We start from the raw sequence: 43,782 nt of genomic DNA, 5'->3' as shown, positions 1-43,782 counted from the left end.
AAAATAGAAGGAAAACCGGGGTGATTCGTTTGATTCCGAATCAAACGAATCCCTGGCCCCAGCATGCGAAGCCATCAGGCTTCGGATGATGTGGCCAGGTTGCCCCGGTTTTCCTTCTATTTTACTCTACTCCAGCTTACCGTCCTATCCCCGCCTCCAGACAACCCTATTTCCGGTTACAGAAGCGTCCCTTTTAGAGACCAACCTCTTCCTGGAGTTTCTCTGTGAAGTCTCTCATCGCCCCTGCAATTTCGATCTGCTGTGGACAGACTGCCTCACAGCTTTTACATCCGATGCAGTTCTGCGGGCGTTTTTCCTCTGCCAGTGCGTCTACTGCCATATGTGTGATCAGCCCGTTAGTGTATCTGGTTTCGTTGTACAGAGAAAGCAGCGTGGGAATATCCAGTCCTTTTGGACAATGTGCCGTGCAATAGCGGCATGCGGTGCATGGCAGGATATTCATCATACGGTCTGCTGTCTCCAGCAGTACCTTCATTTCCGCTTCATTCAACGGTTTATCCTCTTCGTATGTAAGGATATTTGCTTTTATTTGTTCCATATTGGACATGCCGGATAAAACCATGGTGACTCCAGGCAGAGACTGCAGAAAACGGAATGCCCAGGCCGGAACTGGCTCTTCTGGCCTTACAGCTTTCAGGCTGACTGTATCTTCTTCTGAAAGTTCTGCAAGTTTTCCACCGCGAAGAGGCTCCATCACCCAAATCGGAATCTTATATTCCTCCAGCAGTTCAACTTTTGCTTTTGCATCCTGAAGCTTCCAGTCCACATAATTCAGCTGAATCTGGCAAAATTCCATATACCCACCATACTCCTCCAGGAAACGTCTGATTGTATCATACCGGCCATGGGCTGAGAATCCCAAATGTTTAATTCGCCCCGCCGCCTTTTGTTTCAGCAGGTAGTCCATGATACCATACTGAGGATCCAGATACAGATCTATATTTTTTTCATATACATTATGAAAAAGGTAAAAATCAAAGTATTCTGTCTGACATTTCTTCAGCTGTTCCTCAAAAATCGCTTCTACTTTATCCATATTGGATAAGTCATATCCGGGAAATTTTGTTGCAAGATAATAGCTGTCTCTTGGATATCTTCCAAGTATCCTGCCCATCACTATTTCCGACTGTCCTTCATGATAGCCGTATGCGGTGTCATAATAATTAACTCCATGTTCCATCGCATATGCCACCATCTCTTCCGCACGCGCCTCATCTATGGGGGCATCCATCTCTTCTCCCGTCACTGGAAGGCGCATAGCACCGAATCCCAGTGCTGAAAGTTTTATATCCTGAAAATCTTTATATACCATTTTGGGCTCCTTTTTATTAATTTTTTGTCTTCTCTTTAGCTCAGAAAGAACGGCATTAACCGCTCCCTGTTCCATTTTGGCAGCTTACAGATTTTTACCTGCTGCATAAGCCTCTTCCATAACCGGCAGATTCTGAATCTCCCCTTTCTTCCATGCCCCGGTGCCGTAAATTACCCCCAGTTCCTCGGCCCCCGGAAGACAGGCAGTATACCCTCTCATCCCCTCAAGCGTTGCTTCCATCGCCTGATGGCTGGTATCCGCCGCTGTTACGATAAAATAAAACTTTTTATCTTTGATCTGCTGGTATCTCGGAAGGCTGCGGTCTATGAACATTTTCAATTGTGCATCCATGCAGTAAAAATAAACCGGAGTAGCCAGTACAATCACGTCTGCCCCGACTAATTTATCCAGCATCTCTTCCATATCATCTTTCTGAATACATTTCCCTGTTTTTGCGCATGCCTCACAGCCCAGGCAGGGCATAAGATTCTTCTTTCCCAGCTGGATCTTCTCGGTTTCATGTCCTGCCGCCTTTGCTCCCAGCAGAAACTGATCACAAAGCACGTCTGAATTGCCGCCAATCCTGGGACTCCCACTTATAACCAATACCTTCATATACAATATCTCCTTTTTGAATTCTGTAGTGATATCAAAGCGAAATACCGAACCTATCAGGTCCGGTATTTCCTTTCCCATATTTACTATAGTCCCTGGAGCGCACTCTAAGTCAATACTTTTTTGTGATTTTGTGCCTTTACCTGCGTTAAATTCGTTAAATGCCTTTACCTGTGCCTTTATCTTTTTTGGGTTTTATCTTCCAAAATACAACATTCATCGCGATAACAATCAATATCACGGCAAGCATTGCAATCCAGAAGCCCATATTCAGACCAAGGAACTGCGTGGTTCCAAAAAGTGTCATCCAAATGTTCGTCCAATTCATATTTCAAACCTCCTTCAAAGTAATTCGCCATAGTGCCGCACATACGCTTTTTTCAGGCTGGTTGCCAGCACCATGTAGAGCAGGATACACGGAATTAAGTAAGCAAAGTAGCTGACCGGCAGAGCTGCAAATCCCAGCATTCCACCAAAACCGGTAAACGGAATGATTGTCAGCAATACAATTCCGGAACAGGTCAAAAGCGTCAAAGGAGCGGATGCATGGCTCTGTATAAACGGCAGCTTTTGCGTGCGGATCATATGAATGACCAGTGTCTGGCTCCACATGGACTCCACAAACCAGCCCGCTTGAAACATTGCGGTATAGGCCGCCTGTATCTGTGCAAGCTCTGCACCATGAAAGTGATTCACAAGATCGTTATACAACACACCACCGGAAACAAAGAGCGGACAGAACACAAAGTACATAAAGATATAGGTTGTGAAATCAAAGATCGAACTGGTTGGCCCAATCCAGATCATAAAACTGCCAACAGAGGTTGCATCCCATTTTCTGGGAACCGCAATAAATTCCTCATCCACGTTGTCCCAGGGAATTGCCGTACAGCTAAGATCATAAATCAGATTCAGGAAAATCAGATGGACGCTCTCCATCGGCAAAAAAGGCAGCAGCGCCGATGCTGCCAGTACCGAAAACATATTGCCAAAGTTAGAGGAAGCTGTCATCTTGATGTATTTAATCATATTGGCATAAGTTTTTCGGCCTTCAATAATCCCTTCCTCAAGCACCCTCAAATCCTTTTCGAGCAGAATAATATCGGCGGATTCTTTCGCTACATCTACCGCCGTATCCACAGAGATGCCGATGTCAGCAGCTTTCATAGCGGCCGCATCGTTGATACCGTCCCCCATATAGCCGACTGTATGGCCAGAGCCGCGCAGGATGGTTACTATACGAGATTTCTGCTCCGGCGTCAGCTTGGCGAACACATCGGTTTCCCTGGAGGCCTTCGCCAGTTCTTCATCCGTCATCTGGTCGATGTCCGCGCCCAAAAGCATATTCCGCACCTTCAATCCCACCTGCTTACAGATGGTTCGGGTGACTTTCTCGTTGTCGCCCGTGAGAATCTTAGTGGTAACCCCGTGGGCTTTTAATGCCTTGACAGCGTCAGCTGTAGATTCCTTTGGCGGGTCAAGAAATGCCAAATAGCCGATCAACACCATATCGCACTCATCCTTGATCCCAAAAGCCCCCACCGGGGATGGATTGCTCTTTTGTGCAATGGCAATAACACGCATTCCATCTTCATTCAAATCATCCACCGTTTCCAGGATACTGCAGCGCAGCTCATCTGTTAGCGGCTCCGCTTTTCCTGCTATTTCCGCATAGGTGCAGATGGAAAGCATTTCTTCCACAGCGCCTTTGGTTACAATCTGCGTTTTGCCGTTTTTGTCCTGTACCACAGTAGACAAGCGGCGGCGGGTGAAATCAAAAGGGATTTCATCCACTTTGATATAGTGCTCTGACAAATCGAGAAGCTGCGGATTCTCTGTCTCTTCTTCCTCTGTCCTGCGAATAATCGCCATATCCATCAGATTTTTGTAGCCGGTCTGGAAGTAACTGTTTAAGTATGCATGGCGGAGCACACGAACATCTTCGCTCCCGTTCACATCCAGATGATATTCCAGAACAACCTGATCCTGTGTCAGGGTTCCTGTCTTATCCGTACAAAGTATATCAATTGCGCCGAAATTCTGAATAGAATTCAGATTTTTTACAATAGTCTTCTTCCTGCTCATAGCTACTGCGCCTTTGGCAAGACAAGTCGTCACAATCATCGGCAGCATTTCCGGGGTCAGACCTACAGCAATAGAAATAGCAAATAAGAACGCCTGCAGCCAGTCACCTTTCGTAATTCCATTGATAAAAAATACCACCGGCACCATAATCAGCATAAAGCGGATCAGCACCCAAGATACCGCGTTTACACCTTTGGTAAAACTGGTTTCCACTGCTTCCCCGGCCACAGCAGATGCCATAGAACCGAACAGAGTATGATTGCCGGTACAAACCGCCACGGCTATTGCGCTTCCTGAAACGACATTGCTTCCCATAAAAGCAATATTTCGATAATCAGTAACAGCATCCTGCAATTCACTGGCATTTGGAAGTTTCTCGACCGGTTCACTTTCGCCTGTCAGTGAGGACTGACTGATAAATAAGTCCTTCGCCTCTATAATCCGCACATCTGCCGGTATCATATCGCCTGCGGAGAGATGAATAATATCCCCCACAACCACATCGTTCAATGGAATTTCCTGCTTTTGCTGTTCCTTCCGGTCAACGGTGCAGGTAGTCGTAATCATAGCCAGCAGCTTCTCCGCCGCATTACCGCTTCTGGATTCCTGTACAAAGCGAAGGGTACCAGAGATTATCACCATCGCGAGAATGATCACCACGGTCAGACAGTCAAAATCCCCGGGGCTGTTTCCAAACAGGTTCATCAGCGGAAAAATCATATCTGTGATGACAGATACCAGTGCTAAACATATAAGTATACCTGTAAAAGGATTGATAAAAGCTTCCAGCAGACGTTTGGAAAGTGATTTTCTTTTTTCGTGTGTAATTTTGTTAGTGCCGTATTTGGCACGGCTGGCAATTACTGCTGCTTCATCCAGCCCCCTTAGACCTGAATTCACATTTTTCAGAGTTTCTTTGATCGGATGAGTCGCTGCAAAGTGTATACGGCGTTCCTGCTCATCACGCAGAACTGCCTTTTCCACCATTTTGCGGACCTGTATCCTGTTTTTTGTTTTTTTAGACATGGGTCTTACCTCCTGTTTTTTATTTGGCAGGACACATACCCTCACGAAACAGATGATATGCATCTGTTTTGTGCGGTGTGCCTTGTCTCGATAATCTGGGACTACCATCAGCGTCCATCTGTTTCACCTCACTTTTCCTCAAATAGTATCTATATAAACCGCGATGCGGATATTTTTTTCTCACTTTCTCTTCTAAGTTCAAATAAAGTATAAAAAAACTGCAAGGAAAATCACATGGTTAAAACCTTGCGATTTCCTTGCAATTTTGCAAGAAAATAATGGATATCATCCGGCCTGTATTTATAATTTGTCGTTGAATTTATAACCGATTCCCCAGATAGTTAAAATGTATTCTGGCGCATCCGGGTTTGGTTCAATTTTCTTTCGCAGCTTTCGGATGAAAGCCATAATGTTGCTGTCAGCCAGCAAAAAGTCCTCCGCCCAAACCGCACGATATATTTGCTCCTTGGTAAATACCTCGCCACGATTTTGAATCAGGAAATACAAAAGATCAAATTCCTTTGGGGTTAGACTTACTTCATTTCCACCCATGACCACTCTTCGGCTTTTGGGCTGTACAGAAAGTTCACCGACACAAATTTCGTCTCCTGCCAGGAAAGATTCCCCTGCCCCCTGTGTCCCCAGCAGCAGCGTTGAAGTCTCCCCGGTCATCAGTTCCTGAATTCCCGTCAGCAACTCACCTGCATAGGCAGTATCCGGCGGCTCCTGTTTTAATTTATCATAAAGCCATTGAGACAGAATTGAATCTATAGGGATAAAGCTTATCTTGTTATTCACTGCAGATCCCTCCTTCTCAAAGCAATTCATGATACCGCTTTTGATAAACGCGCTTGGCAATGGTGGTGAGCAGCATATAAAACAGTACCATCAGGATCAAAAACCCAAAATATCCAGGCGGCAGCAACGTCAGCCCGAACATGGACGCAAACGGTGTCACAGTCAATAAAGTAAAGACAACGATACCCGCCAATGTAATAAACAGCACCGGATTGGATGCTCTGCTTTGCAGGAAGGTTACTTTTCTTGTGCGCAGCAAGTGTAAAATCAGAACCTGGGTCCACATAGATTCCAAAAACCAGCCTGTTTGAAAAATAGCTGCGTAGTATTGCTGTAAGGCAGGATCGGTTATCTGCGTATAGGTCAGGCCTCCGCATAATGCGGGGCAGAGAACAAAATACAAAAACAGGAAGGTCAAAATATCCAGTACCGAACTGATTGGTCCAAAGGCACACATGAAGCGTCCTAATGTCTTTCCAGACCATACGCGCGGCACCGCGGTATCTGCTTCATCCACGTTATCCCAGGGAAGGATGATGCACAGGGCATCATAAAGCAAGTTCAAAAGTAAAAGCTGGATAGCCGTCATAGGCAAAAATGGCAGCACAGCACTGGCGCAGACGATAGACAGGATGTTACCAAAATTTGAGCTTGCTGTAATTTTAATATATTTAAGCATATTGGTAAATGTTTTACGGCCTTCCAGAATTCCCTGCTCCAGAACATTCAAATCTTTTTGCAGCAGCACCACATCCGCTATATCCTTTGCCGCGTCCACCGCAGTGTCTACCGATATTCCAACATCTGCCTCACTGAGTGCGGGTATGTCATTCATACCATCCCCTAAAAAACCAACGGTATGCCCGTTTTCCCGCAGAGCGCCCAGTATCCGGACTTTCTGTCCCGGTGTTAACTCGGCAAACACATCTGCCTGTTCTACCACCGAAGAAAGATGCTCGTCTGAAAGCCGGTCAAGTTCCGCTCCTGTCAGAATAAAATCCACGGGAATACCAACGCGGCGGCAGATGGAAGCAGCGATTTCTGATCGGTCTCCAGTTAGAATTTTAGACCGCACCTGCAAGCCTTTCAGTGCCAGAACAGACCCTGCAGCAGATTCTTTCGGTGCGTCAAAGAAAGCCAGATAACCAGTTAAAATCAAATCGCTTTCATCGCCCAAAGTTAGGCTGCACTGTGCTCCAAGACTTTTGTGTGCAACGGCTATCACCTTCATGCCATCTTCCAGCATCTCATCTACAATGGAAGTTACGTTTTCAAAGCCATCGCTGCCCGCAGAAAAAACAGTTCCCTGATATTCCACAAAACTGCAGCGTGAAAACACCTGTCCGATATCACCCTTGACAATCAGTTCATGGTCGCCGTCCGCATCGGCAACCAGGGTGCTTACGAACTTACGGTTGTAGTCAAAAGGTATTTCATCGGCTTTTTGATAATCCGCAGCCAATGTACTGTAGACATTCTCCTGCCCCGGCATGGTGCGGCAGTCCAGAATTGCATTGTCGATAGGATTACGGACGCCAGAATGATAGAGACTGTTCAGATAGGCAAACTGCAGCGTTTTTGTATCTTCATTTCCTAGTACATCCATGTAATATTCCAATAGAATGCTTTCGTTTGTGAGCGTCCCCGTCTTATCCATACAAAGAACATCCATGCTGCCAAAGCCCTGCATTGCATTGATGTTCTTTACAATCGTCTGCTTTTTTGAAAGGGAAATGCTGCCCTTTGCAAGGCAAGCTGTAATAACCATCGGCAGCATTTCCGGTGTCAGCCCCACTGCCACAGAAAGGGCAAATACAAAAGAATCTACCCAGTTTCCCTTGGTAATGCCTGAGACCAGAAATACCACCGGCACGAGAACTGCCATAAACCGCAGCATGACCCATGCAATCGATCCTGCGCCTTTTTGGAACGTTGTAGATTCTTCAGCATCAGGGCGAATAAAATTGCCGTACAGGGTGTCCTTTCCAACGGCCAGAACCACTCCCCGGCCCTTTCCGCTGATAACCGTAGTCGCCATAAAGGCAAGGTTATCAAGCTGTGTCAGTGGAAGACGCTCCGTGTAATAGCTGGTACGGCTGCTTTTTTCCAGAATTGCACTCTCTCCGGTGATCGCGGCCTGAGAGACAAATAAATCCTGAGTTTCAACTAAGCGCAAATCAGCCGGAATACGGTCCCCCGCCGAAAGAAATACCAGGTCGCCTACCACAAGCTTTTCTGCCGGTATATCGACCAGTACACCTCCGCGTTTTACTGTTACGTTGGCATGAATCAGTCGGTCTAACCGGTCAGATGCATTCTTAGCCCGTAGCTCCTGTGCCAGGCGAATGGTACCGCTAATCAAAATCATGACACAGATGATCACGACAGTCGTAATATTTCTGCTGAAATCGGAAACCAGCAGGACATCGGTAATCAAAGAAACGACCGCCAGTACAAACAGAATGATCGTAAATGGATTGATGAAGGCACGGCGAAAACGATACCACAGGGTATCATTTTTTCTGCCGGTCAATTGGTTTTCTCCGTATTGCTCCCGCATTGCTTCGACCTGATCTATTGGTAAACCATTCAATGTAGTAGGAATGTCCTGACAAATTTCCTGTGCATCACGATAGGCATATTTTTTCATACGGCTATTCAGCAGTGTTGATTTAGGCAAAGCAATTCCTCCCTTCTGATTTTCCTATGCTGCTATTTTACCATATGAAGCGCTGGAATTCTTTGATGAAATCCTTGTTTTTTTCTTGCGGTCATTAAGAGAATGCTCCGTGCCTATTTAATTTTCTCGTATCTGCCATAATCTTTCGCAATCTCTACCATCCTGTGTGCCCTTGCAAAGTCTGCATTTGCAGGATATTCACATCCTGTTGCCAGTATAAATCCGCCGCCGGCTGCCATGGCATCAATAGAATCTCTGCATTCCTGATCCCAGCTTTCGTCCGTGCCTATCACTGCGCTGGCCGGTGTGACGCATCCGATCAATGTTGTTACTTCTCCATATTTTTCTTTACATTCTTTAAAGTCTTTACAATCATCCGGCGGATATAAGAAGGAGATCGCCGCGGGCTGCATCCTATCAATCTGAACATCAAAGTAAATTTTCTGTCCGCAGTTGTGAATCATCACCAGTCCGTTTTTTTCTCTTACGGCTTCTGCAAGCTCCTCTACCAGGTCCCCCTCCAGTTCATCCCACATTTCCTTACTCATAATGGATCCTGAAGCAAACAATGTATCAAACATGATTCCATTTACGCCTGTGTCCATCAGCGCCCTGCAGTAATCTTTCAGTGTCTCGTTAATCTCGCCTGCCGCCTCATGAACGGCTTCCGGATCATCGTAAAAATCCATATACATTTCCTGCTGGCTCCGAAGCATGGACAGCGTTCCCAGAGGGCCAAATACAAAAGCGACAACAGGGAACTCACCATTAGAAGCTTCCACCAGTTTCCGGCATGTATCAATGTGCATCATCATACGCTTTGAACTGCGGTAATCTACTTTCTTAATCTTTGCATAATCTTCAATGTCTTTTATCACACAATCATCATAATTGGGATGTGCGGCCTCATTTTCCGGGTAAATCAGTTCCTGTCCCCAAGCATCACATTCAACGGAAAGATCTATTAACGTAACGATACAATCCAGTTCAAACTCTTCTCTGGCTTTTAACAGAGCCTCCGCGCACAGCTGCGCATCATTGGCCCATTCTTTGTAGTTTACTCCGGTCAGTCTTCTGGATGCTCCACTGATGATAGGATAAACCGGTACCCGGTCCGCTTCTTCGTGATTTAACGCTTTTACTACCCGTTCCATTGCATTCATTCTAATACCCTCCTGAAAATTTCACTGTTTTTAAGATTCATAGGCGCCTTGTTAATTCATACCGAAATTATAATATATTCGAAGAATTGTTTTTGTATTTTTTTCATGTTTTTTATACTATTTTTGTAGGAATTAAAATTCAGCCTGTCCTTCAACACAAAAATATTTGATAAAAGAGATTAGCCTATTAAATTTGTACCTGAGCAAATTTCATCCCGGGGCCTGTCTCTTTCACCACAGTATGTATTCCGCCCGGAAGGCTTATGTATTTCATAGGATATTGTGAAATGCAAAAGGATGCTGCGGTATTTGCTCGCAGCATCCTGTCTGGTCTTAATTTATTGAATGTTTTATAGTTATAAAAAGGAGTAATCCCCCTTTGTTAACGTCAATACAAACACATTCCCGTCTTTTATCGGTGTCTTGTCTTCTATTCTCACAGCTTCTCTAATTCTTCTTTCCCTCTTCCGCAGATCGGACATTTAAAATCTTCTGGTATGGTGTCGGATTCTAAAATATATCCGCAGACCTTACAGCGGTATCCTTTTACTTTTTCAGGTTCCGGAATATAACTGGATGCTTTTGGAGGCGTTACACCATTTTTTACGGTGTGATAGTATGCATATGTCATAGGCTCCTCAGCGCTCAGTACTTCTGCATCTACTACTTCAGCCAGAAATATGATATGTGTTCCGGCATCCATAGTCTGCTTTACTTTACAGCTGAATCTTGCCACCGCCTGGCTGCACACATAAGGTATACCGTTTATATCCGTTTTTGTCTCAAATCCTTCAAATTTATCTGTATCTTTACTGCACTGGAAGCCAAACGCCCCGATCAGTTCCATGGAGGCTGACTGTGCAAGTGCAATTCCTGTAAAATATCCGGACTCCTGTATCAGACTGGCTGTATAATTCTCTTTGTTAATTGTTACCGTAACCTGCAGCGGCTCCGAGGTTACCTGTATCATAGTATTTGCCACGCAGCCTCCGGCTTTTTCCCCGCTTTTTGATGAGATAATATAAAGTCCGTAACTCATTTTCCACATTGCTTTGATATCCATGTTAATCCTCCTTTAATAATAGTAATTATTACTGATATCTTGAATATAGCACATCTGGTATTATTTTACAATCCCTAAATGAGATAAATACCAAAAATACCAAAAATTCAGGCATGGTCGCTCATATACCTTTATGAAGCTTAATGCACGTATAACATCAGAATAGATTATAAAACAAAAGCTGATTGGAAGCCTTCCCCAGACAAAAGGAGAGGCCGGAATCACTTCCGGCCAAGGAAAATTATGAAAAAGAAAATTTATACTAAAAAGGTTATTGTCCCTTTACACTTAATAATATACCGCCTAAATGTGATAGTTATGTGAGGGATAATTTAACAAATTATGTATTTTTTTCGAAATAATTATTAACAAACTCAAGGGGGTTACCTCAAAGGGGACTGTCCCCCTTGGCATAGGGGTCAGACCCCTTCTTCAATAAACTTTCTTATGGCACTATTTCGTTTCCTGTACAGTGCATATATTTTCTGCCATTTATTCTCCCAGAATCTCCTTCAGATCCTCCTCAGGGGTACTGATCGGCGCAATATTATAATGTTCCACAAGGTAATTCAGTATATTAGGAGACACGAACGCCGGCAGCGTCGGGCCCAGCTTGATATTCTGAATTCCCAGATGCAGCAGAGTCAGCAGAATACAGACTGCTTTCTGCTCATACCAGGAAAGTACCATGGATAGCGGCAGCTCATTGACCTGACAGCTAAAAGCCTCTGACAGAGCCACCGCAACCTTAATGGCGCTGTACGCATCGTTGCATTGCCCCATATCCATCAATCTTGGAAGTCCCCCTATGGTTCCCAGATCCAGATCATTAAACCGGTATTTGCCGCAGGCAAGCGTCAGTATTATGGTATCCTCCGGAGTCTTCTTTACAAATTCTGTGTAATAATTACGTCCCGGACGCGCACCGTCACAGCCTCCCACTAGGAAAAAGTGGCGGATAGCACCGGATTTTACAGCCTCAACTACCTGGCCTGCGACGCCAAGCACTGCCCCATGCCCAAATCCTGTCGTAACGCTCTTTCCGCCGTTTATCCCGGTGAACTCCCGGTCTTCTTGATATCCGCCCAGAGCCAGCGCTTTATCAATCACAGGTGTAAAATCTTTGTCCTCGCCAATGTGGATCATCTCCGGATAAGATACAACTTCTGTAGTAAAAACTCTATCCGCATAACTCTCTTTTACCGGCATCAGACAATTGGTTGTATACAATACAGGAGCGGGGATATCCGCAAACTCTTTCTGTTGATTCTGCCATGCTGTCCCAAAGTTTCCTTTCAGATGAGGATATTTCTTTAATTCCGGATACGCATGAGCCGGGAGCATTTCTCCGTGGGTGTAAATGTTGATCCCTTTCCCCGCCGTCTGTTCCAGCAGAAGTTTCAGATCCCAGAGGTCATGACCGGTAATCACAATAAACGGACCCTTTTCTACTTTCAGAGTCACATTTGTGGGTTCCGGAATTCCAAAGGCCCCGGTATTCGCGCGGTCCAGCAATTCCATACAGGTCAGATTCACTTTGCCCGTCTCCATCACAACCGGGAGCAGTTCCTCCATCCCCCAGTCCTCGCCCAGGACAAAGAGCGCTTTGATCATAAAATCGTTCACTTCCGCGTTCTCATATCCCAGAACCATGGCATGGTAGGCATAGGCCGCCATTCCCCGGATACCAAACAGAATCAGGGATTTAAGGGAACGGATGTCCTCGTCCGCATTCCAGATTCGGGACATGTCGTAGCGCTCTGTATTACCGCACGGGGATCCGCAGGATGCACATCCGGGCACAATCCGGCCCTTTTCTTCTTCTATGCGGTCAATCAGATTCTGAAGAGTCTGATCATTAAAACTAACATTGGTTACCGTCGTAAACAGTCCCTCCAAAATCAGACGGTCTGTCTGCTGCGTTTTAGGATTACTTGCGCAGGCTCTTGCCAGGGAGATCAACTCCCCGGTCAGTTCATCCTGCAGTTTTGCGGATGAAGCAGATTTTCCGCACACTCCTGCCTTACCGGTACATCCAGTACACCCCGCCGTCTGTTCACATTGAAAACAAAACATTTGATGATCCATTTTTCATCCTCCTTTACATTGTTTTTTCGGGAAATACAACAGTCAAAAGCATCTTAAATGCTTCCGCTGCATAAACAGCATGTGGCTTATTTGCCGGCATAATCAGCGTTTCACCGGCTTTGCAGAAGTGTTCGCGCCCGTCTACTATAAAGCGCCCTTCCCCTTCCAATACCTGCACCATGGCATCTCCTTTTGACTCATGAGTGCTGATTTCCTCTTCTTTATCAAATGCAAACAAAGTAACGCTGACATAATCATTCTGGGCCAGCGTTTTACTGACAATCTGCCCCGGCTGGGCATTCACCAGATCCGTCAGTGATAATACGGTTTCATGGTCAATGTTTTTAATATAGGACATTTTTTTCTCCTTCCCGCTGCATGACAGCAGCAAACCATTACCCTTGTTTCACCCGGCAGCACATATGCCAAGAGACATGATCAGTCTCTTTTTGCTCTCGAGTGTATTTGATCATATATAACATCCACCTGGTCATTCTGGCCGTCGGGATATTAAATTTATCACTCACTCGCTCGCTGCTAAATTCAGTATAATGCGGGTACAGACTTAAGTATGTTGTTAAAACAACAAAAGGAGAAAAAGCTAAATTTCTGCAAACATCCTATAGGTTATTTATATACATTATTCTGCGGCTTAGCCGCAGTCCCGCCCACAGGGCATGTATTACGGTGTGCCTTTGGGTATACTTTATTCTGACAGACATATTTCTCTTCCACCGCGCTGCTCGTACAGCCTGTGGGATATGGAAATAACCGTTCTGTTTTCTGAAGCCATCCTGAGAGCTGCCAGCACATTCTCTTCCGTGGCGGAATCCAGATTTGCAGTAATTTCATCCAGCAGCAGAATCCTGGGATCGGATACTACCGCTCTGGCAATCGAGAGCAGCTGCATCTGCCCCCTTGAAAACAGACTGGAGGTGCATGGGGTATCATACCCCTTTTCCAGATCCATGACCGCCTCATGCATTCCCACCATTTTTACTGCCTGCTCAATGGCTTCACGTGCTATCGTCCTGTCTTTCAGGCTTATCTGCTCTGCCACAGTACCGGGAACCAGCCGGAAGGTCTGCTCTACATAACCAAAAATCTTTCTCTTTTGCACGTCCGGAATCTGTTCCGCCGATATCCCGTATATGTTTATGCTTCCATTCCACGGAGCGTACAGCCCCAGCAGCAGCTTGAATATGGTGCTCTTTCCCACTCCGGTTCTTCCGGTCAGGGTAATATTTTCACCTGGGTGAACCGTAAAGCTGTACTGATGCAGAATTTCCCGTTCCCGTTCGTACCCGAAGCTTACCGAATCAAATGCTGCCGCCGGACTGTTTTCATCGAGAATGACATTTTCATGATTCTGTATACTTCTTCCCGGCTCATTCAGAAATTCGTTAATGCGGAATACCCCCGCTACGGCAGACTGTATGTTCTGAATCTCCATGCCAATGCTCTCCAATGGTTCGAACACCTTACTGACATATGCGATCACCGCCACCGCCGTTCCAACAGACATTCCGAAAAATTGCTGCATATTTCCGCCCTTTGCCGCCAGAACCATCATTACTGCAATCAAAGCTGTCCTGATCGTAATAATAATGGGAGAATAGATGGAATCATAAAAATTAGATTTTTCTACGGCATGGTATCCTTCCAGTATATATCTGCCGTAACACTTTTCCATGTATTTTTCCTTGTGAAATGTATGGATCATCCGTATATTCCTGATCGTTTCCGGCACATGGCTGTTTACCCGTCCTACCGCGGCCCTGTTAGCCAGCTGTGCGCTCAGCATTCTTTTCTGAAATACACGTGTTACCCAAAATAGAAGCGGAGCGGCCAGAGCCATAAGCACTCCCAGCCCGCGGCTCTTCACAAATATGACGGCCAGAATGCTGACCACCTTGCAAATATCCACAACCATACTGATGATCCCGGATGTAAACAATGATTCCACCGTATCTACATCATTTACAAACCGCGATGCTGTCACTCCCGGTTCCGTATCCATAAGATAAGAGGCGGGCAGTTTGGACAGCCTCCGGCACATCACGCTCCGCAGCCCGTGGGTGACTTTTTGCCCAAAAACCGTAATCAGACTTTCTTTCGCCGAATCAAAAATCCCTGCTGCCGCCAGCAGGAGAAAATATGCCGCCGCCAGCCCCGGTACAACAGCTGTACCTCCTGCCAGCCGGTTTACAATCCGCTCCAGAAACAGCGGCGGGAGGATTCCCGCTGTAACAGTTCCCGCCACTGTAAATACCAGTCCTAAAGATAGAAGTCCGTGTTCTTTTATAATCCATTTAACAACCGAAAAAATATGATTTTGCTTCCCGCCCTGCCCCTTTTCAATGTGAAACTTATTATCCTGTGCATCATCAGGCATTTCCACGCGTTCAGCCTGTCCATTCGCCTTCTCGGCCAGGGACATGCCCTGCTCACACTGCATTTGAAACAGATGCGCATACTCCGCATTGGTATGCAGTAAATGCTCATGGTCCGAAACCGTGCCTCTTCCCTCTTCAAGCCAGATCACCTGGTCCATCTCAGGAAACTGATTCAGTCTGTGGGACAGAATCAGCACGATACTGTCCGGAGTGATCCGCCTTAAATTGTGCATAATCTCACGTTCTGTTTTCCTGTCCACTGCTGAAAACGGGTCATCCAGTATGATTACCGGCTTTTTATGAAATAGCGTCCGCGCCAGGGCAATCCTTGCCTGCTGCCCACCGGAAAGCCTGACTCCGCCGTTGCCCACCATCGTTTGAATGCCCTCCGGCATCTCGGATACTTCACGATCCATACACACCGCTTTCAGGCAGTCACTGACATCCCCTGTTTCTCCAAGCAGAATATTTTCCTCTACAGAAGCACTTAAAAGTTCCGGCTCATGTCCCATATAGGCGGTCAATTTTCTGCCTTCCCCTGTAAGATCCGTCAGCTCCTTCCCATTCAGCCTTATGCTGCCTTCATAAGGATATTCACAAAGAAACACTTTTCCCAGTGTTGACTTTCCGCATGCCACAGCCCCTGTCACACCTATAATCTCACCTGGATGTGCAGAAAACTTAATTCCTTCCAGAATATTTTTCCCATCCGGGTAAGCAAACTTCAGATCCGATACATCAAGCCAAACAGAGGGTTCTGTTCCAGGCTCTTTCTCTTCCGGAATTTCATGCATGTACGTTTTAATCCGCATCCATGATACCTGTGCCTTCTGTACTGCGTTAAACAGTCTTGCCGCCCTGGAAGATTTAGATGCAAGCCTGGTGAAACAGGATAAAAATGTAGAAAATGCAGCAATATCCCAGGATGTCCACCCGCTGCCCAGCACATTTTTTGCACCGAACCAGATAATAAATATAATCCCCATCATGGATATGATTTTATAGAGAGGCTGCATCGCATTTTCCCAGATATTTGCATGCACCGCTTTCTTCTCATAATCCAGGAGCCGTTCCTCATATTCTGCATCCCTGTTTTTTTCCTGCCCATAGACCCGGTAGAGTACCGCATTGGATATGCGGTCAAGTGTTGCTCCATTCAGTGCGCCTGCACTCTCCTTATATGCAGCAGCGCTTTTGGAGACTGTCTTTTTTAATATTCCTGCCATCCAGTACGCAATCGGAGGGAACAGAACAGAAATTAACGTAAGCCGCCAATCATAAGACAAGAGCATCGTGAGATATGCAATCATAACGACGCCGGTATCAAAAACTTCCGTCGTAAATTTCCGCATCCCTTCCGCGCAGGTATCCACATCTGCAATCGCTTTTGTCAGAATAGTCCCCACATCCTCCGTGTCCAGTTCCGGCTTTTCCTTATGCACCAGATTATGGTACAGCACCTGCTTCATATCCCGGTTTACATGATTGGCAAACCGTCTTACATAAAGCCGTTTCACATAGCGCATCCCCTCCACTAACAGGATGGCAACAACATAGGACATAGCCAGCATGACCATGTCCTGAAACATGCGTTTTCCGCCTATAATATCGCACAGATACTGCGCCAGCATTCCCTCAAACCAGGGACCTGCAATCATTCCTGTATCATAAATAATACCAGATACCGTTACGGCCGCAAGCGTCCGCTTTTCCATTTTAAAATAGGATATAATACAATCCGGTCTGTTGATTTTACGAACCTCATCTTCCATCGCAATCCCCCTCTTCCACACAGACTCTCTGCCAGTCTAACTATCATTATGGCTTAGATGATACTACACCTGTCCGCCAATTACAACGCGTCTTATAATGTTAACCATTTTTTGTTTTAGGTTGACATTCCATTTAATTTCTTTTATACTAACACCATAAAATACAAAATGAGAGGAAATGCACCATGGAAAACACATCCGCTAAAAAACCATTTATCACAACAAAACAGCTGACACTACTCGGAGTCATGACAGCATTAACATGTATACTGGGTCCCTTCGCGATCCCCCTGCCCTTCAGCCCCGTGCCAATCTCCTTCACCAATCTGGCCGTCTATATCACCGTCTACGTCCTGGGCATGAAATTTGGTACCATCAGCTTCATCACCTACCTCCTGCTGGGAGCAGTGGGCCTTCCCGTCTTCTCCTCCTTTACCGGCGGCCTCGGGAAACTCGCCGGCCCCACAGGGGGCTACCTGATAGGCTTCATCTTTCTGGCCCTCATAGCTGGTTTCTTCATAGACCACTTTTCAGCCCGTCTCCACTATGCCATCCTGGGCATGGTCCTCGGCACCCTGGTCTGCTATCTCTTTGGGACCACCTGGCTGGCCCTCCAGATGAACCTGGATTTCCCTGCCGCCCTGGCCGCCGGAGTCCTTCCCTACCTCCCCGGAGACCTGGCAAAGATCATAATTGCCTCTATCCTGGGTCCCAAGCTCAGAGGCGCAGTGCGTCGCCTTTAATCTCAGGCACACAAAACAGATCGCTCTATAGGGGATTAAAACCGGTACGAACATCCTTCGCTCCAAATCCCCTGTATACAAAACGGATAGCCAGCCCGGCTATCCGTTTACTAAAAACCCCCTAAGTCAGCCCCCTCATGGTAAGCTGAATCCTTTTTTTCTTGAGGTCTACACTCATTACTTTCACATCCACAATATCCCCCACGCTGACAGCTTCCAGCGGATGTTTGATATATCTGTCCGTAATCTGAGATATATGAACCAGCCCGTCCTGGTGTACTCCTATATCCACAAACACGCCAAAATCAATGACATTACGCACAGTTCCTTTCAAAATCATTCCTTCTTTCAAATCCTTCATATCCAGCACATCCGTGCGCAGAATCGGCTTCGGCATTTCATCACGCGGATCGCGGGCCGGCTTTTCCAGTTCCTTCACGATATCCTGCAGTGTAATCTCCCCGACTCCCAGCTCCTCTGCCAGACTCTTATAGTCCTTGATCGTAAGAGAAAGTCCTGTCAGATTGCCTCCTGTAATATCCTGCGGCTTAAATCCCTGCCTGGACAGCAGTTTCTCCGCTGCCTCATAGGATTCCGGATGAACCCCGGTTGCATCCAAAGGATTCTTTCCATCCATAATACGCATAAAACCTGCGCACTGCTCATACGCTTTCGGCCCCAGCTTGGCTACTTTAAGCAGTTCCTTCCGATTCGTGAATCTGCCGTTTTCTTCCCTGTAAACAACAATATTTTTTGCAATAGAAGCCGTAATACCGGATATATAAGATAGAAGCGGCGCAGACGCCGTATTCAAATCCACACCGACTTTATTCACACAGTCTTCTACTACTCCATTCAGGGATTCGCCCAGCTTCTTCTGGTTCATATCATGCTGATACTGTCCGACTCCGATTGATTTGGGATCAATCTTTACCAGCTCTGCGAGAGGGTCCTGCAGCCGCCTTGCAATGGACGCCGCACTCCTCTGGCCGACATCAAATTTGGGGAATTCCTCGGATGCCAGCTTGCTTGCAGAATAAACAGAAGCACCAGCCTCATTAACGATGACGTATTGTACATTCTGCGGAATTTCTTTAAGAAGCTCCACAATGATCTGTTCTGACTCCCGGGATGCAGTACCATTTCCCACGGAAATCAGTGTAATATTATACTTCGCAATGATTTTTTTCAGCAAATCTTTGGACGCTTTTATTTTCTGGGGAGTTGTAGGTGCGGTGGGATAGATAACGGTTGTCCCCAGCACTTTTCCTGTTTCGTCCACGACGGCCAGCTTACAGCCTGTGCGGAAAGCCGGATCCCACCCCAGTACAACATGTCCTGCAATCGGAGGCTGCATCAAAAGCTGGTGCAGATTTTTTCCAAAGACCTCTATAGCGCCGTCCTCTGCCTTCTCTGTCAGCTCATTGCGTATCTCCCGCTCAATGGCAGGTGCAATCAGACGCTTGTAACTGTCTTCCACTGCATCTTTCAATACCGGGGAAGTGTAAGGATTATTCTGACGGATCGTTTTCTTCTCCAGATAGCGGATAATATCTTCCTCAGGAGCCTCTAACTTCACCGTCAGTACTTTTTCTTTCTCCCCACGGTTGAGCGCCAGTATGCGATGCCCCGCCAGTTTGGAAACCGGCTCCTCAAAATCATAATACATCTCATAGACAGACTCAGCATCGGGATCCTTTGCCACAGAGATCACTTTTCCTTTCTGTGTTGTAATTTTCCGGATCCAGCTTCTGTAATCGGCCTCATCGGATATTGATTCCGCAATAATATCTTTTGCCCCTCCGATAGCCTCTTCAGCGGTGCCGACGCCTTTCTCCTCAGAAATATACTTCCTGGCTTCTTTCTCCAGGGGGTCCTTCGTCTGCTGCAGCATAATAACCGCTGCCAAAGGCTCAAGCCCCTTCTCTTTTGCAATCGTGGCCCTGGTTCTGCGTTTTGGCCGGTAAGGGCGGTATAAATCTTCCACCACCACAAGAGTCTCTGCCGCCAGTATCTGCGCTTTGAGTTCTGCTGTCAGCTTGCCCTGTTCCTCTATACTGGATAGCACCTGCTCCTTTTTCTCTTCCAGATTCCTCAGGTAAATCAGTCTTTCATACAGCTTACGCAGCTGCTCATCATCCAAAGACCCTGTTGCCTCTTTCCTGTATCGTGAAATAAAAGGAATTGTGTTGCCTTCATCAATTAACTTTACCGCCGCATCTACCTGCCAGCGCTTTACTTCCAGTTCTTCCGTCAGTTTCTGATTAATGTCCATTTAGTCTGTACCTCTCTTTTTACTCCTGCCTTACGGTTCAAAAGAACCGCAACTCTTTCTATTATACAGGAAAGTCCGGTGTCTTTACAACATATTCTGCTTCTTTTCCCATCTTAATCCATGAGAAATCAGGCAAAACCCACCAGAATTGGGTGTAATTTTTTGTCCCTGTAAACCCATTAAATATCTTGCAACAAAATAGTTTACGCATTATAATAATAGAAGTTAATTTAAAAAGACAGAGGATGTGTAAAATGAAAAAAATACTATCAAAGATAAAAAACTTTTTCCGCGGAATCGGAACACTGCTGGCAGTGATATTAAGTACGACTGCCACTTTACTTTGCTTCAGTATAATATGGATGTTCCAAACCTGGAGCAATCTCTCCATGGATGAGCTCATGTACCATTTAACCGCCCCCCTGGAGGGCACGAACGAAAGTATGATTCAGGAATACCTGAACTCATGTGCGGTTCCCGCAATTCTGATTTTATTCCTTGTAGTTATCCTTTTTACCAGTTTTAGAAAACGGAAGAAAGTATACAATCTTATCATGGCAGTCGGCATAATTGTTCCGCTGCTTGCCGCAGGAAAGTCTGTCAGCTATGCATGGGACAATCTGGATGTTGGGACTTATGTAGCGGATCAGGGCGTTTACTCAACGTTTATTGATGACAATTACATTGATCCCAGAGACACAGAAATCACGTTTCCCGAACAAAAGCGGAATCTGATATACATATTTTTAGAATCTATGGAAACAACCTATGCGGACGAAGAAAACGGCGGAGCATTTGAAGAAAATGTAATACCTGAATTAACGGCTCTTGCACAGGAAAATGAAGATTTTTCCGGGAATTCAGCCGCATTAAACGGCGGATACGCCATGCCTGGTGCTACCTGGACCATTGCGGCAATGTTCTCTCAGTCATCCGGGATTCCCCTGAGCATATCCATTGAGTCCAATTCGATGGACACACAGAACTCTTTCTTTGCTAATACAGTAACTCTGGGAGATATCCTGGAACAGGAAGGCTATTCCCAGACCTTAATGATTGGGTCTGATGCTGTATTTGGCGGCAGGGAGCTATACTATACTGAACATGGTAACTATGACATACTCGATTACGAATATGCAAAAGAAGTGGGCTGGATCCCGGAAGATTACCGTGCATGGTGGGGATTTGAAGATCAGAAATTATTTCAGTTTGCAGAAGATAAACTGCTTGAGCTTTCCGAACAGGACACTCCTTTCAACCTGACTCTGCTGACCGTTGATACACATTTTGAAGACGGCTACCCCTGCGAGATCTGCCCCGATACATTCGGCGATGATCAATATTCAAACGTAATGGCTTGTTCCAGCAAACAGGTAGCTGACTTTATCACCTGGATACAAAATCAAAGTTTCTATGAGAATACAACTATCGTCATCTCCGGTGACCATCCTACAATGGACAGCGATTTCTGTCAGGATATTGACGACAGCTATACACGGAAAGTCTATACAACCTATATCAATTCAGCTGTAGAAAATACGACTTCAGATACCCGCGACTATACTACTTTTGATAATTTCCCGACCACACTTGCCAGCATGGGCGCGGAAATTAACGGAGACCGCTTAGGACTTGGCACAAATCTGTTCTCCGAAAAGCCTACATTAACAGAACGCTTCGGTACTGAAACTATGAAAAAAGAGCTTTCACGTAAATCACAGTTAATGGAAGAACTGGCTGACCTTGATGAAAACAGACCAGAACTCTTAATAAGAGAAGGCTTAATAGAGGAAGAAACTCCTAAAGCTGCAGTAAACATTGGGGAGTATAATTATGATTTTAACACTTTCCCTGTTAATGTAAGCGCTCCGGAAAATGTTCAGGACGGAGTGGAATCCGTGCTTGCTGCCATATGGACTGAGGAAGATCAGAGTGATTTACAGTGGATTCCGTTGGAGCAGCAGGAAGATGGCAGTTATCATATAGATGTAGATATTGCAACGTATAACTATAAGACCGGCGATTATCAGATACACATCTACATGAGAGATGTTCACGGCGAATTATATTTTATGGATCAGACAACTACATTTATAAACTGAGAAAGACAAAGAAGCTCTGACATCCGGGTCTTACCCCGAACGTCAGAGCTCTTTTTTTAATTAACATTCCATGTTCTCTCTTTAATAAACCTCAGCGCCAAATGGCATCAGCGCCAGTTTCGCAAGTTTAAACTGCTGCATCCCAAATGGAATCCCTACGATTGTCACACAGAGCAGTGCCCCGATTACTGCGGACTCAATGGCCAGCGGAATTCCTGACACGATCATCCAGATGATATTTAAAAGCATGGATCCTGCTCCGCCGCCATAATGTACCTCTTTCCCAAACGGGAAGAAGCTCAGCGCCGCGAACTTAAAGCACTGCATGCCAACGGGCATTCCCACGATCGTGATACACCACAGGCATCCTGCAACTGCCCAGCTCAGACCGCTGATAAATCCGCCAAATATAAACCATAATACATTTCCAATACATCCCATTAGAGTTCAGCCTCCTTTCCAAGCATCAGTTGTTTCTCCCATTTCTGCAAATTTTCAACCATTTTTTCCACCTGTTCAATTGCATTGTTTAATTCTTCCTTCGCATCGTTTATCCTGGACTGAACCAGCCAGTCAGCGATAATTCCATCGAAGAAGAAATCGGCAAATGTCAGGAAATCAGAGATCTCTATGCCGAGATGATATGGCAGATCTACATCTTTTAACTCGCACTGAAATATCTGAAGCTGAAACTTTGCATCCTGCAGCTTGTCCTGCGCATCATCCAGCTTGGAGTGCTTGATCATATCTACAAACAGCCCACCTCCCAGCATATCCCAGATCCCCCAGTTTCCAGCGCTGTTTAATGTTTCCTTTGCCTCCTTCATACTGTTCAGGGCTTTCTTCCCGGCGATAATCGCCTCGTTCATCTCCACAACATTTTCCTTTTCTCTCATCATTAGAATCTCCTTTCTGGTGCCCTTTTTATGCAGCAGATAGTTCATCTTTTATATAGGTCCACGGGAACAGCGGTTTGTATCCTTGAAACCTTATGTCTTATTAAAGTAAAAAAGACCTTTATATACGACATATCTGCCGCAATAAAAGTCTTGCACATCTCATTTGATACGGATACCTCTCGGTATCGGGTGACGATTTCAAACCCACCTTTCGGTGTTCGGCTACTCCCTTTTACTTGCTTGCTAAGAATATAGCATGTTTCCTTTATATTGTCAATAAAATAACAATTATCTTTTCTTAAGAATTCTTTAGAAATAGCGGGTGAACTTTAGTCTCATCCGCGGATGGGGGACGCAAATGCTAAAGCGAGTCCGGCGCAGTGGATGTGTACTGGCTATCCGTGAGCGTTTTTATGTAAGGAAGGATTTGGTATGCAGCGCCCGCCAGTCAGATGAACTAAGCAGGAGAGATCACGGCTTACTGTCCTTTTGATGTTTCTTCGTCCGCTCCCGAGGCTAAAGCTCGTGAGCTGCATTCCATTATAGTGTAGATTTGTAGTGCACAAATCATCTGGAGTTGCTATACTATATCCGTGAACTTTATTACAGACAGGAGTATCTTTTTATGGACAGAATTTTAATCTATAATATTCGAAAAAATGATGACGGGCTGCGTGTAGAGCAGTATTTGCGAAGACAGGGCTACTCCAGGCAAAATCTGGTGGAGTTGAAGAAGATGCCGCAGAGTGTTCTTGTCAACGGCTGTTTCTGCCGTTTGAATGAGAGGCTTGCCAATCATAATACGCTCACCGTGCATATCCAGGAGCGCGAGTCCTCTCTTCAGATTCTGCCTGTTCTTCTTCCTCTCGATATTATTTACGAGGATGAGGATATCATTGTCATTAATAAACCTGCGGGTATGCCCGTACACCCATCTATGAATAACTATTCTAATACTCTGGCAAACGGGCTGGCCTGGTATTATCAGGAGCAGGGGAAACCTTTTATCTTCCGCTGTACTAACCGCCTTGACAGAGATACTTCGGGGCTGACTGTTATCGCCAAGCATATGCTTAGTTCCAATATTTTATCCCGTATGACTGTCCGCCATGAAATCACACGGGAATATCTGGCTGTTGTGCGCGGGAGTGTACGGCCTTCGGAGGGTATTATCTGCGCCCCGCTTTCCAGGAAACCAGGTTCTATCATTGAGAGAACTGTAGATTTTGAAAATGGGGAAAAGGCTGTCACCCATTATCATGCTGTGGAAGAAAAAAATGGGCACAGCCTTGTCTCTCTTGTACTTGAGACCGGGCGTACCCATCAGATCCGTATTCATATGAAGTATCTTGGGTTTCCGCTTATAGGAGACTATTTGTATAACCCTGATATGGAGTACATCCAACGGCAGGCCCTGCATTCATGCCGTCTGGCTTTCAGCCATCCGATCACCGGGGAAAAGCTGGAATTTACAGCACCGCTTCCAGATGATATGCAAAAAGTTCTTACTCCATAAGCTTCCTCTATGCGCGGCTTATGAAGCGGTTTATTCCCTGTTTTTCAGCACCTCCGCCGGTGTCACCTTGTTCAGTCTTCTCACCAGCAGCTGGTTAATGATAAAATACAGTGCAATAATCGCAGCATAGATTCCAAGATATCCCTGCCAGCTAAATGTTAGATTCATGGCGCAGCTTACATTGGAAACCAGGAGCGGGTACATCATATCCATTAGTTTTTTCGATAAAGGAATACAAATCGCAGCTGACACTGCAACCATATAAAAGTTCCCGTTCAGGTAAAGTCTGCGGATCTCGCCGGTCCGGTAGCCGAACACTTTAATCAGAGAAATGCTGAATGCTGAACGATCGATCATCACTTTCATCATCAGATACATTACCACACAGAAAATCAGTCCGGATACCCCTGTCAGCATATAGATCATGGGCATCATCATAGAAACAAATATATCCGCGCTGTTCGTTATATCTTCTCTTGAAACCGCAGCATACAATCTTCCTGGTTCAATATCCAGTTCCTGATCTGAAAGTACTACATTGTAGTAATCTTCGCTTTCTCCAAAAAGCTCCCGCATACTGTCAATATTCATAAACACATAAAACCCGGTAGAATATTGTGTAACTGACTCTACCGTAAAAGCATAATTTCTCTCCGCTTCTTCATCCGTAAGAATGAGCTGATCGCCCTGGGTAAGGCCATATTTCTGGGCCATTGCAGACGACACCGTAACGCGGTTCGTACTGCCTTCATTCACCCCTGCATCAAAATACGGATTATCCTTTTCAATACCGAGAACTGTCACTTCCAGATCATACCCATATATTTCCTTATTCAGGTTTTTTGCAAAACATGCTTCTCCGCCTTCCGGTATCTGCTGCTCAGGATATTTGTAAGTATACATATATTCATATTTTGTATCTGCCTTATTTTCTTTGCTGATATGGATACACATTACATAGCAGTTCAATCCCAGCATCATAATCAGTAAAGCGATGAACATTCCAAAAAGTACGGTAAATCCGGTTCTCATTTCTCTGAGCATCTGCCGGATCTGAAAACGGCCTGTGAACCCCATTTTCCCAAGGTTGATATGGCTGATCCTGCTGTTCTTCTGCTCATTCCTGATAAGCTTTAAAGCAGGAGAAGACAGCTTTTTCCGTATTACGATGCAATTCACAGCCGCAGCAGCTAAAGGCGGCATCAAAATGCCGTAAACAAGCAGATACGCCGGATATGCCGTCTGAAGTACCGGCACCGAAAAGTAATTATAGCAGTCTCCCATCTGCACCGCAATTCCCCAGCTGCTGTAACCAATTGCAGTTCCTGCGGCACCTGCCAGAAAAGTTACTGTTACGGGAAGCATCAGGTAATGTGCCATCAGCTCCCTCCGCCGGACTCCCAGTGCATACAGCGAGCCTATCACGCTGCTTTCCTTTTCGATACCGTGAATTACAAATACGGAAATTACATAAGTAAACAGCACCATTACGATCACTCCGGCTATCAGGCCGGCTATTTTATTGATAACCTGATCATCTGCGGATGCCTTAGCTCTTGGATTCCTGTCGACTGTCAAAAACTGGGTCAGGTTACTGATATCCTCTTTAAAGTAAGTGTCCAGAAGTGCCGCCGAATTATCCTGGAGCTTTTGCATTCCTTCCTCCAGTTCTTCCGCTCCTTCCGCTGATTTTCCCACCTCGCCTGTGTATTCTGTAACACCGTCTTTATAGCTTTTTAGTTCCTCCAGCTGACTTTTGATCATCCCCAGCTTGATGCCCATAATGGCGCTGTCAGAACTCTCTGTAAGGCCCGTCAGAATCTCCTCAAAATTATCTTCGGTCAGCTCCTGCGGCAGTCCGTAGGATGCCAGGCCTTCATTCGCTTCTCTGAGATAGGAATCCAGAATCTTTCCTGCGCCTGCCTGCAGTGTTTCATTATTAGCGCTTAGTTCCCCCAATGCTTCATTTAACTTACGGGATCCGTCTGACAGCTCCCGGATGCCATTCTCCAGCTCCTCCTTTTTTCCGGCAGTTTCCTCCCAGTACTGTTGAAAATAAGGATCCTCCACACTTTCCGGTGAAAAGGAAAATTCTTTTAATTCCTTCTTCAGTTCCTCATCCGTCATTTTTCCGTTCAACCTGTATGCATACACATATTCTTCAGATCTGGTACTCTTCCCGGTATTTCTGAGACTGTCATAGTTTTTAGCGTTCACAAAAGCAAGCCCGAACTGTTTGCTGTCCACACTGCTGTCAGACAAATTTTCAAATACTGCATCGTAATCCGGTACTGTTCCAATCCCCACGACCCGAAGCACCTGCCCGCCGATCGTAATCTGATCGCCGGTGGAAATATCCTGTTCCTCACAGTACCGCTTCTCCAGCACCGTTTCCCCTTCCTTTTCCGGCAGCCGGCCTTCGTCCAGATCAATCAGATCGATTTTCTCCCTTTTCTGAAACAGACGCAATGTACTGGAATCCTGCAGATCAAAATCTATATAAAACATCTTCTCCAGTGTGATCCCTTTCGCTTCAAGCAGCTTCTCCTCCTGCTCTGTAAGCGGTACAAATACCCTGAACTGTCCATCTTCCAACCTGTTTTGCTCTGCCTTTTCATCCACACCCGATATCACGGTCTCTGCTGCCCCCACCAGGCTGACAATCAGATACATCCCCAGAACAATTAACAGGCAGAGTGCCAGATACCGGAAGATATTATCTTTCAGATCTCTCCATACCCTTTTCCTTAGTATTTTCTGCATGTTACAGCTCCTCCAGTTCTGAGGCCGGAATTCTGCTCTCGTTTTCATATTCCCTGCTGATCTGCCCGTCTTTGATGCGTATTACCTTATGAACCATGTCTTTAATCGAATTATTGTGGGTAACAATCAGCATTGTCATGCCATATTTCTGATTGATCTCTTCCAGCAGGACAAGAATATCTTTGGAAGTTTTAGAATCCAGGGCCCCTGTGGGCTCATCACATAAAAGGAGTTTTGGATTCTTGATCAGTGCCCTGGCTATCGCACAGCGCTGCTGCTGCCCTCCCGAAAGCTGGGAAGGAAATTTGTCCTGATGATCTGTCAATCCCAGTATTTCCAGCAGTTCCTCCATATTAAGAGGCTGGCTGGAGAGATATTCGCAAACCTGGATATTTTCCTTCACTGTAAGGTTGGGAATCAGATTGTAAAATTGAAATACAAATCCCAGATTATCCCGCCTGTAATCGGAAAGCGCATCCGGTTTTAAATCCGCGATTTCCATTCCATCCACTTTCACAGAACCCGAATCCATATTGTCCAGGCCTCCGATACAATTTAGAAAAGTAGATTTACCGGAACCGCTGGCCCCCTGAATCACGCACATCTGGCCCCGTTCCACGCCTGTAGAAATCCCCTTTAATACTTGAGTATAGCTTCCGTTTTCACCATAACTTTTTTTCATATTTTTTATTTCCAGATACATGTTCTCTCCTCCTGTCTGCCGCAATCCTTATTGATCTATTTTTCTCATTAACATAACGCCGTTATGTTAATGCTGTTTTTTTAGCTGCTGCCCGAAAGATCCAAAACCTTCACTCAGGCATACAGCTATTCAAATAATCCAAACCAGCCGGAAGTCATATATGTTACAATCCGCTCCATATGCTTCTGCGCCGCCTCTTCTGATTCTTCGTGAGTCAGCATATGGATAAATGCCTCAGTTGTTATATGGGCAATCCAGTGAATCATATAATCATCTATTTCATCTTTCCGGGTGCGGGCAGAAAAGTGCTCTGCCATTTTTCTGTAATGCTTTTCTGAAACATCCACGAACCGATCCACATACTGTTCAAACCGGGAGCCCTGGGACTTCGTCAGAACAAGCTGGAATTCCTCATGATACTGATACATATAGTGAATAATCCGGCTGGCCGTTTCCTGGTCATCTTCAGTACCCTCCCACATGTCTGTCTGCTTTCCTGCCTGCATGATCTCTCTGGAATAATGCTGTGTCATCATATCGTGAAGTTCTTTCAATGGTCTCTCCACCAGCGCTGCAAACAGGTCTTCCTTATCCTTGAAAAAGAAATACAACGCACCGGTTGTCACCCCCGCTTTCTTACATATATTCCGCAGGGACGCCTGCATATATCCTTTTTCAATAAACTCCTGTTTCGCACTTGCCAGAAGCCTGCTCTTTGTTTCCTTTTCATCCTTCATATCTTCACTCCCGAAAATTGTATATACCGTCAGCATAACACCGTTATGTAATAACACTGTTATATTACTACTTCTTCCTGGATTTGTCAATCCGCCTCTGCCATCTCACTTTTGTTCCTCATTTCTGATTTTCTTCCTGTACATCAACGGCGATAACCCATATCGTTTTGCAAACACACGTATAAAATAAGAGACATCCTGATATCCCGTCCGATCGCTGATCTCAGATACACTCCATTCCTGCTCTGCCAGCATGTGTGCAGCATACCCCGTCCTTTTTAAATTCAGATATTGTGTTACCGTATAACCGGTGTGCATCTTAAAGAAATGCATAAAATAATATCGGTTGTACCCCGCATACTGTGCAAGCCGATCCACTGACAGCGGCTCGCTGTAATGTTCCTCAATAAACTGAATCAGCTTTTTGATCTGCCGTATCTCCTTAATCCCGCTGTGCCCCGATACTTCCTGGTACTGCTTCGTCTCAAACAGTGCCGCCAGCATCTGTATCAGGTATCCCTTGATATACAGCTCAGCCCCATCGTTTTGTTTTTCCCATTTGTCCTGAATTTTTTCAAATAAAAACTTCATCTCCTCATAAACCGGGGTTCCCGGTTCTATAAATGGCACTATTTTTATTGTTTGATCCAGCAGCGGCGAAAGATATAGTTTCGCAATTTTATCCTTTAAACTTCCCATCAGCATTTCGATATCCGCTAATATTACTTTGCATATTAAAGGATTTGTTTCCTCTCCTGTACCACCATGGAGACTGCTGGGAGAGACTACAATCAGATCCCCCTTTGCCGCTCTGTACTCTTTCAGGTCAATTGTCAGAACGCCCTTACCCTCCAGCACATATATAAACTCAATGTACTGATGCCAGTGCAGAAGCAGGCGGTGTTCCTGCATATCCACCGTATTATCAAGTACAGACACGGCCAGTTCAAAAGAGTTATAATTTCGTTCTTCTTTGATAACCCCTTCCACGACTTCTCCTCCTCCGCACATTTATCCTATTTTCTCCCACTTTAATACGAGATTTTTCTCTTGTACCATATTATAATCAAACTATCCGAATAATGCAATTTGATTGCGGTATTTTCTGTATTCTATTAAATATTGGAGGGTTATTATGAATTCCTATGAACGTGTATTTGCAAGATTGAATGGAGACCCCGTTGACCGTATTCCCAATCTCTGTCTTGTCATGACTTTTGCTGCCCGTGAGATTGGGGTTCCGTATGGACAGTTTATAACGGACTACCGGCTTCTCTCGGAAGGAATGCTCAGATGCTATGAAAAATACCATTTAGATGCGTTAAGTGTCTGTTCCGATCCTATGCGTGAGGCCGGCGGTTTTGGTGCCGAGGTTGTGTTTCCCGAAAATGATGTCCCCTACAGCCCGGTTCCACTGATCACCGGGTGCCAGGATATCGGTCGGCTCAAGATCACGGAACCGGCTTCCAGCAGACGTATGAATGACCGTCTGGAGGCAGTCCGGCTGCTGAAATCCCGAACCGGAAACGAGGTTCCTGTTATCGGCTGGGTAGAAGGAGCTGTTGCTGAAAGCTGTGATCTGATGGATGTATCCAACTGCCTTTGTGAGATGCTGGATGAGCCGGAAGCAATGCACGAGCTCCTGACGATTTGTCTGGAACAGGCAGAGCTTTTCGCCAGAGCACAATTAGAAGCCGGAGCGGACATCATCGGTATCGGCGACGCCGCCTGTTCTCTTATAGGACCTGACCTTTATGAGGAATTTGCCCTTCCTTATCAGCAGAAGCTGATCTCGAGGATTCACGATGCCGGAGGAAAAGTGAAGCTGCACATCTGCGGAAATCTAAACCCGGTTCTGCATCTGGTTGCAAAAACCGGAGCGGATATTGTAGATTTGGATTATATGGTGGATTTGAGAAAAGCATGTGATATTTTCCCGGAAACCAGCTGTTTAAATGGGAACTTTGATCCTGTGCAGATCCTGCTCCAGGGAGATATTAAGACGATAGACCGGGCGGTGAAAGAATGTCTGGCATGTGCCGGCCTGCACCGCACAATGATATCCGCCGGATGTGAAGTGCCGACATTTACACCGCCTGAAAATCTGGAAGAAGTGTGGCATGTGCTGTCCTCTTCCGGTTCAGTGAATTAATTATGCGTCTTTGATTTTGCAGCCTTCCGCCTGCTCACGTATCTCTATGAAGCGGCGGAAGATTCCTGATGTTCCTACCGCTGTCTGCTCCACCCCAGACTGTTTTCACGGACTGTTACAAAGTTTCGGTAGATGCTCTCCTCCGGAAAGCGTTTCGCCGTCCTCGCCGATTACCGTGTCAAACATTTTAATTGCTGCAGAGGTTCGCAAAAATACCTGCCCTCATAAAAATGAGCAGTATAACCCATTGGAGTTATACTACCCAGTATTTTATGCTATCACAGATTCCAGCCCCAGCAGATCGGCCAGCATCTTCAGATCCTCAACATAGTCCCCGTAAACCCATGCAAAATGATGGCCAAAAGAAGCCTCTTTTATGTGAAAGTCTCTGGAATCTTCTACATCAAAAACAATGGCGTGTTTGCATTCCGGAGTAATAAAATCATCGCAACCTGTGATTGTCCCCCGGGCAATCATGATCTTATCCATTCCCGGGCTCAGATTAATCATCGTGATCTTCTGTCCGGCATCTTTTGCAAAATCATAACGCATTGTTGTACCCCAGTTTCCTTTTGTAAAGCTGACATAATCAATCGGAAGAGGCTCTTCGTTGTATCCCTTCATGTATTTGGAACAGACATCATGCAGAATCCTCATGGAATGATTCTCCTGGTCTTCCAGTCTTACCATACAATTTCCCATATGCGGCGCTTTTTTAGCAAGGCTCATCAATATTGCGATTGACAGTATAGAACCGACATCTGCGGCGCATGCAGACGGCACTCCTTCATCCTTCAGCAGAGAATGTGTCAGACAGAATGTGAGATGGCGCCTGTTTAATTCCCGGGTTGCACACATCTCGAAACAGGGGAGCGTAAAGGAATTACAGTCAAAGAGTTCCATAACCTTTTTTACGGCAATATAGAACTGTACATCATTTATGATGTTTTCTGCCGGCATATGCACGCCATTCGCATTTTTAACCAGTTCATCCGCAATCTCCCGCGCCTGCTTCTTTTCCTCATCACTGAGCTCATCTAATACTTTAAAAAACTCCAGGCCGTTGTAGTTCAGTATCTCTACCCCAAAACGCTTTGTTATATCCGACAGGTTGATAAAGGAACTTACACAGCCAAATGATAATACATTGTTGCGGAGCCCAAAAAGGAGCTTTATGCTGTTCAGCGCCTTCCGTGTGCTCAATATACGGAATGTCTGATTTAATTCATTATAGTTTAATGCATTATAGACTTCATAATCGCCCAAGGCAAATAAATGCGCTGAAGCATCAATACCGCCAAGGCGTGAATATTTGCTGGTTGATAATGGACAAAATGCAATAGGTTTTCCTGATCTCTTGGCAATGATTGTAGATACATAGGAAATCAGCCGCGTGCCCGATATAAGATATACATCGGCTTTGTCATTATGCTCCAGCACCTCTTCTATTGCTTCTTCTTTTACTGCAAAATCCTCATGCCATTCCAGATACTTTGTTTCAAGAATTTCAACATAGGTATTGTCAATATATTTGGCGATGTCTTTGTCAAATAATGCTAGCGTTTTTTCTGATTCCTTTTTTTCATAATCGTAAGTCAGCTCCTCCCCATATCCGTACCTGCACGGCCCCATAAAGACATTTAAATGTACAAGACTTACAAATACGGGCTGTACCACCAATTTCTTTTCTACAATGCTATTACTGTTCATAACCTGCCTCCTTAAAATTTTTTGTTTTGGATTTGTCATAAGCAGATTATATAAACCAACGGTTATTTTAGCAATAGTGCCAATGTTTTTGTGTCATATTATTATTTTTTAAGTATTCTGCACAAATGTTCATTCTGGATTTTTGTTCGAAATAATCCGGATTTATTGCTGACAGGTATGTTCGGTGTTACTATAAATAAAAATGAAAGGGAAATGGCCTATGATATATTTAGATAATAATTCAACAACTCAGACAGATAAAGACGCCGCCACAAAAGCCTTTGATCTTATGGTAAATAACTATGGCAATCCTTCCTCCCTCCACCATTTTGGAATGGATGCCTATCAGTCACTGTTGAATGCCAGATATCAGGTATCCAGAATCATCAGTGCCAAGACGGAGGATATATACTTTACATCCGGGGGAACCGAGAGCAATAATATAGCAATAAGGGGAGCCGCTATGGCAGAAAAGGGCCATGGACACCATATTGTAACGACATCTATTGAGCACAGCTCCGTATTGCAGTGCTGCCGCGCTCTGGAAAAAGAAGGTTTTTCCGTAACCTATATAAATCCCAATCCTGTCACACACACAATATGCGCCTCGGATATTATCAATGCCATACGAGAAGATACCATCTTGCTTTCCGTTATGCAGGTAAATAATGAAACTGGAGAACTCCTTCCTCTGGAAGAGATTATCCAGGGTGTCAGGGACAAGAATCCCTCTGTCAAAATACATTGCGATGCAGTGCAGGGTTACGGAAAAATTCCGCTTAAAACCTATGCACTGGATCTGGATTTTATTTCCGCAAGCGGCCATAAAATACATGCTCCGAAAGGGATCGGCCTATTATACATTAAAAGCAGACGCCAGGTTATTCCGCTCAAATATGGCGGTTCTCAGGAATGCCGTGTAAATCCGGGAACAGAAAATGTCCCCCTGGCCTGTTCATTCGGTATTGCCGCAGAAAAAAAGATATTGAACATGCAAAAGCACTTTGATCACGTCCTTAGTTTAAAAAAGCATCTTACTGAACGACTCTCCGGTGAATTTGGCTGTATCCATATAAACAGCCCGGAAAATTCCTCACCATATGTAATCAACTTTTCAGTTTTGGGACACCAATCCAGTGAAGTCGTTGATTATATGAGCATGAAAGATATATATGTTTCTGCCGGATCGGCATGTTCAAAAGGTTCCCCGAGTCATGTCCTTGCGGCCGCCGGCTACAGCAGATCCATTGTCTCCAGTGCACTGAGAATCAGCTTCAGCGAATACAATACACTCCATGAAATCGATACTTTTGCCGATACTTTGCATAAGGCCTTAAAATAGCCACCTGCCCCGCAGAATATGACTCGTATATCACAAAAAACCGGGAAATTTATTTTTTCCCGGTTTTACATATTTCTAAGGGAACATTCTCCCGTCTTTAACTAATATGTTCAAAGCTGTATTCTCATCTGTAATCAAAACATTGATAAGATTTCCTTTCAAGGCCCCAAGAATCGGAATAACCTTTTCATTTCCGCAGGATACTCCGATCACATACTCTTTGTCAACTATTTTATCAATGCCAAGCCCTATGATTTTTTTATGTATTTCTGTGTCTATTACTTTTCCTGATTCATCATAGTAGAATCCGCAGAATAGTCCGGAAGCCTTCTTTTCCGTCAAAAACCTTTTTTCATCCTCATTTAAATAAGAATTCCATAGTATATTATGATCATCCAGAGAAACTTTTCCTAAAGAGGTTAATATAATCTGTGCATTTTTAGCTATGTTGATCGTCTTCCCCACTGCCGCAACACTCTCAAGTACTTTTCTGGTTGCGTTGTCCTCCAGGATAAATGGAGAAAACAGATTATAATAAGTTCCTCCATAGGCATTTGCAAATTTTCGGACCAATTCCATTTCTTCTTCATCATGCGACGGGTTATTCATAAGCCCGATCAGCTGAACAACCCTAACGGGAACTTTTTCTTTGGGCTGTATGTATTCCACTATACGGCGCATCGTCCTGCCTCTTGTAATCCCAATGACAGTGCCTTCCTTCACAAGAGAATCCACATACTCTGCTGCTTCGGCCGCAACCTCATCCAACGCCCTCTCCCCGTTTGCTGATACCTGTGAAAGAATTATGGCATCTTTTAAACCGAACCGTTCCGTCAGAAGAGCCTCCAGAAAAGTATTCCTCCTTCTTTCCCCCTTAATAACAATATCCACTATTTTGCAGTCCTTAGCAGACTGAAGCAGGCGTGATACCTTGGTCCTCGACAAATAAAGCTTCTTTGCGATCTCCGCCTGTGTCATATCTTTTATATAATACATGCCTGCTGCCTTCTTCATTAATTCTTCCTGGTTCTCTGCTGACATAAATTCCTCCTCAGAATAACAATTATTCCAATATCTGAAAACACGGCTGACAAGAGGGAACGTGTATAATATTATGGCAGGCCGCCCAATGGCCTTTTGACACTTCTTCTAAAACGGGCCTTTCTTTATGGCAGACTTCACAGGCCAGCGGACAGCGGTTGGCAAATGCACATCCCTCCGGCAGATTCATAGGACTTGGAGGCTCGCCCTTTAATATCGGCAGCTTCGCATTCTGATCACAGTATACATCCAAAACTGCATCAAGCAAAGCACGGGTATATGGATGTGCGGCATCCTGTTCCAGCAATTCACTGTTTAGAATTTCCACGATTCTGCCCAGATACATAACCGCAATTCTCTGGCTTACACTTCGGACCAGTGCCAGGTCATGTCCGATGAACAGACATGATACATCCCTTTCTTTCTGCAATTTCACCAGAAGCTGTATAATCTGGTTCTGGATGGACACGTCCAATGCCCCGGTTGCCTCATCACAGATCAGCAGCGCCGGCTGGATGGCAAGAGCTCTGGCTATGGAAACACGCTGCAATTGCCCGCCAGACAGCTCATGGGGGTAACGGCTCATAAAGTCTGCCGGCAGACCTACCATATTTAACAGCGCTTCTGCCTCTTTAGCAGCGTCCTTTTTGGACAGGCGGTCGTAATTGATCCGCGGCTCCATCAAATAAGTTCCGATCTTCATTCTGGGGCTGAATGAACTAATCGGTTCCTGAAATACCATCTGGATTTTCCTGCCAAATGCCCTCTGCTCTCTTTTCTTTAAGGTCCAATAATCAATACCTTCTATACGCACCTCGCCGGAGGTGGGCCTGAGCGCACCGATCATCATCCTGATCAGCGTACTTTTTCCGCATCCGCTCTCTCCCACAATTCCAAGGCATTCTCCTCTGTCCAGAGATAAAGTTACATCAGAAACCGCTGCCAGCACTTTTTTCCCCGTATGAAATCTCTTATTCAAATGGAGAATTTCTACAAACGATTCCTTATCTTGCATATCGCTTACCTCCCAGCTTAGGAACTGCATCTAAAAGACTTTTCGTATAAGCTTCCTTTGGATGAAAAATCACCTCATCCCGGGTACCGAATTCCACAAGATTCCCCCGGTTCATTACGCCAATCTTATCAGACAGATAAGAGGCCACACCCATATTATGAGTAACCAGGATAATCGTGGTCCCATACCTTTCCCTCAGTTCTTTCATCTCTCTGACTACCTGCGCCTGAATGGTCACATCCAATGCGCTGGTGGGTTCATCTGCCAGCAGTAACAGCGGCTGTGCCGTCATTCCCATGGCGATGCCGACACGCTGCTTCATCCCCCCGCTCAGTTCGATCGGATAAGAGTGAAGTACCCGGTCCACATCCGTCAGATGCATGGCTTTTAACATCTTCACCGCCAGATCCCGGCAAACCTTTCCCGGAAGCCTTTTATTATGGGCACGGATAGATTCCCTGTACTGGGATTCTATCCGACTCACCTGATCCAGTGAAAGTCCGGGATCCTGAAAAATCATTGCAATTAATTTTCCGCGGATCGCCTGCAGCTCGGCCTCCGTCAGAGCCGTCAGCTCTTTATCCTGAAACCAGATTTTTCCTTCCAGGATTCTGCCTCCGGGCGGCAGCAGACCCATAACAGCACGGATCAGCGTCGTTTTTCCGCTTCCGCTCTCTCCAACGATGCTGACAATGTCTCCCTGTTTTACATTCATTGAAACGTGCTCTGCCGCATAGCCTCCCGTTTCATAGCCGATGCTGCAGTTTTCAATCCGCAAAATATCCATTTCTGATTTCCTTCTCTGTTATTTCCCAGTCTGCCAATCCGGTGTCACCAGATAGTAATCAATAGGATGCATCGTTACATTGCTTATTTTATCTGTATTTATAAGCGTTATATTATCATTTGCATACAGCCACAGTGCAGGGCAGTCATTTGCCAGAATCTGCTGCGCCTCCACAAATGCATCCACACGGGCATCCTGTTCAAATGCTTCATCCAGCGTCTTCATAACCGCATCAAATTCTTCGCTGGAATATTTTCCATAGTTATCAGTTCCTCCTGTCTGCCAGCGCGATGCCAGATAGTACTGCCCGTCTCCTGCATTTACAGTCTGCCATCCATCAAAAATAACATCAAAATCGCCGCTGTCCCGCTTGTCCTTTACATTCTCCAGCATCTCGATCTCTGTATGAACGCCTGCTGTCTGCCACAGATCCTGCAATGCTTCCGATACTGCTGCTGACGAGGAACTTGACAGAGAAATAGTAAGCACAAGCTCCTCGCCGTCTTTCTCTACGAACCCATTGCCGTCTGTGTCTTCATATCCGGACTCTTTCAATAAGTCTGCTGCTTTATCCGGGTCATAGGACTGGCCGGTTACTTTATCAGAATCATAGCCTACCGTTTCAGGAAATGCCGTGCCCAGAGGCTGTGCATACCCATTTCCTGCAACCTGTGCCACGACCTCACGATCCGTTGCATATGATAATGCCTGGCGCAATTTTACATCGGATAGTGGGCTGCCTTCCGCGCAATTAAATACAATGTCGCTTTCTCTCGTTCCGGTTACGGTTGCCAGCTCTATGTTATCTGCGTCTGCAAGCTGGCCTAATGTTGTATTGCCTGCTCCCTGTGCCAAGTCAATATCTCCGGCCAGAATCGCTTCCACTTTGGTATCGGAACCAATATTCAATGCTGTCATGGTTTTAATAACAGGTGCATCTCCCCAGTAATTTTCATTAACAGCCAGTTCTATTTTTTCTTCGGATACATATTCCGTCACCATGTAAGGGCCGGTGCAGACCGGGTTTGATGCAGCCTGCTCCAGATCTGCCGTAGTATCAATAATACAGTACATCGGCTCCGTTAGATTTGCAATAAATGCACTGAATGGTTCCTCTGTCGTAAAGACCAGGTTCTCGCCGTCCACCTCAATCGATGCCAGTTTCAGGGCGCCGCCTCTGGAGTTCTGTTTGATTGAACGTTCAAGAGACGCTTTCACAATCTCGGGTGTCAGCTCTGTCCCATTGCTGAACTTTACGCCCTGACGGATATGTACGCGATAAGTCACATCATCCACCTGCTCCCACTTATCAGACAGCTGGCCCACAAATTCCATATCCTCATTTACCGTAATCAGGGTTTCGCCGACACCACATCTGGTTAAATTCCAGCCGCCCCAGCCCTCTGCCGGATCCAGGCCCTCGATATAAGTAAAGAGAGCCATATTGATATGTGAGTCCTCTCCTGTAGTTTCTTCTTTTTCCGTTTTTGTTGTTTCTCCCGTTTTTCCATCTTCTTTGCCTGATCCGCAGGCTACAAGACCTACTGATAGAACCATGCAAAGCAATGCTGCAATTACTCTGTTTTTCATAACTTTTCTCCTTTGCTTTTTTGTATGTGTAATTTTAACTTCCGCAGCCATCCCTTCCGCAAATCCGCACACGCTGCACATCAATACTTTGCAGAGCAGAATTGCTGCTGAATTTGATACCCGTACTATTCCTGTTATTTATAATGGGGATCCATTATATCCCTCAGGCTGTCCCCCAGTAAGTTAAAGATAATAACATTGATCAAAATGATCAGTCCCGGAAAGAACAGCAGCCATGGAGCCGCAGACATATAATTGCGCCCTTCACTAAGCATAAAGCCCCATTCTGGTGTCGGAGGTCTGGATCCAAGTCCCAGCAGTGAAAGCCCGGCAATTGCCAGGAGTTTTCCCCCAATGTCCTGCGCGATCAGCACCAGGAGAGTGGGAATCACATTTGGCACAATGTATTTCCGGATGATCCGGAATGTGGAAGCGCCCCCCAGTCTGGCCTGAAGAATATAATCTTCATTCTTAATCGACAGTACCAGCGACCGGCTGGCCCGTGTATACTTTGTCCATCCGGTAAAGCACATCGCAATAATCAGATTCTGAATGCCGGTTCCCATTACTGCTATCATAGCCAGCACGAAGATATTGCCGGGAAATGCCATTAGAACGTCTACCAGACGCATAATAATACTATCGGCCGCGCCGCCTGCAAGACCGCTGATAATACCCAGCAGTATTCCAACCACAGATATAATAGCCGTCACCATATATGCAATCAGCAAAGAGGTCTGCCCACCGTACAAGATTCGCGAGAACAGATCCCGGCCCAGCTGGTCTGTTCCGAACAAATGATCCGCAGAGGGAGCAGTAAGCATATTTGCATAGTCTGTTTCAAGAGGATCGTAAGGTGCAAACCGCCCCGCATAGACAGAAAAAAAGGTGAAAAGTGCGGCAAGTCCAAGACATATAAAAAAACTGGTATAACGGCTTTTCTGCCGTTTCGTCTTTCTTCTCACTTTGCCGCTCCTCCCAGCCGTATCCGGGGATCCAGATAACGGTAAAATATATCCACTGCCAGATTCACACATACATAAATCACCCCCATCCACATAACATATCCCTGTATCAGCTGATAGTCCCTGTTCGTGATAGCATTTACTGCCGCACTGCCTATGCCGTTCCAGCTGAAAATGGTCTCTACGATCATTGTTCCGCCCAGCAGTCCTCCAAACGACATGCCCAGAAGTGTAATAATAGTCAAAAGCGAATTAGGCAGCACATGGCGCAGAATAATGCGCCTCTTTGAAATCCCCCTGGAAAGTTCTCCCATAATATAGGGCTCATGCATCTCTTCCAGCATGGCCGTGCGGATACGCCGGATATAAGATGCCGCCATGCCAAACGCCAGCGTAATATCAGGCATAATCATCTGTTTTATACTCTCAGAGCCTCCCACAGGAAGGGCCTGCAGCTTTACGGCAAACAAATAGATCAGGATCAGTGCAATCCAGAAGCTTGGCATCGCCTCCCCTATGAATGCCAGAAAACGGATGATATAATCTGCGGTTTTATTATGGTAAACCGCAGAGAGAATACCAAGAGGCAATGCAATCATCAGCATAAGTATGAAGGAGGAACATGCCAGCTTAATCGTATTCGGCAGCTTCCTTGCCAGGATTTCCGAGACCGGCTGCCCATACTTTACCGAATTTCCAAAATCCCCGTGCAGCACGCCCGCCAGCCAGTTTTGGTACTGAACAGGCAGAGGCTGGTCCAGGCCATATTCCGCTTTCAGCTTACCGATTGCTTCAGGGTCACTTCCTGCCCCCATACTTTCCATCATCTGCTGTGCCGGATCAGATGGCAGGACATTGGTCAGGCAAAAGGTCAGTACAGATAAGCCGAACAGTATAATGATCAGCGCCGCCATGCGTTTTATGATATATCGAAGCATTTTACTACCTCCCCTGACTGTTTTCTGATAAAAGATCAGAACTGGCATTCAAATTTGGAATTTCCAATGAAATAAAAAAAGGACATGTCCACAGACATATCCTTTTCCAATGTTCAGGTTTTCCCATACTAATTAAGCGCAAAAGCACAACGGCTTTTAACGCAAAAAGAATTTTCTTAGCTGTGGCTCGCAGCATGAAAATAACAGTTAGAACCGGTATTCTGGCTTGAGCTTCTCCGCATACTTTCGCCTTCCCGGTTTCCCAGTGGCTTATTGAAATATGCTCCACTCTTACAGCAACGGCATTGCACAGGATTTGCACCTGTTTCCCTATTGTTGGAAAAACGTATATCTTCCGACAATACTGCAATTCTTTCTTGCAGGCATTCTATCTGCACTATATTAAGTTTCTATTTAGTCCCATTCGGTACTACATTATACTATCATACACTTTTCCCCTTGTCAACAGCCTGTCATTTTTCTTATGATTGTTTTTCTCAGTATGCTGTGCTAATCTAATACTATTACAAGTTTTATTAATTATGTTATCAAAGGAGTATTACCAATGGATATAAATCTGAAAGACCGCATAACCGTATACTGGGATATCCGCGCTACCAGCTACGACCAGATGAGACAGAAACATTTACATGGCCGGGAATTTCAGTTCTGGAAGTCTGAAATGAAATCCATCCTGCCTGTTTCTGACAAACCGCTGAAGATTTTGGATATCGGTACTGCCACTGGTTTTATGGCAATTGTATGTGCCTCTCTGGGCCATAAAGTTACTGCTGTTGATATCTCCCGCCACATGCTCAAACGGGCCAGGTCTGCTGCGGCTGAATCCGGTTTTTCTGTGACGTTTCTTCAGATGGATGCCCATCAGCTGGATTTTCCAAGCGGTTCCTTTGATGTGGTAATCTGCCGCAGCACAATCTGGACTATACTGGATCCCCGGTGCGTCTACATGGAAATATTCCGGGTACTGAAACCCGGCGGATGCTTCTTTAACTGTGATGCCAATTACGGAAAAGATGGTTTCAAAGATCTTGGAACCACACCAGATGAAAAAGCAATCTTTGCTGAGTGCGATGCCTATACCTCTCTCCTTCCAATCAGCTATGTGCAGCGTCCGGAATGGGACATCGCAACACTTCGCAATCTAGGCTTTGTGCACTGTGAATGTACGAGGAATATCAGCGGAAAATTAAACCCACACGGCAGCTCAAAAGCTTCGACGAATCATCCCCTGTTTTCAATTTATTGTGTAAAGCCTGCCGATACAGAGGAAGACGGTAACATTGACTATGATTTCCAGCTCTTTAAAACACATAACCAGCTGTTCTACCGTGAACAGCGGCAGTTCGGCAATAATAAGGATACCGAATATTTAATTCTGGACCTGCTTATGTATCAGCCCGAAGGACTGCGGCCCAGTGATTTAAGCGAATATATATTTATCCCGAAACAAACAGTCACCCGGATTCTGGCACAGCTGACCGAAAAGGGGTATATCCGCCAGATGCCTAATCCCAGAGACCGACGCAGTATGCTGCTTACCCTTACTTCCGAAGGACGTAAACAGCACCACAAGGAAGAAAAGGCTCTTGAAGTCCGATATGCAAAAGTTCTGAACAGTTTTTCCGCGCAGAAGCTAAGCCAGCTCAATCAGCTTTACATGGAGTTTCTGGACGCATTTCCCTCTTCCTGATATAAAATTGCAGATAAAAATAAACCGCCAGTAGCTCTCAGGTACATAAAGAGACTGGCGGCATTTACATTCAATATTCTATTTTTTATCTTTAATAAAGTGAAAAACAAATTCTATAGCTTTACAAATAAGGGCTTCGCACATATACCCGTTTTTCAATAAAGTCCATACTTCAGCCTATTGAAACATTTCATCCCCGCTCTTAAATCCAAAGGCCGGATGGAAATCAAAATTAACAGCTCCAACAGCAATTCCCGGGCCCACCGCCTTTTTTACTCTGGCAACACCTTCATAACCAAAGCCGGCGCATAACTCAATGGCCTGACAGCCTTTTTCTACCATCTCCTTCGCTACGATCTCTGCCTGGTCATAGTCTTTCACACCAATTACATTCATGTTGATGGTGTCTGACGGGATAACTGCCCTCTGCTTCTCAGGGCTAACGGCCTCTGCCACATAAATAAATGCACATTCAAACATCAAAAACTCTCCTTCCATTATTCGGCATGCTTTAAAATATCAAATACTTAACACATGCTGTTAATCCGCTCCATTAAACTTCCAAAATCATAATATACCTTCGTCCGGTATGTGTCAAATACCATTATTGTCTCTAATCATTATTGCAGAGTCTTTAAAAAATTGGTTAAAAAAAGGTCAAAACAATATGTTTTAACCTTTTCTAAAAATGCCGCAGACCGGAATCGAACCGGTACGGGTATCACTACCCACGGGATTTTAAGTCCCGGGCGTCTGCCAGTTCCGCCACTGCGGCATAATATATGGGACCTATAGGGCTCGAACCTATGACCCTCTGCTTGTAAGGCAGATGCTCTCCCAGCTGAGCTAAGATCCCATAATATTTAATTGTACATCAGAGAAAATTATAACTCTTTTTTCCACTAATGTCAACGACCCAGAAGAGACTCGAACTCTCGACCTCCGCCGTGACAGGGCGGCGCTCTAACCAACTGAGCCACTGGGCCTTATTTAATTTTTAAAAGTAGTGGACCTTCGGGGACTCGAACCCAGGACCGATCGGTTATGAGCCGATTGCTCTAACCAACTGAGCTAAAGGTCCACGTTTATTATGTCCCAAAAAAGGAACAAAAGCCGATGATCGGACTCGAACCGATAACCTGCTGATTACAAATCAGCTGCTCTGCCAATTGAGCCACATCGGCGTATTACATTTCACAGAGCAGCTAATTTGTAATCAGCACTCTGCCTGCGATTGACGTAGTCAATCTAAATAAATTGAGCCACATCGGCGTAAACAAAATGACTCCTACGGGAATCGAACCCGTGTTACCGCCGTGAAAGGGCGATGTCTTAACCGCTTGACCAAGGAGCCGTAAAATTAATATATAAAGTTTTGTAGACCGTAAGTAGTGCTCACGGTCTACAAGCTCCCCGAGTTGGGCTTGAACCAACGACCCTTCGGTTAACAGCCGAATGCTCTACCACTGAGCTATCGAGGAATATTACTATTTTTGTGTACCTTCAAAACTGCATACAAAGAATTAAATCCATCCATTATCCTATCACCTTGTTTGGTTATGCCCTCGACCTATTAGTAACAGTCAGCTCCATGTGTTGCCACACTTCCACCTCTGCCCTATCTACCTCGTCGTCTTCAAGGGGTCTTACTAACTTGACGTTATGGGATATCTCATCTTGAGGGGGGCTTCACGCTTAGATGCCTTCAGCGTTTATCCCTTCCCGGCTTGGCTACTCTGCTATGCTCTTGGCAGAACAACAGATACACCAGCGG

At 45.4% G+C, this 43,782-nt stretch carries 32 protein-coding genes, 7 tRNA genes, 1 rRNA gene and 1 riboswitch; of the genes, 6 read left to right on the top strand and 34 right to left on the bottom strand.

All coding sequences use genetic code 11. The features are described 5' to 3' along the window. Positions 1–193: 193 nt before the first annotated feature. From HMPREF0240_RS15545 to HMPREF0240_RS25325, 11 genes are all read right to left on the bottom strand, one after another. A complete protein-coding gene (locus tag HMPREF0240_RS15545) occupies positions 194–1,333 on the bottom strand; it encodes an aldo/keto reductase (protein ID WP_009004362.1) in 1,140 nt (379 codons plus the stop codon). Positions 1,334–1,417: 84 nt separating this feature from the next. Then, complete coding sequence (locus tag HMPREF0240_RS15540) at positions 1,418–1,948, bottom strand: flavodoxin family protein (protein ID WP_009004361.1); 531 nt, start codon at positions 1,946–1,948, stop codon at positions 1,418–1,420. A 157-nt stretch (positions 1,949–2,105) separates the two neighbouring features. After that, entirely contained in the window at positions 2,106–2,276 is a 171-nt protein-coding gene (locus HMPREF0240_RS24695) for a hypothetical protein (RefSeq protein ID WP_009004360.1), read from the bottom strand. Positions 2,277–2,290: 14 nt separating this feature from the next. Further along, positions 2,291–5,059 (bottom strand): magnesium-translocating P-type ATPase, encoded by a 2,769-nt coding sequence (mgtA, locus tag HMPREF0240_RS15530; RefSeq protein ID WP_009004359.1) that lies wholly within the window; start codon positions 5,057–5,059, stop codon positions 2,291–2,293. A 300-nt stretch (positions 5,060–5,359) separates the two neighbouring features. Continuing rightward, on the bottom strand, positions 5,360–5,857 hold the full coding sequence (locus HMPREF0240_RS15525) for a winged helix-turn-helix domain-containing protein (RefSeq protein WP_009004358.1): 498 nt from the start codon (positions 5,855–5,857) through the stop codon (positions 5,360–5,362). 16 nt (positions 5,858–5,873) lie between these two features. Continuing rightward, positions 5,874–8,537, bottom strand: a complete 2,664-nt coding sequence (gene mgtA / locus HMPREF0240_RS15520; protein ID WP_009004357.1) for a magnesium-translocating P-type ATPase — start codon at positions 8,535–8,537, stop codon at positions 5,874–5,876. Between the two features lie 113 nt (positions 8,538–8,650). Next, positions 8,651–9,700 (bottom strand): uroporphyrinogen decarboxylase family protein, encoded by a 1,050-nt coding sequence (locus HMPREF0240_RS15515; RefSeq protein WP_009004356.1) that lies wholly within the window; start codon positions 9,698–9,700, stop codon positions 8,651–8,653. A 436-nt stretch (positions 9,701–10,136) separates the two neighbouring features. Beyond that, positions 10,137–10,763 carry a flavin reductase gene (locus HMPREF0240_RS15510; protein ID WP_009004355.1) on the bottom strand — a complete coding sequence of 209 codons (627 nt, stop codon included), beginning with the start codon at positions 10,761–10,763 and terminating at the stop codon, positions 10,137–10,139. A 492-nt stretch (positions 10,764–11,255) separates the two neighbouring features. Next, the gene (gene hcp / locus HMPREF0240_RS15505; RefSeq protein WP_009004354.1) at positions 11,256–12,851 is read right to left on the bottom strand and encodes a hydroxylamine reductase; all 1,596 of its coding nucleotides are present in this window, start codon (positions 12,849–12,851) and stop codon (positions 11,256–11,258) included. Between the two features lie 13 nt (positions 12,852–12,864). Further along, complete coding sequence (locus HMPREF0240_RS15500; RefSeq protein ID WP_009004353.1) at positions 12,865–13,209, bottom strand: cupin domain-containing protein; 345 nt, start codon at positions 13,207–13,209, stop codon at positions 12,865–12,867. A gap of 348 nt (positions 13,210–13,557) precedes the next feature. Continuing rightward, a complete protein-coding gene (locus tag HMPREF0240_RS25325) occupies positions 13,558–17,019 on the bottom strand; it encodes an ABC transporter ATP-binding protein (protein ID WP_009004352.1) in 3,462 nt (1,153 codons plus the stop codon). 185 nt (positions 17,020–17,204) lie between these two features. Here HMPREF0240_RS25325 and HMPREF0240_RS24025 point away from each other — a divergent pair, with 185 nt between their 5' ends. Further along, positions 17,205–17,762 (top strand): biotin transporter BioY, encoded by a 558-nt coding sequence (locus HMPREF0240_RS24025; protein WP_009004351.1) that lies wholly within the window; start codon positions 17,205–17,207, stop codon positions 17,760–17,762. A 121-nt stretch (positions 17,763–17,883) separates the two neighbouring features. Here HMPREF0240_RS24025 and HMPREF0240_RS15475 read toward each other — a convergent pair whose 3' ends face one another. Then, the gene (locus tag HMPREF0240_RS15475; RefSeq protein ID WP_009004350.1) at positions 17,884–20,037 is read right to left on the bottom strand and encodes a Tex family protein; all 2,154 of its coding nucleotides are present in this window, start codon (positions 20,035–20,037) and stop codon (positions 17,884–17,886) included. Between the two features lie 254 nt (positions 20,038–20,291). Here HMPREF0240_RS15475 and HMPREF0240_RS15470 point away from each other — a divergent pair, with 254 nt between their 5' ends. Beyond that, complete coding sequence (locus HMPREF0240_RS15470) at positions 20,292–22,139, top strand: GBS Bsp-like repeat-containing protein (protein WP_035313748.1); 1,848 nt, start codon at positions 20,292–20,294, stop codon at positions 22,137–22,139. Between the two features lie 81 nt (positions 22,140–22,220). On the opposite strand, the gene HMPREF0240_RS15465 is transcribed toward HMPREF0240_RS15470, so the two are convergent. Continuing rightward, positions 22,221–22,580: a YccF domain-containing protein gene (locus HMPREF0240_RS15465; protein ID WP_009004348.1), complete on the bottom strand. Its 360-nt coding sequence runs from the start codon at positions 22,578–22,580 to the stop codon at positions 22,221–22,223. After that, complete coding sequence (locus HMPREF0240_RS15460) at positions 22,580–23,038, bottom strand: hypothetical protein (protein ID WP_035313746.1); 459 nt, start codon at positions 23,036–23,038, stop codon at positions 22,580–22,582. The genes HMPREF0240_RS15465 and HMPREF0240_RS15460 overlap by 1 nt, the downstream gene beginning before the upstream one ends. Before the next feature lie 625 nt (positions 23,039–23,663). Here HMPREF0240_RS15460 and HMPREF0240_RS15455 point away from each other — a divergent pair. Further along, positions 23,664–24,554, top strand: coding sequence for an RluA family pseudouridine synthase (locus HMPREF0240_RS15455; RefSeq protein ID WP_009004346.1), 891 nt, complete (start codon positions 23,664–23,666; stop codon positions 24,552–24,554). Positions 24,555–24,584: 30 nt separating this feature from the next. Here HMPREF0240_RS15455 and HMPREF0240_RS15450 read toward each other — a convergent pair whose 3' ends face one another. From HMPREF0240_RS15450 to HMPREF0240_RS15435, 4 genes are all read right to left on the bottom strand, one after another. Then, positions 24,585–27,317 (bottom strand): ABC transporter permease, encoded by a 2,733-nt coding sequence (locus HMPREF0240_RS15450; RefSeq protein WP_009004345.1) that lies wholly within the window; start codon positions 27,315–27,317, stop codon positions 24,585–24,587. Position 27,318: 1 nt separating this feature from the next. Next, on the bottom strand, positions 27,319–28,020 hold the full coding sequence (locus HMPREF0240_RS15445; protein WP_009004344.1) for an ABC transporter ATP-binding protein: 702 nt from the start codon (positions 28,018–28,020) through the stop codon (positions 27,319–27,321). A gap of 125 nt (positions 28,021–28,145) precedes the next feature. Continuing rightward, the gene (locus tag HMPREF0240_RS15440; RefSeq protein ID WP_009004343.1) at positions 28,146–28,757 is read right to left on the bottom strand and encodes a TetR/AcrR family transcriptional regulator; all 612 of its coding nucleotides are present in this window, start codon (positions 28,755–28,757) and stop codon (positions 28,146–28,148) included. A gap of 105 nt (positions 28,758–28,862) precedes the next feature. Next, the gene (locus HMPREF0240_RS15435) at positions 28,863–29,747 is read right to left on the bottom strand and encodes an AraC family transcriptional regulator (RefSeq protein ID WP_198137806.1); all 885 of its coding nucleotides are present in this window, start codon (positions 29,745–29,747) and stop codon (positions 28,863–28,865) included. Between the two features lie 145 nt (positions 29,748–29,892). Here HMPREF0240_RS15435 and HMPREF0240_RS15430 point away from each other — a divergent pair, with 145 nt between their 5' ends. Further along, positions 29,893–30,909 carry a uroporphyrinogen decarboxylase family protein gene (locus HMPREF0240_RS15430; protein WP_009004341.1) on the top strand — a complete coding sequence of 339 codons (1,017 nt, stop codon included), beginning with the start codon at positions 29,893–29,895 and terminating at the stop codon, positions 30,907–30,909. Between the two features lie 270 nt (positions 30,910–31,179). Here HMPREF0240_RS15430 and HMPREF0240_RS15425 read toward each other — a convergent pair whose 3' ends face one another. Further along, positions 31,180–32,619, bottom strand: coding sequence for a hypothetical protein (locus HMPREF0240_RS15425; RefSeq protein ID WP_009004340.1), 1,440 nt, complete (start codon positions 32,617–32,619; stop codon positions 31,180–31,182). Positions 32,620–32,839: 220 nt separating this feature from the next. Between HMPREF0240_RS15425 and HMPREF0240_RS15420 the strand changes: the two genes are divergently transcribed. After that, on the top strand, positions 32,840–33,961 hold the full coding sequence (locus tag HMPREF0240_RS15420) for a cysteine desulfurase family protein (RefSeq protein ID WP_035313744.1): 1,122 nt from the start codon (positions 32,840–32,842) through the stop codon (positions 33,959–33,961). Between the two features lie 75 nt (positions 33,962–34,036). On the opposite strand, the gene HMPREF0240_RS15415 is transcribed toward HMPREF0240_RS15420, so the two are convergent. From HMPREF0240_RS15415 to nikB, 6 genes are all read right to left on the bottom strand, one after another. Next, on the bottom strand, positions 34,037–35,002 hold the full coding sequence (locus HMPREF0240_RS15415; RefSeq protein ID WP_009004337.1) for a sugar-binding domain-containing protein: 966 nt from the start codon (positions 35,000–35,002) through the stop codon (positions 34,037–34,039). A gap of 22 nt (positions 35,003–35,024) precedes the next feature. Further along, the gene (locus HMPREF0240_RS15410) at positions 35,025–36,017 is read right to left on the bottom strand and encodes an ABC transporter ATP-binding protein (protein WP_050794556.1); all 993 of its coding nucleotides are present in this window, start codon (positions 36,015–36,017) and stop codon (positions 35,025–35,027) included. Beyond that, positions 36,007–36,804 (bottom strand): ABC transporter ATP-binding protein, encoded by a 798-nt coding sequence (locus tag HMPREF0240_RS15405; RefSeq protein WP_035313742.1) that lies wholly within the window; start codon positions 36,802–36,804, stop codon positions 36,007–36,009. Before HMPREF0240_RS15405 ends, HMPREF0240_RS15410 begins: the two co-directional genes overlap by 11 nt. A gap of 18 nt (positions 36,805–36,822) precedes the next feature. After that, positions 36,823–38,394, bottom strand: a complete 1,572-nt coding sequence (locus tag HMPREF0240_RS15400; RefSeq protein ID WP_035313803.1) for an ABC transporter substrate-binding protein — start codon at positions 38,392–38,394, stop codon at positions 36,823–36,825. A 134-nt stretch (positions 38,395–38,528) separates the two neighbouring features. Continuing rightward, positions 38,529–39,359: a nickel transporter permease gene (gene nikC, locus HMPREF0240_RS15395; RefSeq protein WP_009004335.1), complete on the bottom strand. Its 831-nt coding sequence runs from the start codon at positions 39,357–39,359 to the stop codon at positions 38,529–38,531. After that, positions 39,356–40,297, bottom strand: a complete 942-nt coding sequence (gene nikB, locus HMPREF0240_RS15390; RefSeq protein WP_009004334.1) for a nickel ABC transporter permease — start codon at positions 40,295–40,297, stop codon at positions 39,356–39,358. Before nikB ends, nikC begins: the two co-directional genes overlap by 4 nt. A 193-nt stretch (positions 40,298–40,490) precedes the next feature. Further along, positions 40,491–40,681: riboswitch (cobalamin riboswitch) on the bottom strand. A gap of 181 nt (positions 40,682–40,862) precedes the next feature. Here nikB and HMPREF0240_RS15380 point away from each other — a divergent pair. Continuing rightward, the gene (locus tag HMPREF0240_RS15380; protein WP_009004333.1) at positions 40,863–42,008 is read left to right on the top strand and encodes a methyltransferase domain-containing protein; all 1,146 of its coding nucleotides are present in this window, start codon (positions 40,863–40,865) and stop codon (positions 42,006–42,008) included. 177 nt (positions 42,009–42,185) lie between these two features. Here HMPREF0240_RS15380 and HMPREF0240_RS15375 read toward each other — a convergent pair whose 3' ends face one another. The 9 genes from HMPREF0240_RS15375 to HMPREF0240_RS15335 form a co-directional block, all read right to left on the bottom strand. Continuing rightward, entirely contained in the window at positions 42,186–42,488 is a 303-nt protein-coding gene (locus HMPREF0240_RS15375; RefSeq protein WP_035313737.1) for a DUF6506 family protein, read from the bottom strand. Positions 42,489–42,697: 209 nt separating this feature from the next. Continuing rightward, positions 42,698–42,783, bottom strand: a tRNA-Leu gene (locus HMPREF0240_RS15370). Between the two features lie 8 nt (positions 42,784–42,791). After that, positions 42,792–42,864: transfer RNA gene (locus HMPREF0240_RS15365), tRNA-Val, on the bottom strand. 56 nt (positions 42,865–42,920) lie between these two features. Then, positions 42,921–42,994 (bottom strand) — tRNA-Asp (locus tag HMPREF0240_RS15360). Between the two features lie 21 nt (positions 42,995–43,015). Further along, positions 43,016–43,089: transfer RNA gene (locus tag HMPREF0240_RS15355), tRNA-Ile, on the bottom strand. Between the two features lie 30 nt (positions 43,090–43,119). After that, positions 43,120–43,192: transfer RNA gene (locus HMPREF0240_RS15350), tRNA-Thr, on the bottom strand. 98 nt (positions 43,193–43,290) lie between these two features. Further along, positions 43,291–43,362: transfer RNA gene (locus HMPREF0240_RS15345), tRNA-Glu, on the bottom strand. A 55-nt stretch (positions 43,363–43,417) separates the two neighbouring features. Next, positions 43,418–43,489: transfer RNA gene (locus HMPREF0240_RS15340), tRNA-Asn, on the bottom strand. A 72-nt stretch (positions 43,490–43,561) separates the two neighbouring features. Next, positions 43,562–43,782: ribosomal RNA gene (locus HMPREF0240_RS15335) — 23S ribosomal RNA — on the bottom strand; the annotation flags it as partial.

This window comes from Clostridium sp. D5 (assembly GCF_000190355.1).
Classification (GTDB): domain Bacteria; phylum Bacillota; class Clostridia; order Lachnospirales; family Lachnospiraceae; genus Faecalicatena; species Faecalicatena fissicatena_A.
Note: the sequence above shows the minus strand (reverse complement) of the source record. Positions and strands in the feature narration are given on the sequence as shown.

Bases quoted from the DNA above. Each gene is read 5' to 3' on its own strand.
- HMPREF0240_RS15430 (WP_009004341.1), top strand. From the start codon at position 29,893: ATGAATTCCTATGAACGTGTATTTGCAAGATTGAATGGAGACCCCGTT.
- HMPREF0240_RS15455 (WP_009004346.1), top strand. From the start codon at position 23,664: ATGGACAGAATTTTAATCTATAATATTCGAAAAAATGATGACGGGCTG.
- HMPREF0240_RS15400 (WP_035313803.1), bottom strand. From the start codon at position 38,394: ATGAAAAACAGAGTAATTGCAGCATTGCTTTGCATGGTTCTATCAGTA.
- HMPREF0240_RS15515 (WP_009004356.1), bottom strand. From the start codon at position 9,700: ATGAATGCAATGGAACGGGTAGTAAAAGCGTTAAATCACGAAGAAGCG.
- HMPREF0240_RS15415 (WP_009004337.1), bottom strand. From the start codon at position 35,002: ATGTCAGCAGAGAACCAGGAAGAATTAATGAAGAAGGCAGCAGGCATG.
- nikB (WP_009004334.1), bottom strand. From the start codon at position 40,297: ATGCTTCGATATATCATAAAACGCATGGCGGCGCTGATCATTATACTG.
- HMPREF0240_RS15510 (WP_009004355.1), bottom strand. From the start codon at position 10,763: ATGGATATCAAAGCAATGTGGAAAATGAGTTACGGACTTTATATTATC.
- hcp (WP_009004354.1), bottom strand. From the start codon at position 12,851: ATGGATCATCAAATGTTTTGTTTTCAATGTGAACAGACGGCGGGGTGT.
- mgtA (WP_009004359.1), bottom strand. From the start codon at position 5,059: ATGTCTAAAAAAACAAAAAACAGGATACAGGTCCGCAAAATGGTGGAA.
- HMPREF0240_RS15475 (WP_009004350.1), bottom strand. From the start codon at position 20,037: ATGGACATTAATCAGAAACTGACGGAAGAACTGGAAGTAAAGCGCTGG.
- HMPREF0240_RS15500 (WP_009004353.1), bottom strand. From the start codon at position 13,209: ATGTCCTATATTAAAAACATTGACCATGAAACCGTATTATCACTGACG.
- HMPREF0240_RS15540 (WP_009004361.1), bottom strand. From the start codon at position 1,948: ATGAAGGTATTGGTTATAAGTGGGAGTCCCAGGATTGGCGGCAATTCA.
- HMPREF0240_RS15445 (WP_009004344.1), bottom strand. From the start codon at position 28,020: ATGTATCTGGAAATAAAAAATATGAAAAAAAGTTATGGTGAAAACGGA.
- HMPREF0240_RS15460 (WP_035313746.1), bottom strand. From the start codon at position 23,038: ATGATGAGAGAAAAGGAAAATGTTGTGGAGATGAACGAGGCGATTATC.
- HMPREF0240_RS15440 (WP_009004343.1), bottom strand. From the start codon at position 28,757: ATGAAGGATGAAAAGGAAACAAAGAGCAGGCTTCTGGCAAGTGCGAAA.
- HMPREF0240_RS15410 (WP_050794556.1), bottom strand. From the start codon at position 36,017: ATGCAAGATAAGGAATCGTTTGTAGAAATTCTCCATTTGAATAAGAGA.
- HMPREF0240_RS25325 (WP_009004352.1), bottom strand. From the start codon at position 17,019: ATGGAAGATGAGGTTCGTAAAATCAACAGACCGGATTGTATTATATCC.
- HMPREF0240_RS15450 (WP_009004345.1), bottom strand. From the start codon at position 27,317: ATGCAGAAAATACTAAGGAAAAGGGTATGGAGAGATCTGAAAGATAAT.
- HMPREF0240_RS15420 (WP_035313744.1), top strand. From the start codon at position 32,840: ATGATATATTTAGATAATAATTCAACAACTCAGACAGATAAAGACGCC.
- HMPREF0240_RS24025 (WP_009004351.1), top strand. From the start codon at position 17,205: ATGGAAAACACATCCGCTAAAAAACCATTTATCACAACAAAACAGCTG.
- HMPREF0240_RS15405 (WP_035313742.1), bottom strand. From the start codon at position 36,804: ATGGATATTTTGCGGATTGAAAACTGCAGCATCGGCTATGAAACGGGA.
- HMPREF0240_RS15375 (WP_035313737.1), bottom strand. From the start codon at position 42,488: ATGTTTGAATGTGCATTTATTTATGTGGCAGAGGCCGTTAGCCCTGAG.
- HMPREF0240_RS15470 (WP_035313748.1), top strand. From the start codon at position 20,292: ATGAAAAAAATACTATCAAAGATAAAAAACTTTTTCCGCGGAATCGGA.
- HMPREF0240_RS15465 (WP_009004348.1), bottom strand. From the start codon at position 22,580: ATGGGATGTATTGGAAATGTATTATGGTTTATATTTGGCGGATTTATC.
- HMPREF0240_RS15380 (WP_009004333.1), top strand. From the start codon at position 40,863: ATGGATATAAATCTGAAAGACCGCATAACCGTATACTGGGATATCCGC.
- HMPREF0240_RS15545 (WP_009004362.1), bottom strand. From the start codon at position 1,333: ATGGTATATAAAGATTTTCAGGATATAAAACTTTCAGCACTGGGATTC.
- HMPREF0240_RS15425 (WP_009004340.1), bottom strand. From the start codon at position 32,619: ATGAACAGTAATAGCATTGTAGAAAAGAAATTGGTGGTACAGCCCGTA.
- HMPREF0240_RS24695 (WP_009004360.1), bottom strand. From the start codon at position 2,276: ATGAATTGGACGAACATTTGGATGACACTTTTTGGAACCACGCAGTTC.